This is a genomic window from Flavobacterium pygoscelis, from assembly GCF_023162025.1.
In the GTDB taxonomy this organism is placed as follows: Bacteria; Bacteroidota; Bacteroidia; order Flavobacteriales; family Flavobacteriaceae; genus Flavobacterium; species Flavobacterium pygoscelis.
In genome coordinates this window covers 346,030-403,700 of sequence record NZ_JALNUB010000003.1, presented here as the reverse complement: position 1 = coordinate 403,700, position 57,671 = coordinate 346,030, and the positions used below count along the sequence as shown (strand labels likewise).

Here is a 57,671-nt window from a genome sequence, read left to right as displayed (position 1 = left end):
GAAATTTATTGAATCAATAAGTAATGTTTGGAAAATTGAAGAACTTAAAAATAGAATCTTAATTACATTAGGATTACTTTTAGTTTATCGTTTTGGGGCGCAAGTTACCCTACCAGGCATTGATGCTACACAGTTAGGTAATTTAGCTGGGCAAACCAAAGAGGGAATTGGTTCAATTCTTGACATGTTTACTGGAGGTGCATTTTCTCAAGCGTCAGTTTTTGCTTTAGGAATTATGCCTTATATTTCTGCTTCAATTGTAGTTCAGTTAATGGGAATTGCTATTCCTTATTTACAAAAATTGCAAAGTGATGGAGAAAGCGGTAGAAAAAAGATTAATCAAATTACTCGTTGGTTGACAATTGGAATAACTTTAGTTCAAGGTCCAACTTACATCTATAATTTATATAGAACATTACCTAGTAATGCATTTTTATTGGGGTTCAATTCATTTGAATTCTTATTTTCTTCAGTAGTTATTTTAGTTACAGGTACAATTTTCGCCATGTGGTTAGGAGAGAAAATTACTGATAAGGGAATTGGAAATGGTATATCATTGTTGATTATGGTTGGTATTTTAGCTAGGCTGCCACAAGCATTTATTCAGGAATTTACAACTAGGGTTACCAACAATAATGGTGGTCCAATGTTATTAGTTATTGAAATCATTGTTTGGTTACTAGTTATTATCTGTTGTGTACTCTTAGTTATGGCAGTTAGAAAAATACCTGTTCAGTATGCACGTCGTACAACTTCAGGTGATTTCGAGCAAGATATGCTTAATGGAAATAGACAATGGATTCCTTTGAAGCTTAATGCTTCTGGAGTTATGCCAATAATATTTGCACAAGCGATTATGTTTATACCAGCTGCTTTAGCCGGTTTGTCAAAATCAGATGCATCACAATCTGTCGTTGGTGCTTTTAGTAATATGTTTGGTTTTTGGTATAATTTTGTATTTGCAACTTTAATTATTGTCTTTACATTCTTTTACACGGCCATTACTGTTCCTACGAACAAAATGTCAGATGACTTGAAAAGAAGTGGTGGATTTATTCCAGGGATTCGTCCAGGAGTTGAAACCTCAGATTATCTTGACAAAGTGATGTCTTTAATAACTTTTCCAGGATCTTTATTTCTAGCTCTAATTGCTGTGTTCCCAGCAATAATTGTAAGTGTTATGGATGTTCAACAATCTTGGGCAATGTTTTTTGGAGGTACTTCATTAATAATTATGGTTGGAGTTGCCATAGATACAATGCAGCAAATCAATTCATATTTGTTGAACAAACATTATGATGGTTTAATGAAAAGTGGAAAAAATAGAAAAGCAGTAGCTTAACTTTATGGCAAAACAATCAGCAATAGAACAAGACGGGTCAATCATCGAAGCATTATCAAATGCGATGTTCCGTGTAGAGTTAGAGAATGGACATATTGTAATCGCCCATATTTCTGGAAAAATGCGTATGCATTATATCAAATTATTACCTGGTGATAAAGTGAAGCTAGAAATGAGCCCTTATGACTTGTCAAAAGCAAGAATTACTTATAGATATTAAAGGATATTCAAAATGAAAGTTAGAGCTTCAGTAAAAAAGAGAAGTCCCGAGTGCAAAATTGTGCGAAGAAAAGGGAGATTGTACGTAATAAACAAAAAGAATCCTAGATTTAAACAAAGACAAGGATAATTATGGCAAGAATAGCAGGGGTAGATATCCCAAAAAATAAGAGAGGTGTTATAGCACTTACCTATATCTTTGGATTAGGAAAAAGTAGAGCTATTGAGATTTTAGAAAAAGCTCAAGTTAGCCAAGATAAAAAAGTTCAAGATTGGAATGATGATGAGATCGGAGCAATTCGTGAAGCAGTATCAACTTTCAAAATTGAAGGAGAATTGCGTTCTGAGGTTTCTTTAAACATCAAACGTTTAATGGATATTGGATGTTATAGAGGTATCCGTCATAGAACTGGTCTTCCTTTAAGAGGACAAAGAACTAAAAACAACTCTAGAACAAGAAAAGGTAAAAGAAAAACTGTTGCTAACAAGAAAAAAGCAACTAAATAATAAGTAATATGGCTAAAGCAACTGCAAAAAAACGTAAAGTTATCGTTGAATCAACGGGAGAAGCTCATATTTCTGCTACTTTTAACAATATCATCATTTCTTTGACTAACAAAAAAGGTGAAGTTATTTCTTGGTCTTCGGCTGGTAAAATGGGCTTTAGAGGTTCTAAAAAGAATACTCCATATGCAGCTCAAATGGCAGCAGAAGATTGTAGTAAAGTAGCTCTTGAAGCTGGACTTAAAAAAGTTAAAGTTTATGTAAAAGGACCAGGAAACGGACGTGAGTCTGCTATTCGTTCTTTGCATAACGGTGGAATTGAAGTGACTGAGATTATCGATGTTACTCCAATGCCTCACAACGGATGTCGTCCTCCAAAAAGACGTAGAGTTTAATAATATATTTAAGTATAACTAGGTAGAATATACGATTATCGAAGGATATGACCTGAATTCATAATCTCTACCTTAATTTAATTTTTTAGAAATGGCAAGATATACTGGTCCAAAAACTAGAATTGCTCGTAAATTTGGCGAAGCAATCTTCGGAGATGATAAATCTTTCGAAAAAAGAAATTACCCACCTGGACAACACGGGATGGCTAAAAAAAGAGGAAAAAAATCTGAATATGCAATCCAGTTAATGGAAAAGCAAAAAGCTAAATATTCTTATGGAATTTTAGAAAAACAATTCAGAGGTTTATTCAAAAAAGCATCAGCTACTAAAGGTGTTACTGGTGAGGTTCTTTTACAATTATGTGAAGCAAGATTAGACAACGTTGTTTTTAGAATGGGTATCGCTCCTTCTAGAAGAGGCGCTAGACAATTAGTTTCTCACAGACATATCACTGTTAACGGTGATGTTGTAAATATCGCTTCTTACCACCTTAAACCTGGTGACAAAGTTGCAGTTCGTGAAAAATCTAAATCTTTAGAGGCTATCGAACGTTCTTTATCTAATTCAAGTCATGTTTATGAATGGATTACTTGGAATAATGACGTTAAAGAAGGTACTTTTGTTTCTGTACCTGCAAGACTTCAAATCCCAGAAAACATTAAAGAACAATTAATCGTAGAGTTGTACAACAAATAATAATTGACTTAGTCGAAATTTATGGCAATATTTAATTTTCAGAAGCCCGATAAAGTTATCATGATCGATTCAACCGATTTTGAAGGTAAATTTGAATTTAGACCTTTAGAACCTGGTTACGGATTGACCGTTGGTAATGCACTTAGAAGAGTTTTGCTTTCAGCATTAGAAGGTTATGCAATTACATCTGTTCGCATTGAAGGTGTAGATCATGAGTTTTCTACTATTTCAGGAGTTGTTGAAGACGTTACCGAAATTATTCTTAATCTTAAACAAGTACGTTTTAAACGCCAGATTGAAGATATAGATAATGAATCAGTTACTATTTCTGTTTCAGGTAAAGATCAATTGACAGCTGGTGATTTTCAAAAATTTATTTCAGGTTTCCAAGTTTTGAATCCAGAACTAGTTATCTGTAATTTAGATAGTAAAATCAAACTTAATTTCGACTTAACAATCGAAAAAGGTAGAGGATATGTTCCTGCTGAGGAGAATAAAAAACAGAATGCTGCTATTGGAACTATTTTTACAGACTCAATTTTTACTCCAGTAAAAAATGTAAAATACGCTATTGAAAACTTCCGTGTTGAGCAAAAAACAGATTATGAAAAATTAGTTTTTGAAATTAAAACTGATGGTTCAATCAATCCTAAAGATGCTTTAACTGAGGCTGCTAAAGTTCTAATTCACCATTTCATGTTGTTTTCTGACGAAAGAATTACACTTGAGGCTGACGAAATTGCACAAACAGAATCGTATGATGAAGAATCATTACATATGAGACAATTGCTTAAAACTAAGCTTGTAGATATGGATCTTTCTGTAAGAGCATTAAATTGCTTGAAAGCGGCTGAAGTTGATACACTTGGTGATTTAGTATCGTTCAATAAAAATGACCTAATGAAATTCCGTAATTTTGGTAAAAAATCTTTAACTGAGCTAGATGAACTTGTAGCCATTAAAAATTTAAACTTCGGTATGGATTTAGCGAAATACAAATTAGATAAAGAATAAATTACTTCATATTTTGATCTCCAAAACGGATAGCATCAAGATGAAAGTATAAAAAAACACGTCATGAGACACGGAAAAAAATTCAATCACTTAAGCAGACAGACAGCACATAGAAAATCTATGTTAGCTAATATGGCTTGTTCTCTTATCGAGCACAAACGTATTAACACTACTGTTGCTAAAGCAAAAGCGCTTAAACAATTTGTTGAGCCTTTAATAACAAAATCTAAATCTGATACGACTCACAATCGTCGTATAGTTTTTGCTTACTTACGTAGTAAATATGCGGTAACTGACTTGTTCAGAGACGTAGCTGCTAAAGTTGGTGACCGTCCAGGTGGATACACTCGTATCATTAAAGTTGGAAATCGTCTAGGAGATAATGCTGATATGGCAATGATCGAATTAGTAGATTTTAACGAACTTTACAATGGTGGTAAAAAAGAAGTTAAGAAAGCAAAAAGCCGTCGTGGTGCTAAAACTAAGAAGGCAGATGAAGCTACTGAAGCTCCAGCTGCTGAAACAGAAACTACTACTGACGCTGCTGAATAATTATGAAGATAATCATTCAATAAAAATTAAGGATAAGCTATTTATAGTTTATCCTTTTTTTTTGATTTTTTTTTAGCAGAAGTTTCAATTTCAGAAGATAATTTTTCCTGCTCTTTGCTGTATCTTCTCGCCCAAACACTGGGCAATAAGGATGCCGCTCCCATCAGGGCTAGGTTTGAAATTGTGCCATTCTAACAACTTTTATAAAGAAAGTTTAAAATTATATATTTTTTTATTTTTTTTGCTTTCACTATTTTATTAAATTAAATTTGCACCAGAATTAACTACAAATGTTACACGCATAGTGTGTCTCAAACAACCTTACAACATTTAGAAATCAACGAATGAAATACACAACAAGACAAAGCGCTATACTTCTACTAAGCGATGGAACTATTTTCCACGGGAAATCTATTGGTATCAGTGGAACTACTTTTGGAGAAGTTTGTTTTAATACAGGAATGACTGGTTACCAAGAAATTTTTACTGACCCTTCTTATTTTGGGCAGTTAATGGTAGCTACAAATGCACATATCGGAAATTATGGTGTGAATGATTCAGAAGTAGAATCAGAAAGTATCAAAATATCAGGTTTGGTTTGTAAAAACTTTAGTTTTAATTATTCTCGTGAAGATGCTTCAGGAAGTTTAGAGGATTATTTTACTAAACAAAATCTCATATGCATTTCTGATGTAGATACAAGAGCATTGGTTAGCTATATCCGTGACAACGGAGCTATGAATGCAGTAATTTGCACAGATGGAACGTCTGTTACTGATCTAAAAACAGCTTTAGCCAACGTGCCTGATATGAAAGGTTTAGAATTAGCTTCTAAAGTTTCTACTAAGGAACCCTATTTTTACGGAGAAGAGAATGCTACTTATAAAATCTCAGCACTTGATTTAGGAATAAAAACGAACATACTACGTAATCTAGCTAAAAGAGATTGTTACATTAAGGTTTTTCCTTATGATTCAACCTATCAAGATTTAGCATCATTCAACCCAGATGGTTATTTTTTGTCGAATGGACCTGGTGATCCAGAGCCACTTTCTGGTGCTATTCAAGTAGCTAAAGAAATACTTGAAAATAATAAACCTTTATTTGGTATATGTCTTGGACATCAAGTTATTGGTTTAGCGAATGGAATTTCTACTTATAAAATGTTCAACGGACATAGAGGTATTAATCATCCAGTAAAAAATATTATTACAGGAAAAGGGGAAGTTACTTCTCAAAACCATGGTTTTGCTGTAAATAAAGAAGAATTAGAAGCTAATGATGATTTCGAAATTACGCATCTTCATCTTAACGATGGAACAGTAGCAGGTATGAGAATGAAAAATAAAAACTGTTTCTCAGTTCAATATCACCCAGAAGCTAGCCCAGGTCCTCATGATTCTTCTTATTTATTTGATGAATTTATTAAGAATCTAAAAAGATAATTTCAGTTATTATTTTTACAAAAGACAGATTTAGGATTGACTCTATTTGATTCAATCCTAAAATGTATAAAACAAACCAGATTACATCTATAATTTCTTTTTTGAATCTATTTTTACTTTTAATACTTTAAACAGATTAATTGTAAATAATTTACAACGTTTTCGTTAATAAGATTCGTAGTTTTCATAAAATCAATCAAAATAGATAGGATATATTTGTAATTTAAATATAAAACGAAGTATTATGAGTATAATTATAAAAATTCACGCAAGGCAAATTTTTGATTCAAGAGGTAACCCTACAATTGAAGTAGATGTAATTACAGATAATGGAATTTTAGGTAGAGCGGCAGTACCATCTGGTGCTTCTACAGGCGAACATGAAGCAGTAGAATTACGCGATGGAGGAAAAGCCTATTTAGGAAAAGGAGTTTTGAATGCAGTGAAAAATGTAAATACCATTATTGCTGAGGAACTTTTGGGAGTTTCTATTTTTGAACAAAATTTAATTGATCAAATGATGATTGATTTAGACGGAACTTCAAATAAATCGAATCTAGGTGCTAATGCTATTTTAGGGGTTTCACTTGCTGTAGCAAAAGCTGCTGCAAATGAATTAGGATTGCCTTTATACAGATACGTTGGTGGTGTGTCAGCAAATACATTACCTGTGCCTATGATGAATATCATTAATGGAGGATCGCATTCTGATGCGCCAATTGCTTTTCAAGAATTTATGATCTTCCCGGTTAAAGCAACTTCATTTTCTCAAGCTATGCAAATGGGAACTGAAATTTTTCATAGTTTGAAAAAAGTACTTCATGATAGAGGTCTTTCGACTGCTGTAGGTGATGAAGGAGGTTTTGCGCCAAATCTTCCTGGTGGAACTGAAGATGCGCTTGATACTATCAAAAAAGCGGTTGAAAACGCTGGTTATAGTTTTGGAGATGAAATCATGATCGCATTAGATTGTGCCGCTGCAGAGTTCTATGTAAATGGCAAATATGATTATTCTAAATTCGAAGGTGAAACTGGAAAAGTTAGGTCGTCTTCAGAGCAAGTTGATTATTTAGCTGAATTAGTAGCGAAATATCCAATCATTTCTATTGAAGACGGTATGGATGAAAATGACTGGGATGGTTGGAAGTTATTGACTGAAAAAATTGGTGATAAAGTACAATTGGTAGGTGATGATTTATTTGTAACTAACGTAGAGCGTTTGTCAACAGGTATTGAAAAAGGAATTGCTAATTCTATCCTTATTAAAGTAAACCAAATTGGAACTTTGACAGAAACTATTGCGGCGGTTAATATGGCTAAAAATGCTGGGTATACCTCTGTGATGTCTCACCGTTCAGGAGAAACTGAAGATAATACTATTGCAGATTTAGCGGTTGCATTGAACTGTGGTCAGATAAAAACTGGTTCTGCTTCTCGTTCCGATAGAATGGCAAAATACAATCAGTTATTAAGAATAGAAGAAGAGTTAGGTGATACTGCTTATTTCCCGGGCAAAAATGCATTTAAAATAAAATAAAACTTTAAACATAGTACTTAACTTATAAAAAACCTGCCCTCCAAAAGAGGGTGGGTTTTTTATTATATTTAACATATTGAAGGTACAATTCTCTTTTTATTTAATGTTAAATTCCTTAGATTTGGTAAATTATTATTTTTAAAAGTTTATTCCAATTATATGATGTCAAAAACAGCAATATTAGAGGTTGATAGCGAGAAATTTGAACTGCCTATTGTTACAGGTAGTGAGAATGAAGTAGCTATTGACATTAGCAAATTACGTGATTTATCAGGTATGATAACTCTAGATCCAGGTTATAAAAATTCAGGTTCATGTACTAGTAAAATTACTTTCTTAGATGGAGAATTGGGTATACTTCGATATAGAGGTTATGCAATTGAAGATTTAGCAGAAAAAGGACATTTTCTTGAGGTTTCGTATTTAGTTATTTTTGGAGAATTACCAACTGCAGTTCAGTTAGAGCAATTTGAAAAAGATATTAGAAGATATACTTTAGTTAATGAAGAAATGAAAAGCATCATTGATGGTTTTCCTAAAACGGCTCATCCTATGGGCGTTTTAGCTGCTTTGACTAGTGCTTTAACTGCTTTCAATCCAAAGTCTGTAAATGCAGAGAATGAGAAAGAGATGTATGAGGCTGTTTGTAAAACGATGGGTAAATTTTTAGTTATTGCAACATGGACTTATAGAAAAAGTATGGGTTATCCTTTAAATTATTACGATAATACAAAAGGATATGTTCAAAACTTTATGAGATTGATGTTTGAGCTACCTAATGAGCCTTACAAACCAAACCAAATTGTTATTGATGCGTTAGATAAATTATTTATTCTTCATGCAGATCACGAACAAAATTGTTCTACTTCTACTGTAAGAATGGTAGGTTCTTCTCATGCAGGTTTATTCGCTTCTATTTCTGCTGGAGTTTCAGCACTTTGGGGACCTTTACATGGAGGTGCTAATCAAGCTGTTCTTGAGATGTTAGAAGAAATTCACAGAACAGGTGGAGATGCAGATAAATATTTAGCTAAAGCCAAAGATAAAAATGATCCATTCCGTTTAATGGGATTTGGACATAGAGTTTATAAAAATTTCGATCCAAGAGCAAAAATTATTAAAAAAGCAGCGGATGAAGTTTTATCAACTTTAGGTGTTAATGATCCAATTCTTGCAATTGCAAAAAAACTAGAAGAATCAGCATTAGTTGATGATTATTTCGTTTCAAGAAAATTATATCCAAACGTAGATTTTTATTCAGGAATTATATACAGAGCTTTAGGTATTCCTACTGATATGTTTACAGTAATGTTCGCTATTGGTCGTTTACCAGGTTGGATTGCACAATGGAAAGAAATGCGTGAAAATAAAGAGCCAATTGGAAGGCCAAGACAAATTTATACAGGTCATCCTTTAAGAGATTTTAAAGAATCCGATAAAAGATAATTTCAAATGTAAAAGCTTCACTAATTAGTGAAGCTTTTTTATATTTGCTAAAATCCAAAATGATGTTAAAACTAAATATAAATAACGAAAGTTCAAGACTTAGAGCAGTAGTACTGGGTTCGGCAGTTAGTAGTGGGCCTGTACCCGAAGTAGCCGAGGCTTACGATCCCAAGTCATTAGAGCATATTTTAGCGGGTACTTATCCAAAAGAGCAAGATATGGTCAATGAAATGCAAGCTTTTAAAAATGTTTTACAAAAATACGATGTAGCTGTGTATCGTCCAGAAAATATTGAAAATTACAATCAGATATTTACAAGAGACATTGGTTTTGTTATTGAAGACATTTTTGTAAAATCAAATATATTGCCCAATAGAGAACTAGAAATAGATGCGATACAGTATATTATTGATCAAATAGATCCTAAAAAAGTGGTACGTCCACCGTCTGAAGTTCATATAGAAGGTGGTGATGTTATGCTTTGGAACGATTATATTTTTATAGGAACTTATAAAGGAAGTGATTATAAAGATTATATTACAGCAAGAACAAATATGTTAGGGGTTCAGTATATTAGAGACTTGTTTCCTCACAAAATTGTCAAGGAATTCGACTTAGTTAAATCTAAAATAGAAGCTCGTGATAATGCCTTGCATTTAGATTGTTGTTTTCAGCCGTTAGGTAATAATAAGGCAATTATATATAAAAATGGTTTTCGTGAAGAAGCTGATTATCTGTTTTTAGTCAATCTTTTTGGAAAAGAAAATTTATTTCAAATTACTAGAGATGAAATGTTTGATATGAATTCTAATTTGTTTTCTATTGATACTAATGTCGTTGTTTCCGAAAGAAATTTTACTCGTTTAAACAATTGGTTGCGACAAAACGGATTTATTGTAGAAGAAATTCCATATGCAGAAATTGCAAAGCAAGAAGGTTTATTAAGATGTTCTACTTTGCCATTAATTAGAGATTAATTTAACAATGATGAACATTGCTAGATGTCATTATTACCAATAATAAAATTATGAAACAAACAACAAATTCTATATTAATGATTCGCCCAGTTGCGTTTCGTATGAATGAACAAACGGCAGTAAATAACTATTATCAAAAAGTGCTAGATGGACTTTTGCCTGCTACTGTAAATGCAAAAGCGCAACAAGAGTTTGATGTTTTTGTAGAGAAGTTACAAGCTGTAGGAGTAGATGTTACTGTGGTGGATGATACTTTAAATCCGGATACTCCTGATAGTATTTTCCCGAATAACTGGATTTCTTTCCATGAAAATGGAGATGTAGCACTGTATCCAATGTTTGCTGTAAATCGCCGTCAAGAACGTAGAGAAGAAATTCTAGATATGCTGGAAGAGAAGGGATTTATGATTCAAAATATTGTAGATTATACTTCTGCAGAAGAAGATGGTTTCTTTCTGGAAGGTACAGGAAGCTTACTTCTGGATAGAGCGAATAGCAAAGCATATTGTGCTTTATCACCACGTGCAGATGAAGAGCTCTTTATTGAATTCTGTGAAGATTTTGATTATGCGCCAGTAATCTTTGAAGCTTTTCAAACGGTTGATTCAGAACGCAAATTAATTTACCATACTAATGTAATGATGTGTTTGGGAGAGACTTTTGCTGTTATTTGTATGGATTGCATTGATGATAAAAAAGAACGTAAAATGGTTCTCGATAATCTCAAGGAAAATAATAAAGAAGTTATTTTGATTTCAGAAGATCAGGTAAATAATTTTGCAGGAAACATGCTTGAAGTTAGAGGAACAAACGACAAAAGGTATTTGGTGATGAGTGCAGCTGCGCATCAATCTTTGACTTCAAAACAAATTGCACAGTTAGAAAAGCATGCCGAAATATTGAGTTCTAGTTTAGACACAATTGAAGCATGCGGAGGAGGAGGCGCCAGATGTATGATGGCAGAAATTTTCTTGCCAAGAAATTAAATTTAAAAGCCCTATCTCGTTTATTTAACTTGATAGGGCTTTTAAATTTACTATTACAAATTAGTCTTTATAATATTAATAATGGCGCTTACAATATATTGTATTCCTATCGCAATAACTATAAAACCAACGATTCTAGAAATAGCTACTATTCCTGATGCTCCTAGAATTTTTGCTAAATAATGAGCGCTCCTAAGAATGATAAAGATTGTAAAAGCGATAGCAAGAATTGCTAAAGAAGAAACAATAATCTCTACTGTTTCGTTGTGTTCTTGATAAAAAGCAATAAGAAGAGAAATAGATCCTGGGCCAGCCAACATTGGGATTGCAAGCGGTGTTAAGGCAATGTCATTTCTTTTTTGTGCGTCAGTTTCTGCTTTTTTGTTAATACCTCTCTTTTTATTGAATTTTCCTGAAAGTAATGAGAATCCAGAGTTCACAATGATAATTCCTCCGGCAATTCTTAAAGCATCTATGCTAATTCCAAAGAAAATCAATACATATTGGCCGATAAAAAAAGAAACAATAAGAATGATAAATACATTTATCGCTGTCCATAAAGAAATTCTTGAACGTTCTTTTTTAGTGTCATTTTGAGTTAATCCTACAAAAATAGGCACTGTGCCAATAGGGTTTAACACCGAAAAAAGAGCTACAAAAAGATAAATAAATAAATCCATGTTTTGTTTTTTATGATAGCAAAAATACTCTTTTTTTACTTTTTAACGTTAACCTAATGTTTTTTATTGACTTATAAGTAATCCTTAAAATAGTTTAACCAACAATCCTTTTTGCTTACTTTTGTGCAATACAATTCTATAAAATGATAAAGAGTAAAAAAACTTTAGTTCTTGGCGCTACTACAAAGCCAGACCGATATGCTTTTAAAGCGATAACAATGTTGGTTGATAAAGGACACTCAGTGCTTGCATTAGGTCAGAACGCTGGTGAAGTGGCTGGCATAAAAATTCAAACGAAAGCTATTCCAATAAAAAACATTGATACGGTTACTTTATATTTAAATCCAACTCGCCAACGTGATTATTATAATTACATCGTAGAGGTAAAACCGAAACGTGTTATTTTTAATCCTGGTACAGAAAATCCAGAATTCTATCAGTTATTAAAATTAAATGATATTAAGGTAGAAATAGCTTGTACATTAGTATTGTTGGCTACAAATCAATATTAAATTTCAATATTTTTTTAATCTTAATGATACAGTCAGTATTCTTGTTTCTTTATTTTAAGCAATAAGGAGATAAGAATATTGGTTTTGTTATTAACTGACATAATTATTGTGTTAAATTCTTTTTACTGATAGTTACAACTTCATCAAAAAAAATGTTGTTTTATACTATAAGTGAAGATTAGAATCAGGGTTTCTGATATTATATTTAGGATTAATAAAAAAAGAAATACTAAAATCGAAGTGTTTTAATTCCTATTTTCTTTTACAAATTGATTTGAAATTTCAACTCTCATCTTGATCAAAGAATATTGTAAGACATTTTATTTTAAAAAAGTATCCATTAGATTTTCCTTTTAAATACAACTCCAGTTTTTAAAATAACTATTTTTCAAATTCATTACTTTTGTAATTATGGAATTTTCATCAAAATTAATAGAAAAAGCAGTTAATGAAATGTCTCAGTTACCAGGAATAGGTAAGCGAACCGCATTGCGATTGGTTTTACATTTATTAAAACAACCCAAAGACCAAACTGTATTTTTGTCACAAGCACTAGTTGCGATGCGACAAGATATAAAGTATTGCGGGAGTTGTCACAATATTTCGGACAGTATTTTATGTGAAATCTGCGCTAATAATAATCGCAATCATCAATTAATCTGTGTTGTTGAGGACATACGCGATGTTATGGCCATCGAAAATACAGGCCAATTTAGAGGGATTTATCATGTTCTGGGAGGGAAAATTTCACCAATTGACGGAGTTGGTCCGAGTCAATTGAATATAAATTCATTAGTAGAAAAAGTAAAATCAGGCACAGTTCAGGAAATTATTTTTGCGTTAAGTTCGACTATGGAAGGGGATACTACTAATTTTTATATTTACAAACAAATTGCGGAATCTGAAATAATCATATCTACCATCGCAAGAGGAATCTCAGTGGGTGATGAACTAGAATATGCGGATGAAGTAACACTCGGAAGAAGTATTTTGCAAAGAATTCCGTTTGAAAAAGGGTTTAAAAATAATTAATCTATTTTAAAGAATAGTGATGCTTTAAATTCGTAAATGAAAAGCTATATTTGTTGCTTAATAAAAACAGTAAAAATGAGCAAATACGTACTCTGTTTGTCGCTAATTATAGGTCTGATGGTTTCGTCTTGCATACCAACCCAAGATTTAATTTATCTTCAGAAAAAAGATAATGCACAGCCAGAAGAAATTATTTCTGCTGTCGAATCTAAACCGTATCGTTTGCAAATTAATGATGTTTTGAGCATTACTATAAAAGCGATTGATCCTAAATTAGTGAGTATTTTTAATACTACAAATAATGAAGCTTCAGCGGGTAAATCTGAAACAGGATTATATTTTGATGGTTTTACAGTGGATGATCATGGAAATATTAGAATCCCTGTATTAGGAAATATAAATGTAATTGGATATACATTAGATGAAGTTAGACAATTTGTAGAAAAGCAATTATTAGCCGAATATTTTAATAAAGAGGCTAATATTTTTGTCACTGTAAAATTGGCTGGTTTTCGATATACGATCAACGGAGAAATTGGAACTCCAGGTACCAAGACCTTGTTTCAGGAGCATTTAAATATTATGGAAGCTATTGCAAATGCTGGCGATATTACAATTACAGGAAATAGGAAAGCAGTTACTATTATGCGAAAAACACCAACAGGTGTTGAGATGCATGACTTAGATCTTACGGATATTAATGTAATGAAATCTCCTTATTATTACTTACAACCCAATGATTATGTCTATATTAAGCCTTTAAAACAAAAGACTTGGGGAACGGGGAAAACGGGAATAGAATCTTTGGGGACTATTATTACCTTATTGTCTTTGGCAACAACGACTTTTTTGTTGTTAAAAAAATAAAAACCTTACATAGAAAATGTTAGATATAAAAGATTTTTCAATTTTTGAAAATCAAGTCAATTTTGACTTCAAAGGGTTTTTGATTAAAATTGTCAGCTATTGGAAATGGTTTTTAATTTGTTTAATAATCACTTTTACAATTGCGTATCAAGTCAACGTACGCAAAGAAAAAATTTATGCTATGGAAACGCTTATTTCTGTCAAAGAAGAAAGCAATCCACTTTTTACCTCAAATACCAGCCTAGTTTTTAATTGGGGTGGAACATCAGATCAGGTACAAACTATTTCAACAACTTTACAGTCTAGATCGCATAATGAGTTAGTGGTAGATAAGCTCCAGTTTTATATTGATTATTTAGTTCAAGGAAAATACAATTTAATAGATGCTTATGGTGCCGTTCCTTTTTACGTGACAATCGATAAGTCAAAGGGACAACTTGTTGGAAATCTAATTGGCATTAAGTTTTTAAGTGAAAATGAATATGAACTTAGAATTCCATTTGCTACATCAAATGTATCTATATTAACTTATTCTACTAATTCCTACAGCAATACAGCTGTTGAAATTGGTGATTTCGTAAAAAAATATAAAGTAGGTGAGTCAGTGTCTTTGCCTTTTTTGAATTGGAAATTACAAATAAATGACAATCCAGGTTTTTATAAAGGCAAAGAATACTTTGTTCGTTTTAATGATTATGACGGGACAGTTTCTAGTTATAAAGGGATTGGAGTTCGATCTGATGACAAAGGAGGTTCTATTATAACCTTGTCGATGCAAGGGAATAATAAAGCAAGAATGGTAGAATACCTGAATGCTACTGTAAAAATGCTGATCAAAAGGCAATTGGATAGTAAGAATCAGTTTGCTACGAATACGATTTCCTTTATAGATAGTACTTTGGTGGCTATGGAGTCTCAATTGAAAGAGACCGGAAATGAATTAAAGAGTTTTAGGAAAGGCAAAAATATTTACGATGTTGAGGATGGTGGAGTAAAATTCTCAGAAAAAATAGTTGAATTTGACGTCAAAAAGGACGAGGTAAATCGCAAAATTGCCTATTATAATTCTTTAAAATCCTACCTAAAAAATAGTGTCAATTATGCAAAACTTCCAGCGCCATCAGTGGCAGGAATCGAAGATCCAAATATTGTTGTCAATGTTTCAAAATTAATAGCGCTATCTGCTCAAAGATCTGAAATGGCCTATGCCGTAAAAAGCGAAAAGATATTTAGTGATTTTGATAATCAAATGGAGGCTGTAAAAAATGTTCTTCTAGAAAATATTGCTAGTGCCAAGGCTTCTTTGCAGTATGATCTGGCTATGATTAGTAGTAAGATAAACGAAACTGAAAGTACAATAAAGCAACTTCCAGAGGATCAGCAAGAATTAATTAAAATTAAAAGGAAATATGATTTAAGCGACAATATTTACAGCACTTTTCTTCAAAAACGAAGTGAAGCAGATATTGTCAAGGCAGCAAATTTATCAGACATTCACTTTATTGACCCCGCAAAAGATGTTGGAGGTGGTTTAATTGGCCCAAAAACTTCTGCAAATTATGTATTAGCATTATTCTTAGGAATACTGATCCCCTTGATTTTTATTTTTGCAATTTTCTTTATTAATAATTCAGTTCAAAACGCTGAAGATATTAGTAAAATGACTAAAATACCATTAATAGGCGTGGTTGGAATCAATAAAGAAAATACAAATCTAGCGGTATTTGATAAACCCAAATCGGCTTTGTCAGAATCCTTTAGAGCCATTCGATCTTCACTTCAGTTTCTGTATAAAAAACAAAATGTAGATGGGGCAAAAACTTTAATGATTACATCGTCAATAAGTGGCGAAGGAAAAACTTTTTGTTCCATAAATATAGCAACAGTATTTGCTTTAAGTGAAAAAAAGACAGTTATAATTGGACTTGATTTGCGTAAGCCAAAATTAGCCGCTGAGTTTAATTTATCTAATGATGTTGGGGTTGTTAATTATCTAATTAAGCAAAAAACGGTGGAAGAAATTACCAACCAAACTCATATTCCTTATTTAGATGTGATTCTATCCGGTCCAGTTCCTCCAAATCCTGCAGAACTAATTATTAGTGAAAGAATGGGAGAACTGATTGAAGAATTAAAAGGCAAGTACGATTACATTATTCTAGACACACCACCGGTTGGTTTAGTTTCTGATGCGTTAGAACTCGTACAATATGCTGATGTTACACTTTATATTGTAAGACAAAATTTCACTAAAAAAGAAATGATTACCTTATTAAATAATCGAGTAAAACGAGGGGAGTTAAATAATACCAGTATAATTTTGAATGGTCTAGAAAACAAAGCGAAGTACGGCACTGGTTATGGCTATGGTTACGGCTATGGTGCTTATGCAAATGGATATTATGAAGATGATAAGCCAATGACGACATACCAAAAGATTGTAAAAAAGATTATAAAAAAATAAACTCACTATCGATTATCTCAAAAATAAAAATATGGAAGAGAGCAAACAAAAAATTATTTTAATTACTGGTGGTGCGGGTTTTATAGGCTCAAATCTTTGTGAGTATTTTTTATCTAAGGATAATAAAGTAGTCTGTTTAGATAATTTTGCTACCGGACACAGACATAATTTAAAAGATTGCATCAATCATCCTAATTTTACTTTAATTGAAGGAGACATACGTAATCTTTCGGATTGTATAACTGCCGTCCAAGGAGTAGATTATGTTTTGCATCAAGCCGCTTTAGGATCTGTGCCAAGATCTTTAAATGATCCTATTACTACAAATGATGTTAATGTAAGCGGTTTTTTGAATATGCTTGTTGCTGCTAGAGATGCAAAAGTTAAACGATTTGTATATGCAGCAAGTTCTTCTACTTATGGGGATTCAGTTGCCCTACCAAAAGTAGAAGAGGTAATTGGTAATCCGCTTTCTCCTTATGCAATTACCAAATATGTAAATGAGTTGTATGCTCAAATTTTTAGCATTACGTACGGTCTAGAAACAATTGGTCTCCGTTATTTTAATGTTTTTGGAAGAAAACAAGATCCAAATGGCGCGTATGCGGCTGTTATTCCAAAATTTGTGATGCAATTAATGCAGCACGAAAGCCCTAAAATCAATGGCGATGGTAATTATTCTCGTGATTTTACTTATATCGATAATGTGATTCAAATGAATGAATTGGCGATGTTAACCCAAAATCCTGAAGCAATCAATTCCATTTACAATACGGCTTATGGAGATAGAAATACATTAAATAACTTAATACATTATTTAAAAGAATTTTTATCAGAATACGATCCAGAAATAGCCAATATTAAGATTGAGTATGGTCCAAATAGAGCAGGAGATATTCCGCATTCCTTAGCAAGTATTGACAAAGCAAAAAAAATGATGGGCTATAATCCACAATTTTCTATGCAAGAAGGACTAAAACAAGCTGTTGAATGGTATTGGAACAATTTAAAATAAAAAATAATACACAAATACGATGTTGCTGGAGCTGAATAAGATGATGTAGCTTTTTTTTAAATAAAAAGAAAAGAAGGTTAGTTGACACTCTAAGTACAAAATTAAAAATTGAATTAAAAAAATGGGAATTACAAAGATTTGTTGCATCGGAGCAGGATATGTAGGCGGACCTACTATGGCAGTAATAGCACAAAAATGTCCGCATATTCAAGTCACAGTTGTCGATTTGAATACAGAGCGTATTGCGGCGTGGAATGATGCAGATTTAAGTAATATTCCCATTTATGAGCCCGGTTTAGATAGTATTGTTGGTGAAGCTAGAGGTAGAAATTTATTTTTTTCAACCGATGTGGATAAAGCGATAGAGGAAGCTCAGATTATTTTTATATCCGTAAATACACCTACTAAAACCTATGGCAAAGGCAAAGGAATGGCAGCTGATTTAAAATACATAGAACTTTGTGCCAGACAGATAGCAAGAGTAGCGAAAGACAATAAAATTGTAGTCGAAAAATCGACACTTCCTGTAAGAACTGCAGAAGCGATTAAGAGCATCTTGGATAACACTGGGAATGGGGTACAATTTCAGATTTTGTCTAATCCAGAATTCCTTGCTGAAGGAACTGCGGTTCAAGACTTATTGAATCCCGATCGAATTCTAATTGGTGGTGATGCCACTTTTGAAGGACAAAAAGCAATTCAATCTTTAGTAGACGTTTATTCTAACTGGGTTGATACGGATAAAATATTGACTACAAACGTTTGGTCCTCTGAGTTGTCAAAGCTAACTGCAAATGCTTTTTTAGCACAACGAATTTCTTCGATTAATGCAATGTCTGCCTTGTGTGAAAAAACAGGAGCTGATGTAAATGAGGTAGCAAAAGCAATTGGTATGGATAGCAGAATTGGATCTAAATTCCTAAAAGCATCTGTTGGTTTTGGTGGTTCTTGTTTTCAAAAAGACATATTAAATTTGGTTTACATTGCTAAATCTTATGGTTTGAATGAAGTTGCTGATTATTGGGAGCAGGTAATAATAATGAATGACCATCAAAAAAGAAGGTTTTCAAATAAGATTGTTCAAACGCTATATAACACAGTATCAGATAAAAAAATTGCCTTTTTGGGATGGGCATTCAAAAAAGATACGAATGATACTAGAGAATCTGCCGCTATTTACGTAGCAGATGATTTAATAAATGAACATGCTAATATTGCTGTTTATGATCCTAAAGTTTCAAGTGAAAAAATACTGAATGATTTAAATTATTTAGAGACAAGATCATCAGTTGCAAATGCAAGTAGTATTACCTCTTTCTTAGATCCTTATGAAGCATGTAAAAATGCTCATGCGATAGCAATTCTTACCGAATGGGATGAATTTCAAAACTATGATTGGCAGAAAATTTATAATGCGATGCAAAAACCCGCGTTTATTTTTGATGGAAGAAATTTGTTAAATGGTGCAGCGTTACGCGAGATTGGTTTTGTATATCAAAATATAGGTTCGTAAATTTAATTAGGCTATTTTGTGTAAAAATGGTTTATACAGCAAATAAAATAAAGTTTTTATAGTTTATAGTAAGTGGTGCAATTAGTTTCAGAGCACAACAAAAAAAGATAAAGCATGAATTGGTATGTAGTTTATACAAAGCCCAGATGGGAAAAAAAAGTTGCAGAACAATTACAAAAAAATGGAATAGAATGTTATTGTCCATTGGTCACACAAATAAAACAATGGTCTGATCGAAAGAAAAAAGTAGAGGTGCCTTTATTTAATTCTTATGTTTTTGTAAAATTAGAAGAGGCAGATCGGAATACAATATTTCAATCCTCTGGAGTAGTACGTTATCTGTTTTGGTTAGGCAAACCAGCAATTGTAAGAGAGGAAGAGATAACTATTATAAAAAAATGGCTTGATACTTCTGATGTTGCTGATGTAATGGTAGAATATTATAAAATTGGCGATGAAATACAATTAGTATCTGGGCCTTTTACGGATCAAAAAGCGATTGTGCAAGAAGTTAAAAACACCCATTATGTTTTGGTTTTAGAATCATTGGGATGTGTTCTGAAGATGAAAAAAAATAGTCTAGTTTGAAACCGTTGATAGTGTGAAAAGGATCTTAATCCATTTTATTTATTTTAAAATAAAAGATTTATGATTAGGATGTCCGTTTCAAAAAAATGTTCAAATGGCTTATTTTAAAAATCGAAGTATAAATACGAGTAATCGGGATAGATATTATTTTAAACAAATGAAATTAAATTTAAGAATAGCTGTAATAGGTCTTGGTTACGTAGGATTGCCATTAGCTCGTCTATTTGCGACAAAGCATAGTGTGGTTGGGTTTGATATCAATGAAAAGCGAGTGTCAGAATTAAAGTTAGCAAACGATACTACCCTTGAGATTAGTGCGGAATCACTAAAAGAAGTGCTAAAAGATAAAACAAGTAGTTCCAATGGTTTGTATTGTTCTACAAATATTTTAGACATACAAGACTGCAACTATTATATTGTTACAGTACCAACACCAGTAGATAAAAACAATCGTCCCGATTTAACACCCTTGTATAAATCGAGTGAAACGGTGGGCAAAGTATTAAAAAAAGGAGATATTGTTGTTTATGAATCTACTGTTTATCCAGGAGTAACAGAGGAAGAATGTGTTCCTGTTTTAGAACGAATTTCGGGTCTAAAATTTAATATTGATTTTTTTGTTGGTTATTCACCAGAAAGAATTAATCCGGGAGACAAAGAACATACCGTTGATAAAATATTAAAAGTCACTTCGGGTTCGACTCCAGAAATTGGAAAAAAAGTAAATGAATTATACCAATCTGTTATTACTGCTGGAACACACTTAGCACCTTCGATAAAGGTTGCAGAAGCAGCCAAAGTGATAGAGAATTCTCAACGCGATATCAACATAGCTTTCGTAAATGAATTAGCTAAAATATTCAATCTTATGGATATTGATACGTACGCAGTACTAGAAGCAGCTGGAACGAAATGGAATTTTTTACCATTCAAACCCGGATTAGTGGGCGGACATTGTATTGGTGTAGATCCTTATTATTTAGCCCAAAGAGCACAAGAGTTTGGCTACCATCCAGAGATTATTCTGGCAGGAAGACGATTAAATGATAGTATGGGTGAGTACATCGCTTCGCAAATCGTTAAATTGATGATTAAGAAAGGGATTTCTGTTAATGGAGCGCGTATTTTGATGTTAGGAATCACATTTAAAGAAAACTGTCCCGATGTTCGAAACACTAAAATAGTAGATGTGATTGCTGCTCTTCAAGATTATGAAATAGCAATTACTATTTACGATCCTCTAGCTGATCCAGCTGCCGTTTATCAAGAATATAAATTAGAAACAACCAATACACTTCCCAATGAAAAGTTTGATGCTGTAGTTTTAGGTGTGGCTCATGAAGCGTTTTTAAACTTAGACCTTAAGCATTTGCAAAATCCGAATAGTATCGTATACGATGTAAAAGGAGTTTTAGGACATTCCGTTGATGGACGATTATAGTTTGCACAAAAAATAATAGTAGTTTCATAAAAACAAACAAACCTATAAAGTTATAGTATGGAAAACCATTCAATTACACACGTTATACTTACAGGAGGAGTGGGAAGCCGTTTGTGGCCTTTATCACGAAAGAGTAAACCGAAACAATACCTAGATATTTTTGACGGAAAGTCACTGTTTGAAATGACTGTAGATCGAAACCGTAATATTGCGGATAAAGTTATGGTGGTTGGTAATATTGATAATTGTCATTTAAGCAAAAATGTATTAGAGAAATCAGACACAGCTTATATTGATATTATCGAGTCAACTCCAAGGAATACGGCTGCCGCGATTGCCTTTGCTGCTTTTGCGTCTAATGATGATGATATTCTTATTGTAACACCTTCAGACCATATTATTGGTCAAATGCAATTGTACGAAGACGCTATTCAAGAAGCAATAGAAAAGGCTTCTAAAGGCTTTATTGTAACATTCGGAATAGTTCCCACTAAACCAGAAACAGGATATGGATATATTGAACGCAAAGGAGATAATGTAGTTTCTTTTAGAGAAAAGCCAAATCAGGTTTCGGCACGTGATTTTATTGCTAAAGGGAACTTCCTTTGGAACAGTGGTATGTTTTGTTTTAAAGCGTCTGTTTTTCTGGAGGAATTAAAAGTGTACGCACCCGAAGTGTATGAAACATCTAAATTAGCCTGGGAAAACCATAAAGACGGTAATTTAGACTTAGAACTTTCGTTAAATATCCCTTCAATCAGTGTGGATTATGCGATAATGGAACGTTCCAAAAAAATAAAAGTAGTTTCTTCTCATTTTGAATGGTCAGATTTAGGTTCTTTCGAATCAGTATACGATTATTTAATTAGCATCGGACATCCAGTAGATGAGAATGGGAATATGGTTATAGGAACTAATAATTATACGGCTTTTATTGGCATCAAGGATACTATTTTTGTGCATACCGATACTGCTAATTTAATCTTGAAAAAAGAATTTTCTCAAGACGTAAAAAGTGTTTACAATGCGCTGGAACGAGATCAGTCGGATTTGTTGAATTAAAAAATAGATTTAGCACCCATTTTAAAATGCATGTTAATATATTTTTCTTAATTAATTCTAATGCTTTGCATTAATGTCTTTTTGCAAATAAATAGATCTTAATGTCTGGTGTGTTAATCAAATCTTAAAAAAATGATTTTAAATTTTTCCTAAATAATTTAGAATTGGAGTTGCATGTTTATACTCATACTAATTGAGTTAAAAGTTTTAATCCTAAAAAAAGCAGGTGCTTTATTGAGTAATAAAAAACAGAATTTGTTTTTTATTGATTAATTGTGAATTGTAGTTTTTTTTGGACATATTTCTTCAGTGAGAACTAGTAATTATAATAGAGAATTAAGCATTTTTACTATCTAAAAGAAGTGATTTTTAGTGTGTCAAAATTTAATTTTAAAAACGTATTTTTTTGATTAATAGGCTTTTATTGTTTGTTTTTTTTGCGTTCAATTTTTATTTAAATGGATTCTTAAAACAATATTTCGATTATGATTTTTTAAGAGTATATTTGCAAAAATAGGATTTAATTTATTTTTTGATTTAACTTCAAAATAAATGAATGCCAAAAGAGTTATTATTTAGCGACCCAAATTGGGAGTCACTACGGCGAAGCCATGAGAGTACCTCTCTTTTTAAGCTGTTAATAGTTTTTTTTTAATAAAATAAAATAATTATTTCAAAACAGAGAACGACTCCATTAAAGTCGTTTTTTTCACAGGACCATAATTTATGAAAAAAATAGTTACTGCCATTGTATTGCTTATTGCTCTTTTTCAAAGCACCACAATACAAGCACAAGATTTACTAAAAAAAACGGATCTTAGTACGTTAAATGTAGATAATTTATCAGCGAATGACATTGCAAAGCTAAAGTCGCAACTACAGGCGAACAATATGACAATTGAGCAAGCGGAACCAATAGCTTTGTCTAAGGGAATGGCAGCTGCTGAATTTGCGAAATTGAAACAAAGAGTTCAATCGGGAAATAATAATGCTCCAGTAAATACTACCAAAGAAAAAGAATCTTTTAGAAAACAAGATCCTATAGTGAATCCCAAAATAAAAGATTCGGTCAATAGCTTGATTTTTGGCTCTGAGCTTTTTGACAATCCAAGTCTAAATTTCGAACCAAATCTTAAATTAGCAACACCAGTTAATTATACTTTAGGGCCATCAGATGAATTGCAGGTAAGCTTATATGGTGTTCAAGAATTTAATGCGAGCATTCCAGTAAGTGCCGAAGGAAAGATTAGTATTCAGTATGTAGGAGATATTTTAGTCTCAGGGATGACAATAGAGGCGGCTACTCAAAAAATTAAATCGGCTATGAGTAGAGTGTACAGTACGCTAGCTTCTGGTCAATCGCAATTAAGTGTTACGCTAGGGAGTATTCGTACCATAAAAGTAACTATTATCGGAGGAAAACAACCAGGAAATTATTCTGTATCCTCTTTAGCAACAGTGTACAATGCATTACACTTAGCAGGAGGACCAGGTAAAAATGGGAGTTACAGAAACATTGAGTTGATACGTAATAATAAAGTAGTTGCAAAAATTGATCTTTACAAATTTCTGGTCAATGGAGATCAGTCTGCAAACGTAGGTTTAAAAGACAACGATGTGATTCGAATTCCTGCATACAGTCAGAGAGTGACAATGGAGGGAGAGCTAAAGCGTCCTGGAATTTTCGAATTAAAAACAGGAGAAACCTTTGCTGATGTATTGGCATTTGCATCAGGATTCAATGAATCCGCTTACACCGCATCAGTAAGTATTGTTCAAAAAACAGGTAAAGAATTTAAGGTGCAAGATGTCAGCGAAAAAGAATTCAAAACTTACCAGCCTAAATCAGGTGATGTGATCAAAGTGACTAAAATTTTAAACCGATTCGAAAACCGTATTAAAATTCAAGGAGCTGTATTTAGACCTGATTTCTATTCTTTTACTGAGGGAATGAAGGTGTCAGATGTAATTGCACGTGCAGAAGGTCTCAAAGAAGATGCCTACAGCAAGCGAGGAACCATCATTAGATTAAAATCAGATTTAACAAATGAAATTGTAAATTTTGATTTAGCCAAAGCATTACAAAGAGATCCAAAGGAAGATATTCTGTTGAAAAGAGAAGACATCATTACTATTTACTCTATTTTAGATTTTAGAGAAGAGTTTAAAGTGACTATTGACGGGGAAGTAAAAAAACCAGCGGAATATAATTATTTCGATAATCTGACTTTAAATGATTTAATAGTCCAAGCAGGAGGATTAACCGGTTCAGCCTCTAAAAGAGTCGAGGTAGCCCGAATGATTACCTCAGAGGAAATCGACACTACGAATCCCAATAAAGCAGAATTGTTTGCTATTGAAATCAGCCCGGAAAGTAATGAGCAAGCTAAGAATTTTCAACTAAAGCCATTTGATATCGTAAGCATTCGTAAGATGGCGGTGTACGAAAAGCCAGAGATGGTGACAGTAAGTGGAGCAGTACCTTATGCGGGTAAATATGCATTGGTGAGTAAAAAATCAAAGGTGTATGATATCATACAAAGAGCAGGAGGGTTAACCGACATAGCCAATATTGAGGGTGTCAAAATAAAGCGACCGATTAAAGCAAGTCAAATTGAGGACATTCAAAATGTAAATGTCAATTTGGGAAAAAAAGATAGCATTCAGAGCAAATTAGAGAAGAAATTCAAAGAAGAAGTAAAGTTTGCAGTAATACCCTTAGATTGGAAAGCCATCGTTAAAAACCAAAACAACAGAGCAAATGTAACCTTGTTCCCAGGTGATGAGATCGAGGTGGCTATTTTTAATGAAGGAGTAAAAGTGGCGGGCAATGTACTTTTAACCTCTGAAATCCCATACAAAGATGGACGTTCTTTTGGTTATTACTTAGATGCGGTAGGTGGTGTAGATGCCAAAGGATGGAGAAGAAAAGCATATATTATTTATCCAAATGGTAAAGCAGCGGTGACCAATTCTTTTTTGTTTTTCAGATCCTCGCCGCAAGTGAAACCAGGTTCTCAAATTATAGTACCAGAAAAACCAGAAGTTAGAAAAATGAGTACTGGAGAATGGGTAGGAATTGGAAGTGTAATTTCGAGTTTAGCGTTATTAATTATAACAGCTTTTAAGTAAAATTTATATTGTTTATTAGCTGTCACCTCGAGCGCAGTCGAGAGGCCTGTTAGTAATAGTAATGAATTATACTTCATAATACTGACTCCTAGAGCGCAGTCGAGAGGTTTATATAATATCGTAACTAAACTTAATAATCATGTCACCTCGAGCGCAGTCGAGAGGCCAATAGATCTTCACTAAAAAAACAAGAACAGATATAGATAATTTCATATTTTAACAAAGTCTCAATCAACTTATAGTCTAAATGTCAGTAAAAAAAACCGCATCAATAAATTGCAATAAAACGAGAGCACTGTTTTAAAAAATATAAACCAATAGCAAATGTTTCTTATTTTAGATTACAATCGATCAATAACAATAAGATAACAGAAAACACATAACCGACAATATGAACGAAGAAATCCCAAGCGACGAAATATCGTTAAAGGAGTTAATAGGAAAAGGAAAAGAATGGTTCAATTACCTACTGTCACAATGGAAAATAATTGTAATAGCAGGAATAATTGGAGCGGCATTAGGTTTAACGTATTCTTTTACTAAAAAACCAATTTATACCGCAACACTATCTTTCGCTTTAGAAGACGAAAAAGGGGGTGGTGGTCTTGGTAGTTTAGCGAGTTCTTTTGGATTTGACATAGGCGGCGGTGGAGGAAGTGTCTTTACAGGCTCAAATCTGACAGAGTTGTTCAAGTCCCGTTCGATGGTCGAGCAGACCTTATTGACTCCTGTAGTGTATAAAAATAAAACCATCTCACTAGCGGAGATGTACATAAAAGATAACAAATGGAGAGATAATTGGGAAAACAATCCAAACTTCAAGCATTTACAATTTTTACCTAATGCCAAGCGCAAATCCTTTACAAGAGTTCAAGATAGTATAATGGGCGTGATGTATGATAATTTATCTAAAACTGGATTGTCTGTAGGGCAAAAAGACAAGAAAATTTCCATTATAAGTATTGATATGGCTTCCTCTAACGAATTATTTGCCAAATACTTCACTGAAGCTTTAGTCAAAAACGTATCAGATTTTTATATTGATACCAAAAGCAAGAAGGCAAGGCAGAATATGGCAATCCTGCAAAAACAAACCGACTCAGTTCGTGGCGCATTAAACGGCGCTATTACCGGAGTGGCTATAGCGAATGACAATACTTTTGGATTAAATCCAGCACTAAATGTACGCCGTGCACCTTCTGCACGACGACAAGTAGATGTACAAGCCAATACAGCTATTCTAACAGAATTAGTGAAACAAAACGAAATGGCTAAAGTAGCCTTGCGAAAAGAAACGCCTTTAATTCAAGTAATTGACCAGCCTATTTTGCCATTGCCAAAACAAAAATTTGGAAAAGCAAAAGGGATTATGGTAGGAGGGATTTTAGCAGGGTTTTTGATAGTAATACTTTTAATTGTTAAACGATTGGTAAAAGGTTTATAGTAAGTACAAAAGCTATTTTAACAATAATTTAAAAATAAACATAATAATGGCATTAAATAACAAAACAATTTTAATTACGGGTGGTACAGGTTCTTTAGGTAAGGCCCTTACTTCCCACATTTTTAAAAATTATCCTGATATTAAGAAATTAATTATCCTTTCTCGGGATGAGCAGAAACAATTTCAAATGGCTCAGGAATTTCCTGAAAGTGAATTTCCTCAAATAAGATTTTTTCTAGGAGATGTAAGAGACGAAGCACGTCTTGTCAGAGCTTTTCAAGGTGTTGATATTGTAATTCATGCCGCTGCGATGAAGCATGTACATTTAGCAGAATACAACCCGGATGAATGTATAAAAACAAATATCGGGGGGGCTCAAAATGTGATACATGCCGCTCTACAGACAAATGTAGAGAGTGTAGTAGCTTTGTCTACAGACAAAGCGTGTGCGCCAATTAATTTGTATGGTGCTACAAAATTGACTTCTGACAAATTATTTGTGGCTGCAAATAATATAAAAGGAAATAATCCAATAAAATTTTCAGTAGTTCGTTACGGAAATGTAATGGGGTCTAATGGTTCTGTAATTCCATTCTTTATGAAGAAGAAAGCAGAAGGAAAGCTTCCTATTACAGATGTAACCATGACAAGATTTAATATCTCACTCCAAGGTGGAGTTGATATGGTGATGCATGCTATTAAACATGCTTGGGGTGGAGAAATTTTTATTCCAAAAATACCCTCTTATAATATTACTGATGTAGCAACTGCTGTAGCTCCTGAGTGTACATTGGATATAGTTGGAATTCGACCGGGTGAAAAAATTCATGAAGAGATGATCACTTCTTCGGATGCTTTTTACACATATGATTTAGGGAAATATTATACTATTTTACCAACAGTTCCAAATTTCAAATTAGCCGATTTTATATCTAAATTTGATGCCAAATTGGTAGAGCATGGATTTAATTACAACTCAGGAACAAATACCGAATGGGAAACAGTAGATTCATTGCGCGCTTTAATACAAGAACATTTAGATCCAACTTTTCAAATATAATGGAGCAGAAAATAATACCATATGGTCGCCAAAATATAACACAGGAAGATATAGATGTTGTCATTGCAGCATTGAAATCTGATTATTTAACGCAAGGGCCAAAAATTATTGAGTTTGAAAAAGCATTTGCCACTTATGTTGGAAGCAAATTTGCAGTGGCTGTTTCAAATGGTACAGCTGCCTTGCATTTGTGCGCTTTAGCTTTAGATGTTAAAGTAGGGGATAAAGTAATTACAACCCCTATTACTTTTGCGGCATCGGCTAATTGTGTCCGTTATTGCGGAGGTGAAGTAGTTTTCTCAGATATTGATCCAGAGACTTATCTTTTGGATATTAACAAGGTTAAAGAGCTATTAGAAGCGTCACCAAAAGGGACATACAAAGGAATTATTCCAGTTGATTTTGCAGGAAGAGCTGCAAATTTAGAAGCTTTTAGAAAATTAGCTGATCAACATGATTTATGGATTATTGAAGATGCCTGCCATGCACCTGGAGGTTTTTTTGAAGATGCTTCGGGTGAAAAGCAAAATTGTGGGAATAGTAACTTTGCTGATTTAGCGATTTTTTCTTTTCATCCGGTGAAACATATTGCTTGTGGAGAAGGAGGAATGATTACAACAAATGATGAAATTTTATATAAAAAACTTTTAGCATTAAGGACACATGGTATTACAAAAAATGAAACAGACTATACTAATTCAGCGTATTTTGCAAATGGGAATGTAGAAGAAACGGAAACTTATCCTGCTTGGTACATGGAAATGCAGACCTTAGGATTCAATTATAGATTAACTGATTTTCAAGCGGCTTTAGGAACAAGCCAATTACAAAGAGCAGATGAGGGTATTGTAAGAAGAAGAGAAATTGCGGAAATTTATAATAACGCGTTCGTTCGGAAATCCTTTATTAAAAGTCAATCTGGTGTTGTTGATGGTCATGCTTATCATCTTTATATTTTAGAGGTTAAAGATAGATTAGGCCTATACAATTTCTTAAGAGAAAACAACATCTTTGCACAAATTCATTATATTCCTTGTCATCTTATGCCCTACTATAAGCAGTTTGGATGGGTAACGGGTGACATGCCAATCGCTGAAGAATATTATAGAAACTGTATCAGTTTACCAATGTACCCAACTTTGTCGGTTTCAGAACAACAGTTTGTAATTGATAAAATCATTGAATTTTATGGACAGTAATAAGATTGTTTTAGGAACTGTTCAGTTTGGATTGGAGTATGGTATTAACAATAATAGCGGAAAACCTTCACAGGAACAAGTTAATGAAATCCTAACTTATGCTTTTGATTCGGGCATTCATTTTTTAGATAGCGCAGAAGCTTATGGTAATGCTCACGAAGTTATAGGAAATTTTCATAGGTCTAATCCAGAAAAAGTCTTTAATGTAATCACTAAGTTACCTCATGTTATTGATGATAGTCTGGAAAGTAAAATTGACTTGTATATAGATCAGCTTGCCGTTTCTCAACTTCATGCTTTGCTTTTTCATTCCTTTGATACCTATAAGGAGAATCAATTTTTTATTGAAAAATTAAAGCATTTTAAAGATTTAGGTAAAATCAAACATATTGGTGTTTCTATATATACAAATGATCAGTTTAAAGAAGTTATTGAAGACATTAATGTAGATATTATTCAATTGCCTTTTAATTTATTTGATAACATCTATCAAAGAGGAGATTTGTTAAAATTAGCCAAATCCAAAAATAAAATTATACATACAAGATCTGCTTTTTTGCAAGGGCTCTTCTTTTTATCGACTGATAGTGGAAACAAAATAGCAGAGTCCTTATCAGAACCACTTAATGCAATACATAATTTATCAAAACAAACTGGAGTTTCCATTCAAAATATTGCTTTAGACTATTGTCTGAAACAAAAAAATATTGATAGTGTTTTAATTGGAGTCGATAATATAGAACAATTAAAATTAAATTTAAATTATTCTGGTCCTTTTTTGAATGAATCTGAAAAAAGTATCATTGACACAATTATTATAAATAATGTAGATTTATTAAATCCTTCTTTATGGAATCAATAAATACTCTTTTAATAACTCAGGCAAGAACTGGTAGCACCCGTCTTCCGGGAAAAATTTTATTAAAAGTTCAAGGAAATGAATTACTCAAGATACACTTGGATCGTTTGAGCTTATGCAAAAATGTCGATAAAATTCTTGTTGCTACAACAACAAACATAGAAGATAGCATATTGATTTCATTATGTGAAAATTGGGGATTTGCAACAGCTAGGGGGTCTGAATCTGATGTTTTAGATCGGTTTTATCAAGCTGCTAAGGAATTTAAGCCACAATGGATTATTAGGGTTACTTCTGATTGCCCTTTACTCGATCCCAAAATGGTAGATGCAGTTATTGCCTGTGCGCAACTTAATGATGTTGATTACTGTTCCAATGGATTAATTGAGAATTTTCCCGATGGACAAGATGTTGAAGTATTTAAATTTTCTGCACTTGAGTTAGCTTGGAAAGAAGCTAAACTAAAATCAGAGCGGGAGCATGTTACTCCTTTTATAAGAGTAAATAGCAATTTTAACGGGGGTAATTTGTTCAATTCCATCAATTTTCCATGCGCTTATGATTTTTCTGAAATACGAATGACAGTTGATGAGCCTAAGGATTTTGATTTAATCAATAAATTGATTACTGATTTGGGAACTGGTCAATCTTGGTTGGGGTACACTAACTATATAATAGACAATAATTTAAATTCAATTAACGGAAATATTATTAGAAATGAGGGCTTAGTAAAATCCCTTAAAAACGACTAATCATGGGAAAAGGACAAGAATTATATAAAAAAGCGAAAACATTAATTCCAGGGGGAACAATGTTGTTATCTAAAAGACCAGAGATGTTTCTTCCCGAACACTGGCCATCTTACTTCTCTAAAGCAAAAGGATGTAAGATTTGGGATTTAGATGGTAATGAATTAATAGATATGTCTATTATGGGAATTGGTACCAATACATTAGGTTATGGTAACGATGCTGTGGATGCAGCCGTAATAGAAACGGTTAAAAAAGGCAATATGAGTACGTTGAGTTGCCCCGAAGAAGTTTATTTAGCTGAAAAGTTAATTGAAATTAATCCATGGGCAGATATGGTACGTTTTGCAAGGAGTGGAGGAGAAGCAAATGCTATCGCGATACGCATTGCCCGTGCAGCTTCGGGTAAAGATAAAGTGGCTATTTGTGGCTATCATGGATGGCACGATTGGTATTTGTCTGCTAATCATAATGATGGCGATGAGTTGTCAGGACATTTAATTCCAGGTTTAAGCCCTAACGGAGTTCCTAAGAATCTTAAAAATTCGGTATTTCCTTTTAATTATAACAATTACGAAGAATTACTTTCTATCGTAGAAAATAATGATATAGGAGTAATAAAAATGGAAGTGGTTCGTAATTTTGGTCCAGAAGATAATTTTCTTCATAAAGTAAGAGAGTTGGCTACAAGAAAAAATATTGTTTTAATTTTTGATGAATGTACTTCTGGATTTAGAGAGACTTTCGGAGGAATTTATCAGAAATATGGTGTGGAACCTGACATGGCTATGTATGGAAAGACAATTGGTAATGGCTATGCTTTAACTGCTGTCGTAGGGAAAAAATCGGTTATGGAAGCAGCTCAAACTACATTTATAAGTAGTACATTCTGGACGGAACGTATTGGTCCTACCGCTGCTTTAGCCACTTTAAAAGAGATGGAGCGACTTAAGTCTTGGGAGGTGATTACAGCAAATGGAAGAAAGATGCAAGAAGGATGGCAGAATTTGGCTAATCTACATCACTTAGATATTACTCTTGCTGGAATTCCGGCATTAAGCACTTATAGTTTTAATAGCAAAGATGCTTTGTCTTATAAAACATTAATAGCTCAAGAAATGTTGAAGAAAGGAATTTTGGCAAGTACCAATTTTTATGCTTCTACAGCGCATACTGAAAGCGAATTCGAATTGTATTTTTCTAATTTAGAAGAAGTTTTTGCGAAAATTGCTAAATGTGAGGCTGGTGAGATTCAAATTGAAGATTTACTTGAGGGGCCTATCTGTCACTCAGGTTTTAAAAGATTAAACTAAAGTTATCTTATGAACTCTTACAAGGTATTACATAAACAAAATTTCGGAGATGGGAATTTCTCTATTGTGCCGATAAGGTTTGAAGATCGCATGGAAATCTTAAAATGGAGAAACGAACAGATTTACCATTTGAGACAAAATAAACCACTGACTGCTGAGGATCAAGATAATTATTTTTTGAATGTAATTTCTAAATTATTTGATGCTGACCAACCAAATCAAATCTTGTTTTCCTATTTAGAGAATGATGTCTGTATTGGATATGGTGGATTAGTTCATATCAACTGGCTTGATAAAAATGCGGAGATTTCGTTTATTATGAATACCGAGTTAGAAGAGAATTATTTTCAATTTCATTGGAAAAATTATTTAGGATTAATTGAGAAAATTGCTTTTGAAGAATTAAATCTTCATAAAATATTTACTTATGCTTTTGATCTTAGACCACATTTATATAGTGTTTTGGAATCTGCGGGTTTCTCAAAAGAGGCAAGTTTAGAACAACATTGTTTTTTTGGTGGGGAATTTATTGATGTTATTATTCACTCTAAAAAAAATATTAAATGTTGAGTTTTAGAAAAGCAGAGATAGAAGATTTGGAACTCTATTTTGATTGGGCAAATGATAATGTAGTTAGGGAACAATCTTTTAATTCCAATAAAATAAGTTTAGATAAGCATAAACAATGGTTTGAATCTAAATTAATAGATGAGAATTGTACCTTTTTTTTATTTGAGAATAATAAAAAAGAAGCTGTTGGTCAGATACGAATTCAGAAAGAAAATCAAAATCAAGCTCTAATTGGTATTTCTATAGATAAAAACCATAGAGGTAATGGCTATGCAAAAAAAATGCTAGAAATGGCAACAGATTCTTTTTGCAATACAAATCCTGATTTTTTGATCAATGCCTATATAAAAGAGAGTAATTTAGGTTCCAAACGTGCATTTGAAAATGCAGGATTTGAATTCATTGGTATAATAGACTATGATAACTTTAGAAGTTTTCACTATATAAAACAATCTAGAAAATGAAAATAGATACATTTACGATTAACGAGAAAAGTCCAGTTTTTATTATAGCGGAACTTTCTGCAAATCATAACGGTAGTATTGATACAGCAATAGAAACAATTCGTGCTGCCAAAAGAGCGGGTGCGGATTGTATTAAATTTCAAACCTACACTGCAGATACAATTACAATTGATTGCGATAAAGATGATTTTATCATTAAAGGAACTATATGGGAGGGAGCTAATTTGCATAAATTATATCAAGAAGCTTATACTCCTTGGGAATGGCATAAAAAATTGTTTGAAGTAGCTGCTGAAGAAGGATTGGTTTGTTTTTCTTCTCCGTTTGATAAAACGGCAGTAGATTTCTTAGAAAATTTGAATGCACCAGCTTATAAGATTGCTTCTTTTGAAATTACGGATATTCCTTTGATCGAATATGTCGCATCAAAAGGGAAACCCATTATTTTATCTACTGGAATTGCTACAACTGAAGACATTGAGTTGGCTTTAGATGCATGCAAAAGAATGGGAAATAATGATATAGCTTTGTTAAAATGCACTTCTAGTTATCCAGCCCCTATTGAAGAGGCTAATATGTGTATGGTAAAAGATTTAGCGGAACGCTATAATGTAATAAGCGGTTTGTCTGATCATACTATGGGCTCAACTGTTCCTGTTGTTGCAACATGTTTTGGTGCCAAAATCATTGAAAAACATTTTATTTTAAATCATTCTATTGGTGGGCCTGACGCTTCCTTTTCTATGGATGAAATGGAGTTTAAAGCTATGGTAGTAGCCGTACGTGAAGCAGAGAAAGCGATTGGTTTAGTTGATTATACCTTGACAGACAAACAAGTGAAAGGTAAAGATTTTTCAAGATCGCTTTATGTAGTGGAAGACATAAAAGCAGGAGAGGTTATTACCGAAAAAAACGTGCGTTCTATTAGACCAGGTTTTGGAATGCATCCTAAACATTATAATGATATTTTAGGTAAAAAAGTGAATTCTGGCTTAGAAAAAGGCGAACGATTTGATATGAACATGATATAATGAAGAAACAGTTAGGAAATAACTATTACAATACAATCAGTTCCAATTTTGAAAATGAAATGTATGATCTATTGTTGAACGATGTAAATGCTGCATTATTTGATTATAGTGACCATCATATTACTAATAAGCCAACATACAAAAATATACTTAAGCGTTTTGTAATCGATAAACTCTTTTTTGTTTTTTATTTTAAGAATAAACTAATTAGGAAACCTAAAGGAAAAAAAATAATAGTAAGTAATGCCTATATTAATTTAAATATTCCCGATTCCATTATTACATTGCCTCCGTGGAATTTTTCGCCTGCAAAGTTTTCCTTAAGTAGTTGGAAACTAATAAAGATAATAAGGGAATTAAATTCAATGTTTAGAGCGAGAAGTTTAAGGCTTTTGCTATCGGACAGATTTAAGTATTTAAAAGAGGTATTTCAAAGCGAACTAGATGTTTTATTTACCAAAAATAAAGTTGTAGCTGTTATAGTTCCTAATGATATGGCGTTTTTTGAAAAATTGACTATAAAAACGGCCAAGGATAAAGGTATTCCAAGTTTTGTTTATCTACATGGTTTACCAGCAAGGTACAATCAAGTTGATGATAATAGGGCTGATTATCTTATTGTATGGGGCAAAGGACTTAAAGAATTGTATAAAAATGCAGGTGTTATAGAAGAAAAAATATTAACAGCTAAGCACCCGTTGTATTCTTCTTTTGAGCCAGTAACGCTAGAATCAGATTTAACAAATGTATTAGTAATTACCAAGGCCACTTGTGGTGTGCCTTCCGATTCATCAAAACTTGTTTTAACAGAAAGGTCGACCGTTTTGTATTATACGGAACTGGTTAAAGAAAATTTAAAAAAGCTTGGTGTAGAAAAAGCAACATTGAGGCTTCATCCATCTGAAAGTGCGGATTTTTATTTAAGAAATCTTACAGATGATTTTTTTACAATAGACTCCCTTTCAAAGGAGGAATCATTATCTAAAGCGAGTCTTGTTATAGGTCCAACATCAACGATGCTTTTTGATGCTTTAAAAATGGATAAAAATTATATTTTATATGACCCAATTTTTGACGGACTTACATTAGAAGGAATGCCTTTAGTATCTCCATTTACAGGAGATTCGTTCGTGAAATTATCAAATAGTTTTGAAGATATGTTTTATAACATTAATAATCCTATCCATAATATTTGCTATGATAAACTAAATGACTTTTTAAGTGTTGATTTGAATGATGAGGAGAGATTCTTAAAGATTATAAACGCAGATAAATAATCTATTCTTTATTAATAAATAGTAATCCAATCAAGCAAAAACAAAAGAGTGCAAAAATCATATACAAAAAATTATTTAAAAATCTATATTTGGCAAGTATTATCAATTATATTGAACTTCTTGTCAATGTTTATTGTAGTTCCATATTTGACATCAAACCCTAATACTTATGGTGTATACTCTATTTGTATTTCTTTTGCAATTTTTCTTTCCTATGCTGATTTGGGATTTATGGGAGCGGGACAAAAATATGTAGCCGAATATTTTGCTAAAGGTGATATAGATGGAGAAATTAAGGTAATCGCCTTTACTAATTTCATACTGTTAATTTTCCTTGTTTTATTTTCAATTGTGTTTTTTGCATTTAGCTTACAACCTGCCTTATTGGTTAAAGGACTATATACTTACAGTGAAATTCATATTGCTTCAACTTTATTATTGATATTAGCAATTTTCACACCAACTACTTTGCTTCAACGTCTTTTGCAAATGATTTTTGGTACGCGAATGGAGGATTTTATTATTCAGAGAGTCAATATTATAGGGAGCATGCTCAAAATACTTTCTGTTATATGGTTTTTTAGAAAAGGTAACTATGATATTATTGGATATTTTTTGTTTACACAAATCATAAATTTACTGGCAGCAATAGTTACGTTGTTTATAGCGCGAAAGAGGTATAATTATAATTTTAGATTATTATTCCGTTCTATGCATTTCAATAAAGCTGTGTTTGATCAAACAAAAAGTTTAGCATTTACAAGTCTGTTTATAACGATCTCCTGGATATTCTATTACGAGTTAGATTCAGTAGCAATCGGTAAATTTTTAGGGGCTAATCAAGTAGCTATTTATGCAATCGGTTTGACAGTCTTAACCTTTTTTAGAAGTATATTTAGCATTCTATTTTCACCATTTAATGTACGATTCAATCACTTTGTAGGAAGTGGAGATGAATCAATTTTACAATCATTCTATTTACAAATAGTTACGATACTTGCTCCAGTTGTAGTCTTTCCTATAATAGTAATCGCAATTTTAGCGCGGCCTATAGTGTTTACATGGGTAGGTACAGATTATTCGGACTCTGTTTTAATAATTCAATTTTTGGTTTTCTGTAATGTTTTAGCTTTTATTAGTTATCCCACTAATTTTATGTTAATAGCCATGGAACGTCAAAAAACATTGTATTTTGTAAATACGATACTTCCTTTTGTTTTTTGGATTGGGATTTTCTTCACAATAAATGTTTTGGGTGTACATTCGTTTGCTTTATTTAAATTGGTGGCTTTTTTATTTTCAGGTATTGTTTTATATAGGTTGATGATTGATTATCTGAAATTGACAATTTCAGAATCTTTAAGAAAGATATTTTTGCCAATGCTTCTTCCTATTATTTTTTTAATCGTAGCGTCATTTTTGATTCGAGACTACCTGCCACATGAAAAATCAAAAATAAATTTATTAACTGTGGCAGCTGCTACTGGATCATTGATTGTTGTTTCTTTTTTATTACAATATTTTGTTTCAGAAAAATGGAGAGAACAAATTACTAAAACTTTGGGACTACTAAAAAATAGTTAGTTTTTATAATATTATTACCATATGAGTAAACTTAATATACTGGTCTTTAGTGATTGTTATATATACGGTGGAAGTGAGAAGTTAATGGCTTTCTTACTAAAAAATGAAGTTTTAAATAAAAATTTTAATTTTTTATATAGTTATAGAAAGCATAAAGGCTATGAATTAGGACTTAAAAATGAAGAACTATTAGGAAGAGTAGGTAGTTACCCTTTGATTTTGTTGTCAAATGAAACTTTATTTCATCATATTAACAATGTCCTGATACCTTCAGTACTGAAAAAAATAGTTAAAGTTCCTTTTTTTCTTTTTGAAAAAATAGGGTTTTATTTTATATGGAATTTATTGGTTTTGATATTTATGTTATTAAAAACAAAGCCAGATTTAATTCATATCAATAATGGTGGATACCCTGCTGCAAAAAGCTGTAACATTCTAGTTGTTGCAAACTACTTGACTATTCAGCGTAAAATTATCTATCAAGTTAATAATCAGGCCAGAAACTGCAAAGGTTATTTCGAAAGACTATATGATAAATTTATTCATAACTCTGTAGCTTGCTTTATCAATGCTTCAAATAAAGCGAAGGAACAATTAGTAGAAAAAAGAAATTTTAATCCTAATAAAATATTAGTTGTTAGCAATTGCGTTCCATTGCCTGAAGTAAAAGTTAATAGGGAGCAAATTATTAGAGAATTGAATCTTCCTTCGGATTGTTTTTTAATTGTTCAGGTAGCATTTTTATCGGAACGTAAAGGACAACGGTATTTAATAAATGCTTTATCAGATTTGTATAAAAAACAATTGGTTTCTAAAAAAAAGTTGTTTTGTGTTTTTGTGGGAAATGGTGAAGACGACGCATTTTTAATTAAAAGTATTGATGAATTAGGATTGAATTCTAATATATTTTTATTAGGATACAGAAATAATAGTGAAGATTTTATTTCAGCATCTGATTTGTTTGTGTTGCCATCTATTCGAGACGAAGATATGCCTTTAGTTTTATTGTCTGCTTTAGGGTACGGTAAGCCTATTATTTCGACTAATTTTGCTGGAATATCACAAGTTATACAAACAAATGTAAATGGTGTTTTAATAGAAAATAATCTAAGCACGTTTAGGGATGATCTAGCAAACGAAATTTTCCGTTTGTATAATGACGAGGAATTAAGATTACAATTAGGTGTAAATGCTAAAAAAAGTTATACTAATTACAGCCCTAAAAGTTATGGACTGAAATTGAAATCTATTTATGAACAAGTTTATGCTAGTTAAAGAAACAATATTGTTAATTGGTGGGAGTGGGTTTATAGGTTCCAATTTAATCGATTTTGTATTGAAGAATAATGATTTTTCAGATTATAAATTTGTCGTTTTATCAAGATCTTTAAAAAGAGAACCAAGTAATAATGTTGTATATATTACGGGAGATTTTACAGATAAAACTGTATTAATTAATTTGTTTTCTAAGTGGAATTTTACAAAAGTTTTTCATTTTGCTACTTCGACTACACCATTGACTTCTGGTAATAATATATTATGTGATATCAATGGTAATTTAATAGCCACTATTGGATTACTAGATATCATGAAAGAATTTGAATGCAAATCAATTGTATATCTTTCTTCGGGAGGAGCTGTGTATGGAGAAAAAAAATTAGAAAAAATTTCTGAAAATGAAATTTGTAATCCTGTCAGCTCTTATGGTGTAGTGAAATTAACAATTGAAAATTACATTAGATTGTATCAGAAACAAAATGGAATTAATTATTTAATTTTAAGAGTTTCTAATCCTTTTGGTAAATTTCATTCTTCAGAGAAACAAGGTGTTATTAATATTGCTATAAGAAGGGCATTGCTTTCAGAGCCCGTAGAAATTTGGGGAGATGGTTTGCAGTCTAAGGACTATATCTTTGTTGATGATTTAGTTAAGGTTATTTTTGCATTAGTAGAGCAAAAAGTATTAAATAAAACGATTAATGTTGGTTCGGGCGAAACACATCAATTAAACAAAATTTTAGAAATTATTAAGATTTACATGCCAAATTTAAAAGTAAATTATGTTGGCTCTAAAACTACTGATGTTAAGGACTTTTGTTTAGATGTTTCAGTGATGAAATCTTTTTACAAGTTAAAACTTGTAGATATGAATGATGCGATTCAGAAAACAATATTGTTTGAAAGAGAAAGATTAAACTAATTATTTAATTCAATTTAGATTTTCATAAAATGACTGAGATTAAGTATAATAAAATAGCTTTGATACTGGTAGTTTTAATAAGCTTTTTTATATTAATACATCCTCCTTTTATAGCATCTATTTATGTCCCAACGGCTACTAGAGTGTCATTGTTTCTCTTTATAGTTTTTTTTTCACTTTTTACGGTAGCATTTAAAGAATATTTTATCCGATTTTATTTGCCGATATTAATCTTCTACATTGTACTGTCAGTTTATTGGATTTTTTCTGGGGGTACTTTAGCAGAAGTTATTTATAATTTTCTATACGTACTTTTAGCCATTGCTTTGCTAGTTAGTGTTAAAAGAAACGGAAGTTTGAAAAGCTTATTAATAAATTTTTATTTTCTTCTAGTTTTAATTCTTGCATTTTTATCCACAGTTTCATTTTTAGCTTTTAATTTAGAACTGCTCCCTTATACATTGCAACCTGTAGGGGAGGGATTGGATGTGTATCATTTATTTCATAATTATTTCTTAGGCTATATCAATCCAAAAGTTTTTGAGTCAGGTGTTATAGGTAGAGTATGCGGCTTTTTATTTGAGCCCAGTTATCAAGGTTGGTTTCTTTCTACTAATTTTTTTTTACTCTCAAAAGGGATTAAAAATAAAGGCTATTTGATTATTTCTCAAATAATAGTTTTATTAGGAGCTTTAAGTTCTTTTTCAACTATGACCTGGGTAGTTTTTGTACTTGTTTTTGGTTCTATACTTGTTTTTAAAATTTTAGCACTTGTTGGTTTAAGTGGGAAAATAGCAAATATTTGTTATGGACTAATATTTTTGATTGGAATAGTTGGAATAGTAACAGTTGTTGATCAAGATAAATTGTTAGAAATTATTGGTCCTTCTTCATCAGAAGATAGAACAAATAGGTTAGATACTTCTACTCTTTTTTTGCTTACAGCTTCTCCTGCACAATTTGTTTTGGGTAGAGGGCCTGGGTATATTACTAAAAATAGTGATAGAGGTGAATCCAATCCCATCGTAAAATCATTAGTTGAAAATGGTTTAATTTCGACAATATTTGTACTTATATTTGTGATTTATGGAAGTTGTAAATCTAAGTATTATATGATTGCCAATTTATTATGGTTAAATAGTGTGGTTGTTTTGTTTACACCATTGTTTATTGTAAATATTTTGGTCTGTAGATGGATATCTGAACGTGATGATAATATCAATTTTTAGTTTTTTAAAAATGTTATTAATGCGATTTTCTGAGAATTAAAAAAAAACAGACACTTTTTTCTGTAATTAATTATATTTTAAATTCTTTAAACATGAAAACGGGTTTACTAATTATGATTCCATTATTAACAATATTATATCTTTCTTTTTGTATAATTCATTTGAATTAAAATTTATACATAATGGAAAAAATTATTTCAGAAAATAAAACATACTTAAAAAAAATAAAATCTAGTTAGAAAAAAAATTATACTATGAAAACAGTAATATTGTGCGGGGGTTATGGAACTCGAATTCGAGATGTAGCAGATGACATCCCTAAACCGATGATTCCAATTGGTGGAAAACCAATTATATGGCATATAATGAAAACCTACGCTCACTACGGACATCAAGATTTTATATTGTGTATGGGGTATAAAAGCGAAGTGATAAAAGATTTCTTTATCAATTATGAACTTAGAAGTGCTGATGTTACTATAAAATTAGGAAAAAAATCAGAGCAGATAGTTTCAGAAACGAATCATGATGAAGATGGTTGGCAAATAACGCTAGCCGAAACTGGAATTAAAGCAATGACTGGCGCACGTGTTAGAAGAATTAAAAAATATATTAGTGACGACCCTATGTTTATGCTTACTTATGGCGATGGTGTTGGAGATATCGATATAGAAGCTTTGGTCGCTTTTCACAAATCACACGGGAAAATGGTTACTCTTACAGGAGTGAGACCTCCTGGTCGTTTTGGAGAATTAGGAATAGCTGAGGATGGATCGACTATTACAGGTTTTAACGAAAAACCACAAGCAAGTGGGGGACGTATAAATGGTGGGTATTTTGTGTGTAATCGGGAGTTTTTAGATATCCTTAGCGATGCGGAAGATTTGGTCTTAGAACAAGAACCAATGAAAAAATTAGTTGAATTAGGAGAATTAAAAGTCTTTGAACATGATGGCTTTTGGCAACCTATGGATACTTCAAGAGAGTATTCTTTATTAAATGAACTGTATAATAATAATCAAGCACCGTGGGTAAAATGGAAGAAAAAGTAGTTTTTGGAGATGTTTACAGAGGTAAGAAAGTTTTAGTTACTGGTAATACAGGGTTTAAAGGATCTTGGTTGTGCACTTGGTTACTTTCATTAGGAGCTGATGTCTATGGCATTTCAAACGAAATCCCTACAAATCCTTCTATTTTTATAGAGTTAGGATTGGAAGGTAAAATGACGCATTTTTTTGCAGATATTAGAGATTTAAAGACAATCAGTACTATAATTAATGATATTGAGCCTCATTTTGTATTTCACTTAGCAGCGCAACCCATTGTATCTTTATCATATACCGAACCAGTTGATACGATTTCGACAAATGTAATGGGAACTACAAATGTTTTAGAGGTTTTGCGTAAATATGATAAACCTTGTACAGCAATTATAATTACTAGTGATAAGTGTTATGATAATGTAGAATGGATTTTTGGTTATAAAGAAACTGATGCTGTCGGAGGAAAAGATATTTATAGTGGAAGTAAAGGAGCTGCTGAGCTTATTTTTAAATCCTATTTTCATTCTTTCTTCAAAAAAGAAGGAGGAAACGTTCAAGTCGCGTCTGCTAGAGCAGGAAATGTTATTGGAGGAGGAGACTGGGCTCTAGATAGAATTATTCCTGATTGCATGCGTTCTTGGAGTGTAGGTAAAGTGGTTGAAATTAGAAGCCCAAAAGCAACAAGACCTTGGCAACACGTTTTAGAACCACTTAGTGGGTATTTACAGTTAGGAGAACGTTTGTATAATGATCATTCTTTAAATGGAGAAAGTTTTAATTTTGGACCAAAACCTGAATACAATCATACTGTTCAGGAAATACTAGAAGAGATGAGTGTTCGTTGGCATTTTGAAAATTCAAAAGATGCTTATCAGGTTACTGGAGATATCAAATTCTATGAAGCTGGTTTGTTGAAATTGAATTGTGATAAGGCGTTATTCCATTTTCAATGGAAACCAACACTCGATTACACTACTTTAATTGAGTATACAAGTGATTGGTATTATGAGTTTTATAAAAATAAAGGGGATATGTTTGCATACACAAAATCTCAAATTGAAGGGTATGAAAATATAGCGACTACTGGAAATATATCATGGACAAAATAACTATAGAGGGCGTTTTATTAACTCCGTTAAAAAGAATACATCACCCTAAAGGGGATGTATTTCATGGAATAAAAAAATCAGATGAGGGTTATGCTGGTTTTGGAGAGGCATATTTTTCTACCATTCATTTTGAAGACACAAAACCGTGGAAAAAACATTTAGAAATGACATTGAATTTTGTGGTTCCTTTAGGTGATATCCGTTTTGTTATTTTTGATGATAGGGAAAATAGTGAGACAAAAAATAGCTTTTTTGACGTGTCCTTAGGAGAAAATAATTACCAAAGAATAACCATTCCTCCTGGAGTTTGGGTTGCCTTTGCTGGTGTCGGAGCAAATTATAATTTACTACTAAACCTAGCTAATTTAGAGCATGATCCCAATGAAATAGAACGTAAAGAAAACTTGACTGATATACCTTATTTATGGTAAAGAAAAAAGTTCTTGTTACTGGTGGTAGTGGTTATATTGGAGCAAGGCTATGTTTACATTTGGCGAACGCAGGCTACGCAGTAACAGCTCTGTGTCATTCGAAAATCCCTCCAAATGAGAATTGGGTTTCACAAATGGATAAGGTCTTGGTCGGAGATGTTACGGATCAGCATTTTATGAATGAAGTGGCTAGTTACAAATATGATGTAGTAGTTCATTTGGTATCATTAGATCATAATCAATCGAATGGCAATCCTTTATTTGTTAGTTCAGTGAATGTTACACCCGTTTGGACCTTATTGGATTTATTTTCAAAAAGCGGCTTAGGAAAGTTTATTTATTTCTCAACTGCTCAAGTCTATGGAATGTTGAACGGTGAAGTTATAACGGAAAGTAAAAAGTTGAATCCGCAAAACCCATATGGATTAACGCACCAACTAGGCGAGGTTATTTGTGAGTACTATAACAAAACGACCGATGTAGATTGTCGTATTGTGAGATTATCCAATAGTTATGGGGCACCAATCTTTGAGGAAAATAATTGTTGGTGGTTGGTGGTTAATGATTTATGCCGAATGGCTTATCTGAGAAAAGAGATTGTTTTGCAATCTGACGGTTCTCCTCTGCGGGATTTTATACATGGTTGGGATGTGTGTAGAGGAGTTCAGGCTATTATAGAGGCTTCTGATGATAACACTACCTATAATTTAAGTTCAGGGATAACGCTTTCAATTATTGAAATTGCTGAAAAAATAAAACAAGTTTTCTTATCTAGATATGGAGTTGTATTACCAATAAAGGCTCGGGAAGATAATTCTACAAAAGCAACAAATTATAAAATTGATAATACTTTAATTAGGTCAACAGGTTTTAATCTAGAATGGTCACTTGATGATGGTCTCAATGAACTTTTTGATAATTTAGAACGAAATGAAAAATAATATAATTCCTCTTTTTTCGATTGTAATACCAACCTACAATCGCACGTCAGATTTGGCAAGGTGCTTAGATTCATTAGTGTCGCAAACTTATAAGAATTTTGAAGTAATTGTATGTGATAATGGTTCGTCTGACAACACCAAAGATGTCGTTATGGGGTATGCTGATAAGTTGAATCTGAATTATATACATATTATCGAAAATTCTGGAGGACCTGCCTATCCAAGGAATTTAGGTTTAAAAGAAGCTCTTGGCGATTGGGTCTGTTTTTTGGATTCGGATGACTGGTACACAGATAACAGGCTCGAATATATTGCAGATCTTGATTTAAACAACTTCGATTTTTTATATCATGATCTTAACATTATTAAAAATAATGACCCCTACAAGATTATGATTAGCAGGGCATTGTCTCTCGAAGATACCTACTACGATTTTGTAACCAACGTAAACTCCATTCCTACTTCTTCTACATGTATAAGAAGAGAGTTGCTAAAAAAAACCAACGGGTTTAAAGAAGCAAAAGATATTAGCGGACTTGAAGATTTTGATTTTTGGCTAAAGCTTGCGAAACTGAATGCTCGATTTATCTATGTGCCTGTAGTTTTAGGTTATTATGCAGTTGGTAACGACAATTTTACTTATCATGATGATAGACAAATTAATAGATATAAAGCGTTGTATGGCTCATATATAGAATCTGAACCTGACATTAGAAAAAAAGAAAAAATTAGAGCTGTGCTTAATTATCACATAGCCTGTATAGCTATAAAATGTAAAAAGTTTAATAAAGCAAATAGGTTACTTGTATCAGTTTTTTATAAGGGTACAGCAACTTTAAAGAAAAAGGCTTTTATAAGGTTCCTAATTGGAACTGCATTCTTCCTAAAAATAATTAAATAACTCTGATGAATATAGCAGTTATTTTACCAAAATTAGTTAGTGAGGCACCTGTCCTTGTAGCTAAAGATCTTATAGAACAAATTCATGACAAAGTGAGCCTGATCGATATTTATTATTTTGATGGAGAGAATGAAGTTGGATTCCAATGTAATTGCTATAAAGTGTCTTTTTTTGAACCTTTTGATTTTGATAAATATGATATAATTCATACACATACATTAAAACCGGATTTATATATTTGGAAGCATAGAAGAAAGATTAAAAATGCTAAATGTATTTCTACGATACATAACTATGTTAAAGCGTTTAGGAGTATTTTTAATTTAGTCACCGCATTTTGTGTAGGCAAGATTTGGTTATTAGCGCTTCGGCATCAGGATGCAATTGTCGTTTTGTCTGAAAACATGAAGAGTGAATTTTCTGTGAACTTGGATGAGAAGAAAATGCGTGTTATTTACAACGGCAGAAGATTAAGTGAAGATCTTCTTAATGTAAAATTTAATAACGAAGATGATAAAAAAATAAAAGTACTAAGGGCAGACTTTAAAATCATTGGTGTTTCGGCAAGATTAAATAAGATAAAAGGATTTTCGCAACTAATTAAAGCTCTCCCTAATCTAAAGGATTATGCTTTAATTTTTATAGGGGATGGGGAGGAAAAAGAAAATCTTATTACTTTGGCTTCAGAGCTTGGTGTCATAGATCGGTGCCTTTTTTTAGGCTATAGGAAAAACGGATATCTTTATCTTCCATACTTTGATATATTTGCAATGACATCTTTTTCAGAGGGTTTTCCGCTAGGACTACTCGAAGCAGGGAAGTTTAAACTACCTGTTGTATGTTCTGATCTACCAATATTTAAAGAACTTTTTGATGAAAGTGAAGTGGTTTTTTTTGAATTAAATAATATAAAGTCCTTAGAAAAATCGATTACTCTTCTTTATGAAAATAGAGATTTTTTTTCGTTGAATATTTTTAATAAAGTCTCTCAAAATTATACTGTTGAAAATATGGCAAAAAATTATTTATCTCTTTATAATGAATTACTTGACCTGTAGTATGATGAGTATTGTGTTTAAGAAAATAGGAAGATATAAAATGATGTTAATTTTAAAAGCTGTAAAATGATAAAGAGATATGGTTTTTTGGGTTTATTACGGCTTTTTATTTCATTAATTTATACTAAAATTTTTTATCCTAATGCTCGATTAATTAGAGTTCCTTTTGATATTAGAAACAGAAAACACATTAAAATAGGGAAAGATTTTACAACTGGTTTTGGTTGTCGTCTTGAGGCATATCCTCAAACACAGCAAAAGCAAGTTCTTCTTTTTGGTAATGATGTAGAGCTTAACGATTATGTTCATATATCAGCAGGTGAGCAAGTATCTATAGGTAATAATGTTTTAATTGCAAGCAAAGTTTTTATTTCGGACATAAATCATGGTGCTTATAATGGTGTAGTTCAAGATAGTCCATTAAGTACACCTAACAGTCGTAAACTTTCAACTAATCCTATTTTAATTAAGGATAACGTATGGATAGGAGAGGGAGTTTGTGTTATGGCTGGTGTAACAATTGGATTAGGTTGCATAATAGGAGCATCCTCCGTGGTTACTAAAGATATTCCGGATTATTGTATTGCTGTTGGAGCTCCCGCTAAAGTGATTAAAAAATTCGATTTTGCGGTAAATAAATGGATTGCAATACCTTAAATTTTAAATATTCAAATGGACATATCTATAAGTGTAGTTTTATATAAAACAACTGAGACTGATTTAAAAAAGACGCTAAATGATATTATTATCGAAAGTGCTATTACAATTTATCTTATTGACAATTCACCTACTGACGTTTTGAAAAATATAGTTGTAGGAAGTAAAATTCACTACATCCACAATCCAAGTAATCCAGGATTTGGAGCAGCTCATAATATTGCAATTACAAGAGCTATAGAAGCAGGTTCAAAATATCATTTTGTTGTGAATCCAGATGCTTATTTTGAAGAGGATGTGATCACTCCTATGGTTAATTATATGTCTCTGAATAAAGACGTAGGTATGATGATGCCAAAAATAGTAAACGAAAATGGAACAGTCCAAAATTTGCCTAAATTGCTACCCTCACCGTATAGCATTTTCATGCGAAAATTAAAAAGACCTAAAAAAGTTTACGATACATTTATAAATAGATACGAATTGAGAACAGTTCCTGATGATGTAATCTATAATGCGCCAATTCTTTCCGGCTGTTTCACGCTACTTAACTTGGATGCCATTAAAGAAGTTGGGATGTATGATGATATATTTTTTATGTATTTTGAGGACTGGGATTTATCCAGAAGAATGCATGCAAAATATAAAACTATTTATTTTCCAAGAGTTTCCGTTTATCATGGTTATGAGTCTGGAGCCAATAAAAGTTCGAAATTATTTAAAATTTTTATTAATTCTGCAATTACTTATTTTAACAAATGGGGCTGGTTTTTTGATTCTAATCGTGTTAAAGTAAATAAAAAAGCGTTAGCTCAATTTAAGAAATGAAAATTACTATAACTGGAGCCACAGGTTTTGTTGGCGTAAACCTTCACAAATATCTAGAAAGTGATTTAGAGATCAGCCCTATATCGGTTCGATATACTCCTAATCAAGAATTAAGTCTGGAAGGAGATGTAGTAATACATCTGGCAGGAAAAGCACATGATTTAAAGAAAGTGTCTGATCCATCAGCCTATTATGAAGCTAATTTTGAATTAACAAAGCAACTTTTTAATGCTTTTTTAAAATCAAAAGCATCCGTATTTATATTCATGAGTACAGTAAAAGCTGTGGCAGATGAGGTAAATGGAGCCTTAACAGAAGATAGCATTCCTAATCCTAAAACCCATTATGGTATTGCAAAGCAACAAGCGGAGGCTTATATGCTGTCTAAAGATTTGCCTGAAGCTAAAAGAGTTTACATTCTTAGACCTTGTATGATACATGGGCCAGGAAATAAAGGTAATTTAAATTTATTATATCAATTAGTTTCCAAAGGTTTGCCTTGGCCGTTAGGAGATTTTAAAAACGAGCGTTCTTTTTTGAGTATTGAAAATTTGTGTTTTGTGATTAAAGAGTTGTTACAGCGAAATGATATTGCTTCTGGAATTTATAATTTGGCTGATGATGAAGCATTATCGACAAATCAAATCATACAATTACTTGGGCAGAGCTTGGGTAAGAAAAGCAGAATTCTAGCAATACCTGTTTGCTTTATACGAGCAGTTGCCAAACTTGGAGACATTTTACATTTTCCGCTTGATACGGAACGGCTAAAAAAGTTAACAGAGAGTTATGTTGTTGCTAACACCAAAATTTCTACTGTTATGGGTAAGAATCTGCCTGTCAAATCAAAAGACGGTTTATTAATAACTTTCGAATCTTTTAAAAATAAGCAAGAGTATTAAAAAAATACTTGTGTTTAGAATTAAAAAATTCATAAAAAATGATTGGGAGTTTTATTTAAAATTAAAACGGAATTTATTTAATGATCGTGCTAATCCTTACATTGTTAATTGCGTTTTTATCCTATTATTATGCTTGCTTCAATTACAATTGTAAACAGTATAAAATCTTTTTTGTTGCATTATTTATTGTTTTTTCTTTTTTACTACGCAAAATAATAGATGTTCGATTGAACAATGATTATTTTTTGTATTATGATTTTAAAATTTTTCACAAGCCAACAAACTTTCTTTCCTATTTATTAAATGAGCCCTATCTTTATACCATTTATGCGTTTTTCAATTTTATTTTAGCAGATAAAGTAGAAGTTTTTCTAGCGATGTATTGGTTTAACTTTATAATTAGTACATTTTTCTTCGTTTGGTTGCTTTTTCGTACTGATGTACAAACCTGGAAAAAAATGATTTTGTTTGTGTTGCATTATTTTTTGCTTAGCTTTGTCTTACTTAGAAATGGACCTGCTTACCTACTATTTGCACTATATTTTTATTATACCTTCAGAACTCAAAAATTCAACTGGGTTTTATTGACTCCCTTTATGCACATCAGTTCTAGTTTAATTTTAGTTACTTATTTTCATAAATTGAAGTATTATTTTAAGATGCTTTTTGTAATAACTATCGTTGTTTTGTTGGTTTATTTATTTTCAGAGACTTTGTTCTTTAAAATCAGAGCGTTTAAGTCCATTTTATCAAAAATTGAAATTTATTCAAAAGGAATACCTACCATTGGGTTAATGCACATACTTTTTTTTATCTGCGTATGTTTTTTGGTTGGTTTTGGTTTTATATTTTATAAGAGTAAAATGCTCCATCCGATCTTGGTAACAACCTTTCTTTTTTATAGTGTATCATTTTTTATTAATCCCGTTGTAGCAAATCGTTTTTCACCCTACTTGCTTTTTGCATTATTACTATTTCCATTTGATAAAATTAAAAATCAAAAATTAATTCTATTATTAGATCGAGTTAGTCTTTTTCTTTTTCCGATGTTTGTATACTTTTTATTCCAATCGCATCTCGTTGAAAGTTTTAAAGATTTTTTCGAAAAATAAAACGTTTTGAATTACAATATTTTTCTATGTTGATGTTTTAATCTTAAAAGAAAAAATAAACCTAAAAATTATAAAAAATAATAATGACAATAGAAAAAACACCCATACAAGACCTAATTATAGTCACTCCAACCATATTCAACGACGAACGGGGTTTTTTCTTTGAAGCATACAACCAAGTCAAGTTTCATGAGAATGGAATCATGTATAATTTCATTCAAGACAATCAATCCTTTTCAAAACGAGGAGTGATTCGTGGTTTGCATTTGCAAATAAATCCTTTTGCACAAGCAAAATTAGTTCGAGTGTTACAAGGAGAAATTCTAGACGTAGCCGTAGATTTACGTAAAAACTCTTCTACTTATGGACAATATTTTAGCGTAGTTTTGAGTGGTGAGAATAAAAAACAATTGATGGTACCACATGGTTTTGCCCACGGTTTTTCAGTTTTGAGCGAGACCGCATCTGTACTATATAAAGTCGATCAGCTTTACAATAAAGAGAGCGAAAGAGGAATTCGCTTTGATGATCCAACTTTAGCTATCGATTGGAAAGTGAATCCTGAAGAAGTAATTGTTTCAGAGAAAGATTTAATCTTACCTGGCTTTAATGAAATTGATTGGGAGTTCTAATCGTGTTTTAGCTAATTATAAAAAATAGAGAACTCTTAATAATAGAATATATAAATTTTAAAACCCTGATGCGTAATTACGCATCAGGGTTTTTTGTTTTTAAATCATTTTGCATAGGTTAGGAATTCTATAAAGAATAATGCTGAAATTAAAATTTAGTCCTATAACCTACCTCAACTTGTCCTAAATTCCCCTCCATTGGAGGGGTGCCCGCGGCAGCGGGTGGGGTGGTTACTAATACTTTATAAAAACACCTGAACTCCCTGCATTCAGTTCAAGTATTTTCTTGTATCATAATGGAACAAAAAATGTATCGAAAACCGTTTTTTACCACTCATCCGTATTAACTACAAAACAACCATTGCCACAAGTATCTTTCATTTATTCCTACCTCTCCAGCTTTCATTAAGATGCCTGGTTCTCATAAGTTCATAAAATATCCCTCTAATATGAACACCAACAATCCATATAACGACTAGCCCTATTATCTCATACCATTCCATCTCTCAAAGATAGAATGGTTAATTACTTTTCCTTTTATTAGAAGAGACATACTCCGTTTTTGACAACTCTTACTCCCGAATTGACAACTCATCCCATAGGACTAAAACAAAAAAGATGCTACTGAGCATCTTTTTTTGTTTTTAGCACAAAATCATCATTTATCTGATTATATTCTTCTTCTATTAATTTAAAAAAATCGGAGAGTTTGATACCTTTATAAAAGCAAATAGTGGTAAGTGTAGATACTGGTATTCTATAACCGTCTTCTTCTTTTATTTTTCTAACAATACTTTCATGAATACCATGAGACTTTCCGAAAGACCTATTAGAAACATTAGGACTCATCCACTTCTCATATATATAATTACAAACATACTTATCTACAAGAAATATCTTTACAGATTCCTTATTTTCATATTTGCTATTATGTGTACTATCATTGGTCATTTAACAAAAGAATATAATATTTAGGATTTTTTTGCGTACGATAATGCGCAATTCAAATATTTGTTTTATATTTGTTTTTGAATTTATATATTTGCGTTTCTTCATATAAAAATATTTGAAGCATTCGCTTTGAATCTCGTATCAGAAAATTGGCGTTTTATAACCACGAGATGATAAGAAAGATGCTCACGTCCCATGGCGTGGGCTCACTTATTTGTGGTTAAGGTATGCCAATGCCTCTGATGCAATAAGCTGAGTTCCATGCCATTTTTTATGCGCAAAAGTCACTCGCTTCTATTCTTAGCAAATCTTCTTCTTATTATTAAAAGTCTCGCTACAAATCAATTTATTGAATTAGTTTGGAAAGGCAACGCCTGCGTCGGGCTGCAACTGGCAATGGCGGTGTACTTTCCTTTAATAAATGCTAAATCCATCTGCCTATGCAATAAATACAGGTAATCCTTTCCAATCAGCGCAATCTGTGGCAAGAAAGTAAGGCCTAGCTTTTTGGTCATAATCAGCATAAAACACTATGGAAATCCTTGGCATTTTAGCCATTATGTTATAATTAAATAAATCTCTCAGTACAACCAAAAAATAATTGAAATAATAAAAACTAAAAAAAATAGCTTATTAAGAAAAAAACAATTAAAACTACTAAAAAAAAAGCTGCACCGCAAAGGTTTTCTGAACGCAACGCCTTATTAATTTAAATTTAGTAGTAAGTCGCGCAGCTTAATAGAAATGTAAACGGATATCAAAAACCTTAGTGCCTTAGCGCCTTCGTGGCTATAGAGATTGTTGTTACCCATAGCCGATAACAGAAAACGGATAACAAAGACCTTCGTGCCTTAGCGCCTTCGAAGAAAAACACACACTTCTTAACCCATAACAGTAAACGGATAACAAAAACCTTCGTGCCTTAGCGCCTTCGTGGCTAATCACACACTTCTTAACCCATAACAGAAAACGGATAACAAAAACCTTTGTGCCTTAGCGCCTTCGTGGCATATCACATTGTTTTAAACACACAACAGAAAACGGGTAAAAAAACCTTCGTGCCTTAGCGCCTTCGTGGCATATCACATTAAAGTAACCACATAACACAAATCGCCTATGACTAAATAACTAAAACCCTCGTGTCTTAGCGCCTTTGTGGCTAATCACAAAAAAGGTTCTCTAACCCGTCTGCAAACTAGTATAGAGAACCATAGTAAAACAAAACTCACATTTTATCAAACCAATAACCAAAATTATGAAAAAGTTTTCATTAACCAAGCGGATAAGGCCAATGGTATATTCCTTTATAGTAGGAAGCCATCTCTTCTCCGCTACAGCAAAAGCCCACAACAACCTTCAGGAAACTACATTCCAACAACAACACCAAAAAATTAGTGGGACAATAACGGATCGGTTAGGACCGCTGCCTGGCGTAACGATTAATATAAAAGGAACGTCTACCACCACAATTTCCGACTACAATGGGCAATATGCAATTACTGCAAATCCCAATGCAACACTAATCTTTTCTTTTATGGGGTTCAAAACTGTCGAAATTGAGGTTGATTCACAAAAAATAGTAAATGTCCAACTCAAGGAAGACGCTACAGCTCTTCAAGAAGTTAAAATTAATGCAGGATATTATTCCGTCAAAGAAAAAGAACGAACTGGTAGTATTGTCCGCATGACAGCTAAGGATATCGCGACCCAACCCGTAACTAATGTACTGGCTACTATGCAAGGTAGAATGGCTGGGGTCAATATCGTTCAGTCTACAGGAACACCTGGTGGAGGTTTTGATATACAAATTAGAGGAATAAGTAGTTTACGAACAGAAGGGAATACACCCTTATATATTATAGATGGAATGCCATATCCTTCACAATCTTTAGGAAATGGAGAGGTGTCAAGTGGCGTGTTGCCAAAAGAATCAAGTCCCTTAAACAGCATAAACCCATCCGATATCGAAAGTATTGAAGTATTAAAGGACGCAGACGCAACAGCAATTTATGGTTCTCGAGGTGCAAATGGAGTGGTGCTTATTTCTACTAAAAAAGGAAATGCTGGAACAACAAAGTTTAATGTGTCTGCTTATACTTCCATTGGTATAATCGCGAATAAATTAAAGGTACTCAATACACAACAGTATTTGGCAATGCGGCAGGAAGCTTTTGCTAACGATGGCATTACGCAACACCAAGATGATGCGTATGATATCAATGGTACCTGGAGCCAAACCCGAAACACTAATTGGCAAAAAGAACTCATAGGTGGTACTTCATACATTCAAAATGCTCAAACATCAGTTTCTGGAGGTTCCGAAAACACACAATTTATGCTGGGCGGTACATACCGAGACGAATCAACAGTTACGAGGGATAATGGTCATTATAGTAAAGGTGCTGTACATAGCAGCATGATCCACAAGACATCTGATGATTCGTTTCACCTGAACTTTTCAGCAGATTATACATCCGACAAAAACACACTTCCCGGAATGGATTTATCCCGATTGGCATATACATTGGCGCCAAATGCACCAGCATTATATGACAATGCTGGAAACCTAAATTGGGAAGAAGGCACATTCGAAAATCCCTTAGGGTATCTCGAAGGGACTTATTTAAGCTTGAGTAATAACCTGATTGCAAATGCAATGATAGTATACAAATTCTATCCAGGCTTCGAATTCAAAACAAGTGTAGGTTTCAACGATACCAAATTTTCAGAAAACAGGACCTTACCAAGTACAATGTACAATCCCATTTACAATCCTACAAGTTTAGATTCCCAGATTTTCAATAATAATAGCTCCCGTAGCTCATGGATTGTAGAACCGCAACTAAATTGGGTGGGTAAACTTGGTGAGGCGGAAATTAATGTTTTAGTGGGTACTACTTTTCAAAGTCAGAAGCAACAACTTATGGCAGTATATGGCGCAGGCTTCCCCAGTAACACACTTATTCACAGTCTCACAGCGGCTAGCAATGTGATTGTGATAAACGATGATAGGAGTGAATACAAATACAGTGCTTTCTTTACAAGAGTTAACTTGAATTATAAAGACCGATACGTTGTGAATCTTACAGCTCGCCGTGATGGTTCAAGCCGTTTTGGTCCAGGCAATCGTTTTGCCAATTTTGGAGCCATTGGCGCAGCATGGTTATTTTCCAAAGAAGCATTCATTAATAGTAACTTTTTAAGCTTTGGTAAGTTCCGGACTAGTTATGGTCTAACAGGCAATGACCAAATTGGCGATTACCAATACTTGGATACGTATAGCGTAACATCTAATGTCTACGATGGGGGTATTGGATTGCAACCAACAAGGCTTTTCAATCCTCATTTTGGTTGGGAAACAAATAAAAAAATGGAAGCAGCATTGGAACTTGGATTTTTTAAGGATAGAATTTTTCTAAGTACGGCTTGGTTTCAAAACCGTTCTTCAAACCAGCTTATAGGAATACCATTATCGGGAACAACCGGTTTTTCATCTGTTCAAGCAAATCTTGAGGCTACGGTTCAAAATACAGGATACGAAATAGAACTTCATACGGTCAACTTGACAATGAAGGATTTCAAATGGACAACAGCACTGAACTTTACGGCACCTAAAAATAAACTACTAAATTTTCCAGGATTGGAAGGATCGGTCTATGCTAACACTTTTGTTATTGGAGAATCAATAAGCATCCAGAAATTATACCATTACACAGGAATTGATCCAGTAAATGGTGCTTATAATTTCAAGGACTTTAACGGTGACGGTCAGCTTACTTCCGCCGATAGAAAATCAATATTGGACACAAGCCCTAAATTTTATGGAGGATTAGGCAATAACCTTAGCTATAAAAATTGGAACTTGGATTTCTTATTACAATTTGTAAAACAAGAAGCCGCAAATGAGCTTTTGTACTTTCCTGTTGCGGGTACTTTTTCAAATCAGCCAACGGCCGTTTTAAATCATTTTCCACTTACTAATAATTTGGATACGGTACAGCAATACACAAGCGGAGCCAATGGTACCGTTTTTACCGCACAAAACTATTATACACAAAGTGATGCGCTTAATACTAATGCCTCGTATGTAAGACTAAAAAGTGCAAGTCTCACGTATTCGATTCCTTCGGCATGGTCAAAAGGATTTTCAGCTAAGGTTTACCTACAAGGGCAAAACCTATTCACATTAACAAAATACAGTGGAGTAGATCCCGAAACAAAGTCCATCTATTACCTGCCGCCATTACGTCAGTTTACCCTCGGGATACAAGTTGGATTTTAACAAATAGACAAATACTATAAAATTGGCATGTTTAAAAATTAGAAACAATAGAGAAAAATGGCGTTGCCATTTTCCTTAAAAAAATATTAGATACTTATGAAAACAGAAACTTTTAAATTCATAGTAGTATTGCTATTACCAATACTACTTTTCTCCTGTGAAAGCTTTATTGAAGTCGACTTACCTCAATCGCAATTAACGGGTACCACTGTCTTTGAAAACGCTTCCACAGCAAATGCGGCATTATCCGACATTTATGCAAAACTACGCGAGAGTGGAGTTGCATCAGGAACTACTGCTAGCGCAACACTTTTATTAGGAAGTTATGCAGACGATATGGAATTCTATGGCAACAATAACAATATTGAACAGTTCAATAAGCATACTCTTTTGGCTTCTAATACAATGTTGACTTCGTTTTGGAACGTAAGTTATGCACAGATTTATGCTACCAATGCATTGCTCGAAGGCGTTCAAAATTCGACGGCAATCACAGGAGAAGACCGTAATAGGCTCATTGGTGAGGCACTATTTATTAGGGCATACATCTATTTTTATATGGTAAATCTATTCGGTGATGTGCCATATATAATAACGACTGACTACAACCAGAATGCCGTAGCCTTCAAAACGCCCCAAGCACAGGTTTGGCAGTTCATTAGTAATGATTTAGTAAAAGCAGAATCTTTACTTCCCAAAAGTTATCCAACATCCGAAAGAGTTAGGACAAACAAAGCCGTTGTTACCGCAATGCTAGCTAGGGTTTATCTTTATATAGGGAATTGGACTGAGGCAGAAAACCACGCTGTTGCAGTGATAGATAATCCCGATTATAGCTGGGAGTTAAACCCCGAATTGGTTTTTTTAAAAAACAGCCCATCAATTATATGGTCGCTCCATCCTGGAATTGCTGGACTAAACACAAACGATGCAAGGACATTTGCTTTTTCTAGTGGACCACCATCTAAATCAACATTATCTATAAACTTATACAATGCTTTTGAACCCAGTGATCTCAGGAAAACCTTATGGATAAAAACAGTAATAAATGATTTGAATACTTGGTACCAGCCTTATAAATACAAAAAAAACACGGTTACTCCTCAAGCAGAAGAGTATACAATTTTGTTTCGTTTAGCCGAGCAATATTTGATCCGCGCCGAAGCACGGGCACACTTAGGCAATATTTCTGGTGCACAGGATGATCTGAATAAAATTAGAAATCGCGCAGGACTTAATAATACTTCGGCTAACACTCCCGAATCTTTGCTTACAGCAATACTCAATGAAAGAAGGTTTGAATTTTTTACCGAGCAAGGACATCGCTGGCTTGACCTAAAAAGAACTGGTAATGCCGCCAACGCTTTAAGTCCAGTTAAATTGGGCTGGAAATCTACAGATATTCTGTTACCCCTTCCGGAAAAGGAATTAATTCTCAACAATAATTTACTTCCGCAAAATCCGGGATACTAAAATAGTTACTAAAATGGATACAGTAAAGAATAGGTTATTTTTAATAGTGGTCGCTTGCTTGATGTTTAACACGGTATGGACACAGACTCCTAAACAAAAAGTCACACCCAAAGAGTATAGCAAATGGAGCACTCTGTCTGGTGAAATAATTTCCCCAGATGGCTTATGGACTTCCTACATTTTGCAATATGAAAATAATAGGGATACCCTATTTGTTCGAAATACCACAGGCGAAAAAAAATATTTTTTTGCAAACGCTACCGATATTGCATTTAGCCCTGATAGTAAAACCGTAGGGATTCAACTTACAGACCATACTTTTGTAATACAAGATTTAAAGAAAGATTCAAACCTGAAAATCAAAAACGTCACACGTTTCGAATTCTCAGAAGCTGGAAACTTCCTGGCAGTTTTACAAACTATGGGAACTGAAAAGCAATTATTGATGTATAATAATAAAAAGGAGTTAATAAAAATAATTCCAAATACCTATGATTTTAAAATTAGCGAGGATGGGAAGTTAGCCGTGTACACTTCTTTAGGTGTAAGCATTGGCACACCAGATGAAAAATTTAAGCAGTATGTGGTTGTTAGGGATACAGTCCATAAATTCAAAAAAATAGTGTGGAGCAAATCAGGAAATATTTTGGCCTTTTTACAAGAAGAAAACCCAATACAAGCAAACATGCCAAATCATAAGTTATATTGCTATAATTGGGCCGCAAAAAGACTGGATATGCTCGATAATAAAAAGGAGAAATTGAAAGCATTGCATATCAGTTCGGATATGCAGACGCCAATTATACTTTCAGCAGATGGTAGTCAAGTCTTTTTTTATTTCACATCGCCAAAAGTACAAGCGCCCAAAAGTGATACTGTAGAAATATGGGATGCGGCAACAAAATTAGTATATCCAGCACAAGAAATATATGGCGATCTTGCATTGATTCCA

The 57,671-nt window shown here is 32.8% G+C and carries 52 protein-coding genes (2 of these 52 only partly in view); 50 read left to right on the top strand and 2 right to left on the bottom strand.

Translation table 11 applies throughout. From position 1 onward, the window contains the following. The 13 genes from secY to ctlX all read left to right on the top strand — a co-directional run. Positions 1–1,342: the 3' portion of a preprotein translocase subunit SecY gene (gene secY / locus MW871_RS06290; RefSeq protein ID WP_188049964.1), read on the top strand. Its footprint begins 5 nt before the window's first position; 1,342 of the gene's 1,347 nt are visible here — the last part of the coding sequence; its start codon lies beyond the left edge, outside the window; its stop codon occupies positions 1,340–1,342. Between the two features lie 4 nt (positions 1,343–1,346). Next, the gene (infA, locus tag MW871_RS06285) at positions 1,347–1,562 is read left to right on the top strand and encodes a translation initiation factor IF-1 (RefSeq protein WP_007136545.1); all 216 of its coding nucleotides are present in this window, start codon (positions 1,347–1,349) and stop codon (positions 1,560–1,562) included. Positions 1,563–1,574: 12 nt separating this feature from the next. Further along, positions 1,575–1,691: a type B 50S ribosomal protein L36 gene (ykgO, locus tag MW871_RS06280; RefSeq protein ID WP_008992256.1), complete on the top strand. Its 117-nt coding sequence runs from the start codon at positions 1,575–1,577 to the stop codon at positions 1,689–1,691. A 2-nt stretch (positions 1,692–1,693) separates the two neighbouring features. Continuing rightward, positions 1,694–2,068 (top strand): 30S ribosomal protein S13, encoded by a 375-nt coding sequence (rpsM, locus tag MW871_RS06275; RefSeq protein WP_161644169.1) that lies wholly within the window; start codon positions 1,694–1,696, stop codon positions 2,066–2,068. Between the two features lie 8 nt (positions 2,069–2,076). Continuing rightward, positions 2,077–2,460, top strand: a complete 384-nt coding sequence (gene rpsK, locus MW871_RS06270; protein ID WP_024981527.1) for a 30S ribosomal protein S11 — start codon at positions 2,077–2,079, stop codon at positions 2,458–2,460. Positions 2,461–2,551: 91 nt separating this feature from the next. After that, complete coding sequence (gene rpsD / locus MW871_RS06265; RefSeq protein ID WP_188049965.1) at positions 2,552–3,157, top strand: 30S ribosomal protein S4; 606 nt, start codon at positions 2,552–2,554, stop codon at positions 3,155–3,157. 21 nt (positions 3,158–3,178) lie between these two features. After that, entirely contained in the window at positions 3,179–4,171 is a 993-nt protein-coding gene (locus MW871_RS06260) for a DNA-directed RNA polymerase subunit alpha (RefSeq protein ID WP_035668087.1), read from the top strand. A gap of 63 nt (positions 4,172–4,234) precedes the next feature. Then, entirely contained in the window at positions 4,235–4,723 is a 489-nt protein-coding gene (rplQ, locus tag MW871_RS06255) for a 50S ribosomal protein L17 (protein WP_188049966.1), read from the top strand. Between the two features lie 344 nt (positions 4,724–5,067). Next, positions 5,068–6,168, top strand: coding sequence for a glutamine-hydrolyzing carbamoyl-phosphate synthase small subunit (gene carA / locus MW871_RS06250; protein WP_248427979.1), 1,101 nt, complete (start codon positions 5,068–5,070; stop codon positions 6,166–6,168). 244 nt (positions 6,169–6,412) lie between these two features. Beyond that, on the top strand, positions 6,413–7,705 hold the full coding sequence (eno, locus tag MW871_RS06245) for a phosphopyruvate hydratase (protein WP_248427978.1): 1,293 nt from the start codon (positions 6,413–6,415) through the stop codon (positions 7,703–7,705). Positions 7,706–7,867: 162 nt separating this feature from the next. Further along, a complete protein-coding gene (locus MW871_RS06240; protein ID WP_210645859.1) occupies positions 7,868–9,151 on the top strand; it encodes a citrate synthase in 1,284 nt (427 codons plus the stop codon). A 62-nt stretch (positions 9,152–9,213) separates the two neighbouring features. After that, positions 9,214–10,128, top strand: a complete 915-nt coding sequence (locus MW871_RS06235) for a dimethylarginine dimethylaminohydrolase family protein (RefSeq protein WP_248428031.1) — start codon at positions 9,214–9,216, stop codon at positions 10,126–10,128. Positions 10,129–10,178: 50 nt separating this feature from the next. Then, positions 10,179–11,114, top strand: a complete 936-nt coding sequence (ctlX, locus tag MW871_RS06230) for a citrulline utilization hydrolase CtlX (protein ID WP_248427977.1) — start codon at positions 10,179–10,181, stop codon at positions 11,112–11,114. 53 nt (positions 11,115–11,167) lie between these two features. Here the strand turns inward: ctlX and MW871_RS06225 are convergent, their stop codons facing one another. Continuing rightward, positions 11,168–11,794 (bottom strand): MarC family NAAT transporter, encoded by a 627-nt coding sequence (locus MW871_RS06225; protein ID WP_188049970.1) that lies wholly within the window; start codon positions 11,792–11,794, stop codon positions 11,168–11,170. A 146-nt stretch (positions 11,795–11,940) separates the two neighbouring features. Between MW871_RS06225 and MW871_RS06220 the strand changes: the two genes are divergently transcribed. The 34 genes from MW871_RS06220 (at position 11,941) to rfbC (ending at position 50,013) form a co-directional block, all read left to right on the top strand. Next, positions 11,941–12,306 (top strand): CoA-binding protein, encoded by a 366-nt coding sequence (locus MW871_RS06220; protein ID WP_188050279.1) that lies wholly within the window; start codon positions 11,941–11,943, stop codon positions 12,304–12,306. Positions 12,307–12,717: 411 nt separating this feature from the next. After that, positions 12,718–13,338 (top strand): recombination mediator RecR, encoded by a 621-nt coding sequence (gene recR / locus MW871_RS06215; protein WP_188049971.1) that lies wholly within the window; start codon positions 12,718–12,720, stop codon positions 13,336–13,338. Positions 13,339–13,413: 75 nt separating this feature from the next. After that, positions 13,414–14,205 (top strand): polysaccharide biosynthesis/export family protein, encoded by a 792-nt coding sequence (locus tag MW871_RS06210; protein ID WP_188049972.1) that lies wholly within the window; start codon positions 13,414–13,416, stop codon positions 14,203–14,205. Between the two features lie 16 nt (positions 14,206–14,221). Beyond that, positions 14,222–16,669 carry a polysaccharide biosynthesis tyrosine autokinase gene (locus tag MW871_RS06205; protein ID WP_248427976.1) on the top strand — a complete coding sequence of 816 codons (2,448 nt, stop codon included), beginning with the start codon at positions 14,222–14,224 and terminating at the stop codon, positions 16,667–16,669. A gap of 31 nt (positions 16,670–16,700) precedes the next feature. Next, positions 16,701–17,684 (top strand): SDR family oxidoreductase, encoded by a 984-nt coding sequence (locus MW871_RS06200; protein ID WP_248427975.1) that lies wholly within the window; start codon positions 16,701–16,703, stop codon positions 17,682–17,684. Positions 17,685–17,805: 121 nt separating this feature from the next. Beyond that, on the top strand, positions 17,806–19,197 hold the full coding sequence (locus MW871_RS06195; RefSeq protein ID WP_248427974.1) for a UDP-glucose 6-dehydrogenase: 1,392 nt from the start codon (positions 17,806–17,808) through the stop codon (positions 19,195–19,197). 114 nt (positions 19,198–19,311) lie between these two features. Then, complete coding sequence (locus MW871_RS06190) at positions 19,312–19,785, top strand: UpxY family transcription antiterminator (protein WP_188049976.1); 474 nt, start codon at positions 19,312–19,314, stop codon at positions 19,783–19,785. Positions 19,786–19,942: 157 nt separating this feature from the next. Beyond that, positions 19,943–21,226: a nucleotide sugar dehydrogenase gene (locus MW871_RS06185; RefSeq protein ID WP_248427973.1), complete on the top strand. Its 1,284-nt coding sequence runs from the start codon at positions 19,943–19,945 to the stop codon at positions 21,224–21,226. A gap of 57 nt (positions 21,227–21,283) precedes the next feature. Beyond that, positions 21,284–22,288 carry a mannose-1-phosphate guanylyltransferase gene (locus MW871_RS06180; RefSeq protein WP_188049978.1) on the top strand — a complete coding sequence of 335 codons (1,005 nt, stop codon included), beginning with the start codon at positions 21,284–21,286 and terminating at the stop codon, positions 22,286–22,288. 726 nt (positions 22,289–23,014) lie between these two features. Then, positions 23,015–25,420, top strand: coding sequence for an SLBB domain-containing protein (locus MW871_RS06175; protein ID WP_248427972.1), 2,406 nt, complete (start codon positions 23,015–23,017; stop codon positions 25,418–25,420). A gap of 391 nt (positions 25,421–25,811) precedes the next feature. Beyond that, positions 25,812–26,864, top strand: coding sequence for a Wzz/FepE/Etk N-terminal domain-containing protein (locus MW871_RS06170; protein ID WP_248427971.1), 1,053 nt, complete (start codon positions 25,812–25,814; stop codon positions 26,862–26,864). A gap of 46 nt (positions 26,865–26,910) precedes the next feature. Continuing rightward, positions 26,911–27,924: a UDP-N-acetylglucosamine 4,6-dehydratase (inverting) gene (gene pseB, locus MW871_RS06165; protein ID WP_248427970.1), complete on the top strand. Its 1,014-nt coding sequence runs from the start codon at positions 26,911–26,913 to the stop codon at positions 27,922–27,924. Then, on the top strand, positions 27,924–29,123 hold the full coding sequence (pseC, locus tag MW871_RS06160) for a UDP-4-amino-4,6-dideoxy-N-acetyl-beta-L-altrosamine transaminase (protein WP_248427969.1): 1,200 nt from the start codon (positions 27,924–27,926) through the stop codon (positions 29,121–29,123). Before pseB ends, pseC begins: the two co-directional genes overlap by 1 nt. Next, on the top strand, positions 29,113–29,985 hold the full coding sequence (locus MW871_RS06155; RefSeq protein WP_248427968.1) for an aldo/keto reductase: 873 nt from the start codon (positions 29,113–29,115) through the stop codon (positions 29,983–29,985). Before pseC ends, MW871_RS06155 begins: the two co-directional genes overlap by 11 nt. Continuing rightward, on the top strand, positions 29,973–30,734 hold the full coding sequence (locus tag MW871_RS06150; protein ID WP_248427967.1) for a glycosyltransferase family protein: 762 nt from the start codon (positions 29,973–29,975) through the stop codon (positions 30,732–30,734). Before MW871_RS06155 ends, MW871_RS06150 begins: the two co-directional genes overlap by 13 nt. Positions 30,735–30,736: 2 nt before the next feature. Then, positions 30,737–32,044: an aminotransferase class III-fold pyridoxal phosphate-dependent enzyme gene (locus MW871_RS06145; RefSeq protein WP_248427966.1), complete on the top strand. Its 1,308-nt coding sequence runs from the start codon at positions 30,737–30,739 to the stop codon at positions 32,042–32,044. 9 nt (positions 32,045–32,053) lie between these two features. Next, positions 32,054–32,614: a GNAT family N-acetyltransferase gene (locus MW871_RS06140; protein ID WP_248427965.1), complete on the top strand. Its 561-nt coding sequence runs from the start codon at positions 32,054–32,056 to the stop codon at positions 32,612–32,614. After that, positions 32,608–33,078 (top strand): GNAT family N-acetyltransferase, encoded by a 471-nt coding sequence (locus tag MW871_RS06135; RefSeq protein ID WP_248427964.1) that lies wholly within the window; start codon positions 32,608–32,610, stop codon positions 33,076–33,078. Before MW871_RS06140 ends, MW871_RS06135 begins: the two co-directional genes overlap by 7 nt. Continuing rightward, positions 33,075–34,109, top strand: coding sequence for a pseudaminic acid synthase (gene pseI, locus MW871_RS06130; protein WP_248427963.1), 1,035 nt, complete (start codon positions 33,075–33,077; stop codon positions 34,107–34,109). Before MW871_RS06135 ends, pseI begins: the two co-directional genes overlap by 4 nt. Then, complete coding sequence (locus MW871_RS06125) at positions 34,109–35,386, top strand: hypothetical protein (protein WP_248427962.1); 1,278 nt, start codon at positions 34,109–34,111, stop codon at positions 35,384–35,386. Before pseI ends, MW871_RS06125 begins: the two co-directional genes overlap by 1 nt. A 48-nt stretch (positions 35,387–35,434) precedes the next feature. Next, positions 35,435–36,970, top strand: a complete 1,536-nt coding sequence (locus MW871_RS06120; RefSeq protein ID WP_345799449.1) for a lipopolysaccharide biosynthesis protein — start codon at positions 35,435–35,437, stop codon at positions 36,968–36,970. Positions 36,971–36,991: 21 nt separating this feature from the next. Then, on the top strand, positions 36,992–38,245 hold the full coding sequence (locus MW871_RS06115; RefSeq protein ID WP_248427960.1) for a glycosyltransferase: 1,254 nt from the start codon (positions 36,992–36,994) through the stop codon (positions 38,243–38,245). Then, complete coding sequence (locus MW871_RS06110; RefSeq protein WP_248427959.1) at positions 38,223–39,170, top strand: NAD-dependent epimerase/dehydratase family protein; 948 nt, start codon at positions 38,223–38,225, stop codon at positions 39,168–39,170. The genes MW871_RS06115 and MW871_RS06110 overlap by 23 nt, the downstream gene beginning before the upstream one ends. A gap of 356 nt (positions 39,171–39,526) precedes the next feature. Further along, positions 39,527–40,399, top strand: a complete 873-nt coding sequence (locus MW871_RS06105) for a hypothetical protein (RefSeq protein ID WP_248427958.1) — start codon at positions 39,527–39,529, stop codon at positions 40,397–40,399. Between the two features lie 254 nt (positions 40,400–40,653). Then, complete coding sequence (gene rfbF, locus MW871_RS06100; protein WP_248427957.1) at positions 40,654–41,451, top strand: glucose-1-phosphate cytidylyltransferase; 798 nt, start codon at positions 40,654–40,656, stop codon at positions 41,449–41,451. After that, positions 41,436–42,551, top strand: coding sequence for a CDP-glucose 4,6-dehydratase (rfbG, locus tag MW871_RS06095; protein ID WP_248427956.1), 1,116 nt, complete (start codon positions 41,436–41,438; stop codon positions 42,549–42,551). Before rfbF ends, rfbG begins: the two co-directional genes overlap by 16 nt. Continuing rightward, positions 42,539–42,982 (top strand): dTDP-4-dehydrorhamnose 3,5-epimerase, encoded by a 444-nt coding sequence (locus MW871_RS06090; protein WP_248427955.1) that lies wholly within the window; start codon positions 42,539–42,541, stop codon positions 42,980–42,982. Before rfbG ends, MW871_RS06090 begins: the two co-directional genes overlap by 13 nt. Then, on the top strand, positions 42,976–43,923 hold the full coding sequence (locus MW871_RS06085; RefSeq protein ID WP_282454597.1) for an NAD-dependent epimerase/dehydratase family protein: 948 nt from the start codon (positions 42,976–42,978) through the stop codon (positions 43,921–43,923). Before MW871_RS06090 ends, MW871_RS06085 begins: the two co-directional genes overlap by 7 nt. After that, positions 43,913–44,824: a glycosyltransferase family 2 protein gene (locus tag MW871_RS06080; RefSeq protein WP_248427953.1), complete on the top strand. Its 912-nt coding sequence runs from the start codon at positions 43,913–43,915 to the stop codon at positions 44,822–44,824. Before MW871_RS06085 ends, MW871_RS06080 begins: the two co-directional genes overlap by 11 nt. A 5-nt stretch (positions 44,825–44,829) precedes the next feature. Continuing rightward, complete coding sequence (locus MW871_RS06075) at positions 44,830–45,882, top strand: glycosyltransferase family 4 protein (RefSeq protein ID WP_248427952.1); 1,053 nt, start codon at positions 44,830–44,832, stop codon at positions 45,880–45,882. Between the two features lie 66 nt (positions 45,883–45,948). After that, a complete protein-coding gene (locus MW871_RS06070; RefSeq protein WP_248427951.1) occupies positions 45,949–46,539 on the top strand; it encodes an LbetaH domain-containing protein in 591 nt (196 codons plus the stop codon). A 15-nt stretch (positions 46,540–46,554) separates the two neighbouring features. Further along, positions 46,555–47,367 (top strand): glycosyltransferase, encoded by an 813-nt coding sequence (locus tag MW871_RS06065; protein WP_248427950.1) that lies wholly within the window; start codon positions 46,555–46,557, stop codon positions 47,365–47,367. Beyond that, complete coding sequence (locus MW871_RS06060) at positions 47,364–48,269, top strand: NAD-dependent epimerase/dehydratase family protein (RefSeq protein ID WP_248427949.1); 906 nt, start codon at positions 47,364–47,366, stop codon at positions 48,267–48,269. The genes MW871_RS06065 and MW871_RS06060 overlap by 4 nt, the downstream gene beginning before the upstream one ends. 1,195 nt (positions 48,270–49,464) lie before the next feature. After that, positions 49,465–50,013 (top strand): dTDP-4-dehydrorhamnose 3,5-epimerase, encoded by a 549-nt coding sequence (gene rfbC, locus MW871_RS06055; protein ID WP_248427948.1) that lies wholly within the window; start codon positions 49,465–49,467, stop codon positions 50,011–50,013. 621 nt (positions 50,014–50,634) lie between these two features. On the opposite strand, the gene MW871_RS06050 is transcribed toward rfbC, so the two are convergent. Further along, positions 50,635–50,862, bottom strand: coding sequence for a helix-turn-helix domain-containing protein (locus MW871_RS06050; protein WP_248427947.1), 228 nt, complete (start codon positions 50,860–50,862; stop codon positions 50,635–50,637). 1,357 nt (positions 50,863–52,219) lie between these two features. On the opposite strand from MW871_RS06050, the gene MW871_RS06045 reads away from it, so the two are divergent. From MW871_RS06045 to MW871_RS06035, 3 genes are all read left to right on the top strand, one after another. Continuing rightward, the gene (locus MW871_RS06045) at positions 52,220–55,246 is read left to right on the top strand and encodes a SusC/RagA family TonB-linked outer membrane protein (protein WP_248427946.1); all 3,027 of its coding nucleotides are present in this window, start codon (positions 52,220–52,222) and stop codon (positions 55,244–55,246) included. A gap of 96 nt (positions 55,247–55,342) precedes the next feature. After that, positions 55,343–56,719, top strand: coding sequence for a RagB/SusD family nutrient uptake outer membrane protein (locus MW871_RS06040; protein ID WP_248427945.1), 1,377 nt, complete (start codon positions 55,343–55,345; stop codon positions 56,717–56,719). Positions 56,720–56,732: 13 nt separating this feature from the next. Continuing rightward, positions 56,733–57,671, top strand: partial view of a S9 family peptidase gene (locus MW871_RS06035; RefSeq protein ID WP_248427944.1) — the 5' end (the start) only. The gene runs 1,674 nt beyond the window's last position; 939 of the gene's 2,613 nt are visible here — the first part of the coding sequence; the start codon lies at positions 56,733–56,735; its stop codon lies off the right edge, out of view.

Excerpts from the sequence above, each read along its gene's own strand:
- infA (WP_007136545.1), top strand. The coding sequence starts at position 1,347 with ATGGCAAAACAATCAGCAATAGAACAAGACGGGTCAATCATCGAAGCA.
- ykgO (WP_008992256.1), top strand. The coding sequence starts at position 1,575 with ATGAAAGTTAGAGCTTCAGTAAAAAAGAGAAGTCCCGAGTGCAAAATT.
- rpsM (WP_161644169.1), top strand. The coding sequence starts at position 1,694 with ATGGCAAGAATAGCAGGGGTAGATATCCCAAAAAATAAGAGAGGTGTT.
- rpsK (WP_024981527.1), top strand. The coding sequence starts at position 2,077 with ATGGCTAAAGCAACTGCAAAAAAACGTAAAGTTATCGTTGAATCAACG.
- rpsD (WP_188049965.1), top strand. The coding sequence starts at position 2,552 with ATGGCAAGATATACTGGTCCAAAAACTAGAATTGCTCGTAAATTTGGC.
- MW871_RS06260 (WP_035668087.1), top strand. The coding sequence starts at position 3,179 with ATGGCAATATTTAATTTTCAGAAGCCCGATAAAGTTATCATGATCGAT.
- rplQ (WP_188049966.1), top strand. The coding sequence starts at position 4,235 with ATGAGACACGGAAAAAAATTCAATCACTTAAGCAGACAGACAGCACAT.
- carA (WP_248427979.1), top strand. The coding sequence starts at position 5,068 with ATGAAATACACAACAAGACAAAGCGCTATACTTCTACTAAGCGATGGA.
- eno (WP_248427978.1), top strand. The coding sequence starts at position 6,413 with ATGAGTATAATTATAAAAATTCACGCAAGGCAAATTTTTGATTCAAGA.
- MW871_RS06240 (WP_210645859.1), top strand. The coding sequence starts at position 7,868 with ATGTCAAAAACAGCAATATTAGAGGTTGATAGCGAGAAATTTGAACTG.
- MW871_RS06235 (WP_248428031.1), top strand. The coding sequence starts at position 9,214 with ATGTTAAAACTAAATATAAATAACGAAAGTTCAAGACTTAGAGCAGTA.
- ctlX (WP_248427977.1), top strand. The coding sequence starts at position 10,179 with ATGAAACAAACAACAAATTCTATATTAATGATTCGCCCAGTTGCGTTT.
- MW871_RS06225 (WP_188049970.1), bottom strand. The coding sequence starts at position 11,794 with ATGGATTTATTTATTTATCTTTTTGTAGCTCTTTTTTCGGTGTTAAAC.
- recR (WP_188049971.1), top strand. The coding sequence starts at position 12,718 with ATGGAATTTTCATCAAAATTAATAGAAAAAGCAGTTAATGAAATGTCT.
- MW871_RS06210 (WP_188049972.1), top strand. The coding sequence starts at position 13,414 with ATGAGCAAATACGTACTCTGTTTGTCGCTAATTATAGGTCTGATGGTT.
- MW871_RS06205 (WP_248427976.1), top strand. The coding sequence starts at position 14,222 with ATGTTAGATATAAAAGATTTTTCAATTTTTGAAAATCAAGTCAATTTT.
- MW871_RS06200 (WP_248427975.1), top strand. The coding sequence starts at position 16,701 with ATGGAAGAGAGCAAACAAAAAATTATTTTAATTACTGGTGGTGCGGGT.
- MW871_RS06195 (WP_248427974.1), top strand. The coding sequence starts at position 17,806 with ATGGGAATTACAAAGATTTGTTGCATCGGAGCAGGATATGTAGGCGGA.
- MW871_RS06190 (WP_188049976.1), top strand. The coding sequence starts at position 19,312 with ATGAATTGGTATGTAGTTTATACAAAGCCCAGATGGGAAAAAAAAGTT.
- MW871_RS06185 (WP_248427973.1), top strand. The coding sequence starts at position 19,943 with ATGAAATTAAATTTAAGAATAGCTGTAATAGGTCTTGGTTACGTAGGA.
- MW871_RS06180 (WP_188049978.1), top strand. The coding sequence starts at position 21,284 with ATGGAAAACCATTCAATTACACACGTTATACTTACAGGAGGAGTGGGA.
- MW871_RS06175 (WP_248427972.1), top strand. The coding sequence starts at position 23,015 with ATGAAAAAAATAGTTACTGCCATTGTATTGCTTATTGCTCTTTTTCAA.
- MW871_RS06170 (WP_248427971.1), top strand. The coding sequence starts at position 25,812 with ATGAACGAAGAAATCCCAAGCGACGAAATATCGTTAAAGGAGTTAATA.
- pseB (WP_248427970.1), top strand. The coding sequence starts at position 26,911 with ATGGCATTAAATAACAAAACAATTTTAATTACGGGTGGTACAGGTTCT.
- pseC (WP_248427969.1), top strand. The coding sequence starts at position 27,924 with ATGGAGCAGAAAATAATACCATATGGTCGCCAAAATATAACACAGGAA.
- MW871_RS06155 (WP_248427968.1), top strand. The coding sequence starts at position 29,113 with ATGGACAGTAATAAGATTGTTTTAGGAACTGTTCAGTTTGGATTGGAG.
- MW871_RS06150 (WP_248427967.1), top strand. The coding sequence starts at position 29,973 with ATGGAATCAATAAATACTCTTTTAATAACTCAGGCAAGAACTGGTAGC.
- MW871_RS06145 (WP_248427966.1), top strand. The coding sequence starts at position 30,737 with ATGGGAAAAGGACAAGAATTATATAAAAAAGCGAAAACATTAATTCCA.
- MW871_RS06140 (WP_248427965.1), top strand. The coding sequence starts at position 32,054 with ATGAACTCTTACAAGGTATTACATAAACAAAATTTCGGAGATGGGAAT.
- MW871_RS06135 (WP_248427964.1), top strand. The coding sequence starts at position 32,608 with ATGTTGAGTTTTAGAAAAGCAGAGATAGAAGATTTGGAACTCTATTTT.
- pseI (WP_248427963.1), top strand. The coding sequence starts at position 33,075 with ATGAAAATAGATACATTTACGATTAACGAGAAAAGTCCAGTTTTTATT.
- MW871_RS06125 (WP_248427962.1), top strand. The coding sequence starts at position 34,109 with ATGAAGAAACAGTTAGGAAATAACTATTACAATACAATCAGTTCCAAT.
- MW871_RS06115 (WP_248427960.1), top strand. The coding sequence starts at position 36,992 with ATGAGTAAACTTAATATACTGGTCTTTAGTGATTGTTATATATACGGT.
- MW871_RS06110 (WP_248427959.1), top strand. The coding sequence starts at position 38,223 with ATGAACAAGTTTATGCTAGTTAAAGAAACAATATTGTTAATTGGTGGG.
- rfbF (WP_248427957.1), top strand. The coding sequence starts at position 40,654 with ATGAAAACAGTAATATTGTGCGGGGGTTATGGAACTCGAATTCGAGAT.
- rfbG (WP_248427956.1), top strand. The coding sequence starts at position 41,436 with ATGGAAGAAAAAGTAGTTTTTGGAGATGTTTACAGAGGTAAGAAAGTT.
- MW871_RS06090 (WP_248427955.1), top strand. The coding sequence starts at position 42,539 with ATGGACAAAATAACTATAGAGGGCGTTTTATTAACTCCGTTAAAAAGA.
- MW871_RS06085 (WP_282454597.1), top strand. The coding sequence starts at position 42,976 with ATGGTAAAGAAAAAAGTTCTTGTTACTGGTGGTAGTGGTTATATTGGA.
- MW871_RS06080 (WP_248427953.1), top strand. The coding sequence starts at position 43,913 with ATGAAAAATAATATAATTCCTCTTTTTTCGATTGTAATACCAACCTAC.
- MW871_RS06075 (WP_248427952.1), top strand. The coding sequence starts at position 44,830 with ATGAATATAGCAGTTATTTTACCAAAATTAGTTAGTGAGGCACCTGTC.
- MW871_RS06070 (WP_248427951.1), top strand. The coding sequence starts at position 45,949 with ATGATAAAGAGATATGGTTTTTTGGGTTTATTACGGCTTTTTATTTCA.
- MW871_RS06065 (WP_248427950.1), top strand. The coding sequence starts at position 46,555 with ATGGACATATCTATAAGTGTAGTTTTATATAAAACAACTGAGACTGAT.
- MW871_RS06060 (WP_248427949.1), top strand. The coding sequence starts at position 47,364 with ATGAAAATTACTATAACTGGAGCCACAGGTTTTGTTGGCGTAAACCTT.
- rfbC (WP_248427948.1), top strand. The coding sequence starts at position 49,465 with ATGACAATAGAAAAAACACCCATACAAGACCTAATTATAGTCACTCCA.
- MW871_RS06050 (WP_248427947.1), bottom strand. The coding sequence starts at position 50,862 with ATGAGTCCTAATGTTTCTAATAGGTCTTTCGGAAAGTCTCATGGTATT.
- MW871_RS06045 (WP_248427946.1), top strand. The coding sequence starts at position 52,220 with ATGAAAAAGTTTTCATTAACCAAGCGGATAAGGCCAATGGTATATTCC.
- MW871_RS06040 (WP_248427945.1), top strand. The coding sequence starts at position 55,343 with ATGAAAACAGAAACTTTTAAATTCATAGTAGTATTGCTATTACCAATA.